Here is a 56,027-nt window from a genome sequence, read left to right on the forward strand (position 1 = left end):
AACGAGAGATTCTTCTAACTCTATGAAGAAAAGGAAGAGCATAGAACGAACATTGCATGAATCGTATTTCGTCATGAAATTGGCGTTAATTGGTCAACAATCCCCAAAGACCTTGAATCCATTCTACGATAAAGAATTTCATTTCGCCTGAGTCACTTGGTTTATCTGATTGCTGTGTATCTGATTCAGGTTCAGCAGGCACGGCATCGCCCCCAGAAAAGTCAATGAAACAAAGTGGGGGAAAGAGCACACACCACCAGTTTGCTCCCTTCGCCTCGCCTAATGAGATGACAACCGCTTCGTATTGGCCGGCGGGATAGACCATTTGTCCGTACATTTTCGTTGGAAACGCTGCTTCGCCGTAAGATACCTCTACTCGTTGCTGCACCCCTGCTTTTTTCAATTCCTCCTGCACAAGCTGTTCAATCGCAGGCACTTTTTCCGCAACAACGTTCCGCGCTTCATCAATGTCCTCTAGGTCCATGACCCATGTTGTCATGGCGTCCGTTACTTGATCACGGATCGCTCGTTTTAATTCTTGATCAGCAGCAGAATCGCTATTGGCCAATATACGCAAGCGGATCGCCTCATTGGGAATCACCCGCGTTTCTACCATTGTTTCTCCCAAAGCTTGTACTGGGGAAGCTTGTGAAAATAAAAATGTATTGCTCGATAATAATAGAATATACATAATGGCTAGTTTTTTTAGCATAATGCCCACCGTCCTCTCACTACAACAGTGTCTCCGGCTTTATGCTTTTTAAACTATGAATCTTTTATTTTTTCATACAGGATGTCCTTTCATTGCACAATCATGACAATGCGATCCCTATGATTCATATCTTGAAGACATCTTACCGACGCGTGAGGCATGGCCTCTTGCATAATCTTAGACACCGACGCTCCTTGATCGTAGCCAATTTCAAAAGCGGCAATGCCTGGTTTTTCTAGTACGGATGGAAGTTGACTGGCGATCTGCTCATAAAGCTCGACGCCTCGATCGCCGCCGATAAGCGCTTGCTTCGGCTCATACTGACGTACAGTCTCTTCAAGGCCTTCCCAATCCTTTTGTGAAATGTAAGGAGGATTGGACACAATCACGCTCGCTGTTTCGCCTTTTTCAATGAAAGGCGACAGCAAACTGCCATGGTGAAAGTCGATATGCGCATTGTGCCTAGCAGCATTTTGTTTAGCAATGGCAATGGCGTCTGCGGAAATATCCACAGCCAAAACTGAGCTATGTGGATAAGTCCCGGCCAAGGAAACGGCAATAATGCCACTTCCTGTCCCTATATCTACGATTGTTGCTGGCGGTCCAGGAAATACATCCTTAATCGCCTCTTCAACCGCCATCACCAATTCCTCCGTTTCTGGTCGAGGAATGAGGACATCTGGTGTCACGCTAAACGTTCTTCCTAGAAATTGCTCCTGGCCTGTCAAATATTGCAGTGGCTGACCTTTCGCATGCTGATGAAGTAGCTCATCCAGTTGTGCTTGAGTGTTTTCTGGCATCGGGTCACGAAGTGAAGCTAGAAGCTTGGCTCGATCCATTTGGAGGACATGCATGCAAAGCCATTCTGCGACACGCTCTTCTCGCTGGTGCTGACGTAAAAAAAACGAAGCCTTACGCAGGACTTCGTCTATCGTTCGAAGCGTCATTCGGCGTTGGCCTCCATCGCATTTGTTTGTTCTTCCATAATGAGCGCATCAATAAACTCTTCAAGCTTCCCTTGCAGGATTTGATCAAGCTTTTGGATCGTAAGCCCAATTCGATGATCCGTCACTCGGTTTTGCGGAAAATTGTACGTTCGAATTCGTTCTGAGCGATCGCCGCTTCCAACAGCCGATTTTCTCGTCTCATCGTATTCAGCTCGTGCTTCTTGAAGAAATTTATCGTACACGCGGGCACGCAAAACTTTCATTGCTTTTTCTTTGTTCTTGATTTGCGATTTTTCATCCTGGCAGGACACGACAACGCCTGTAGGCATATGCGTTAGTCGCACGGCTGACATCGTCGTATTGACGCTCTGTCCGCCTGGGCCACTAGAGGTAAACGTATCCACACGAATATCCTTTTCGTGGATATTGACCTCCACCTCTTCTGCTTCGGGGAGAGCCGCAACCGTAGCTGTTGATGTGTGAATTCGCCCGCCTGATTCCGTTTCTGGAACACGCTGCACACGGTGAGCGCCATTTTCAAATTTCAGTCTTGAGTATGCTCCTTGTCCAGTGACCATAAAAATGATTTCCTTGAAGCCCCCGACACCTGTCGAGCTCGAATCAATCACTTCCGTCTTCCAACCTTGAGATTCAGCAAAGCGGGAGTACATACGATACAAATCGCCAGCAAACAAGGCTGCCTCGTCTCCACCAGCGGCACCGCGAACTTCCATAATAACGTTTTTGTCATCATTAGGGTCCTTCGGGAGCAACAAAATTCGCAGCGCATCAGCTAAAGATTGCTCGCGTTCCTGAAGCTCAGAGATCTCTTCCTTTACCATTGTTCTCATCTCATCATCCAGTTTCTCATCGAGCATTGCTTTCGCTTCAGTCAATGCTTCATAAACCTCTTTATACTCTCGATACACTTCTACCTTTTCGGTCAAATCAGACTGTTCTTTTGAGTACTCTCTAAGTTTATTCGTGTCACTAATTATATCTGGATCACTTAACAGACCATTTAACTTTTCATAACGTTCTTCAACTGATTTTAATCGCTCGAACACCTAGGTCACCTCTATTTTCAAATACTACAATCTCAATTGTCTAATCAATTGCCGTACATATCACATACGTTCCCTATTGTAGTATAGAGGAGGACAAGGGTCAAAAGCAATAACCCACCCGTTGAAGTTGCTTGAAAGGGTTCGTTTTAGGGAAATATGATGATAGGTTTTGGATAGGAGGATGAAGACATGCACTTTGTAATCATTGGTGGCGACGCAGCCGGCATGAGTGCTGCTATGCAAATCGTTCGAACGAAGGATTCACCTCGTATTACTGTGTTAGAGAAAGGGACAGTGTTTTCGTATGGCCAATGTGGGCTTCCTTACTTTATCGGTGGCCATCTCACCTCAAGTGATGACCTCATCGCCCGGTCACGTGAAGACTTTGAGAACAAATACGGCATTGATACACGAGTGCTCTACGACGTCCAAAAGGTGGACACTCATGAAAAGCTCGTCATGGGAATGGACTATGGAAATAACCAGCCCTTTTCCATCTCTTATGATGTTCTGCTCGTTGCTTCTGGCGCGAGCCCTAAGATTCCGGACTGGCCCGGTACCAATCTCAAAGGTGTTCATACGATAAAAACCGTACCCGAAGCAGAGCGCATTTATGAACAACTGCCTGACATTGAACATGTTGTCGTCATCGGCGGTGGGTATGTCGGTTTAGAGGCAGCTGAAAATTTTAAGGAGCAGGGCAAACACGTCACGATCATTCAACGATCAAACCAACTAGCGCCAATGCTCGACGAAGACCTTGCAGAGCTGGCCCTTAAAGAGGCAGAGGCGAACGGCGTCAATGTCGTTTTAAATGCCACTGTCGAGGGTCTTGAGGGGTCTTCAAAGGTTCACCACGTAATGACAAGCAAGGGTCGTTATGCTGCTGATTTGGTCATTATTGCCGCTGGTATTACGCCGAATACATCGTTTTTGCCCAATGATACATTTCACAAAGCCCGCAATGGAGCTGTTCTAGTGGACGCCTATATGCGAACGAACGTCGAGAATGTATTTGCTGCTGGTGATTGTGCCACCCATTACAATATCGTCAAGCGGACCCAGGACTATATGCCCCTTGGCACAACAGCGAACAAGCAAGGCCAAATCGCAGGGCAAAACATGGCAGGGCTGTCTAGGGCATTTAAAGGGATTACAGGTACATCGATTCTTCGCTTCTTCGGACTTGAAATTGCTAAAACGGGGTTGTCTGGCGCAGAATGCGAAGCGCTTGATTTTCCTTATAAGGTGACGGAAGCGAACGCCACGGATATTGCCAGCTACTTTACCAACAGAGAAAAAATGACCATTCGCCTGTTCTATCATGCCGACAATCAAAAGCTACTTGGCGGACAAATCATCGGACGCCACGGCGTGGACAAACGTATAGATGTGCTGTCGGTCGCATTGTTCCACGGGATGTGCCTAAAGGATTTGGAGGATCTTGATCTTAGCTATGCCCCTCCATTTAACTCTGTGTGGGACCCTCTTCAACAGGTGGCACGCCGTACAAAGACATAAAACGAACAAAGAACGTGCCTTTTGATGCGGCACGTTCTTTGTTGTTGTTCTGATAATGAGAGCACCGCTCCGGGCACTTTTCCTTCTTTTGGGCACTTCACACCGATTTTCGGACACTTTGACTGCTTTTTCGGGCACGCGCACCTGATTTCCGGGCACTTCATGCTCTTTTCCGGGCACTTTTCATTCTTTCGTGCCCTTTTATTGTTACCGAATCGTCAAATGAATATCGTATCTAGGCATTTGCGCTCGAAGTTGGTCAAAAAGCAAATCGGTTAAGCGTTCTTTTTCCGCAGGTGTAAAACGTTTTTGAAAACGGGCCTGAATTGTCACGCGGTTGCCATCAATGGCCACCATTGTTGATCGTACCCCTTCTGTCTCATTGACCGTTCGTTTGATGGCACGTTGATCGTCACCTAAGTCAGGGCGATTTTCTACCAGATCACGAAATGCGGGATTTTGGTTAATCGATGAAGGGTCTCCATCCGCCAGGTTTCGTGCATATAGCCCGTTACGGTTCTCTGTATGTTGCGTATTTGATACAGCTCCATTTTCTTCGAGAGGGTCACTTGCCCCACCACATGCGGTTAGTAAAAGCACTAGGCTTGCACTCATAAACACTCGTCGCATGCCACCCACCTCCTTTTAAGAGGTAGTTTGCGCTGGTCACAAGCGACTTATTCAACTACGTGGCGACGATATGACAAACGCGGCAACGGGATTCGTAAGCTTCTTCACCACCAACAACAATTAATGGGTCCGTCGCCCTTGCAGGTTTCCCGTCAACAAGCCGTTGTGTGCGGCTGGCTTTTTTGCCACATTGGGCGCACACTCCCTGGAGCTTTGTGACACGGTCAGACATTGATAATAAGCGCGACACATGAGGGAAGGGTTCTCCTTTAAAATCAAGGTCCAGACCGGCTGCGATCACGTGATGGCCCCGATCAGCTACGCGTAACATATTGTCCACAATGGCTTCGTCAAAAAATTGAACTTCATCAACCGCTACCCACAGGATATCCTCATTCACCGCTTCTAAAAGCGCTTCGCTAGACATCATCACGTGACTATCCTCCGCATCGCCGTTATGCGACACAACACGGGTTTGGCTGTACCGATGATCAATGGATGGCTTAAAGACTTGAATGTCTTCATTTGCCTCCCGAATCGCTCGGATACGTTGGATCAATGCTTCTGTTTTTCCTGCAAACATACTGCCACAAATGACTTCAATACTGCCCTGACGCACAATCGTCTGTCCTTTCATTTCAAACACCCTGCCTTTTTATGTAAAGATCTTTATTAATTAAACGAAAGGGACAGTCCTACAACCGATGCCCTCTCACTTCTTCACTTCGTCATTTCAATAGAAAACGGCCCATCGAGGCGCCGTATGTTTATTATGAGGTTGAGGACGTGCTTCTCTTCCTTGCTTGCTGCTGTTTAAGCTCTTCGTCCATGAGCTGAAAGAACTCTCCGTTTGTTTTTGATTGCTTTAGCTTGCGAATAAAGCGATCCAGAAAATCTGAAGAATCGTTCATTGTCTTACGCAGCGCCCACAGTTTATCCAAGTTTGGCTTTGGTAAAAGGAGCTCTTCTTTTCTCGTACCCGAGCGACGAATATCGATGGCAGGAAAAATACGCCGTTCAGACAACGCCCTATCTAGGTGCAACTCCATATTACCGGTTCCTTTAAACTCTTCGTAGATGACGTCATCCATACGAGAGCCTGTGTCCACCAGAGCTGTTGCCAAAATTGTTAGGCTGCCACCTTCTTCGATGTTTCTTGCTGCACCGAAAAAGCGTTTAGGACGATGAAAGGCGGCTGGATCAATCCCTCCAGAGAGCGTGCGTCCACTTGGAGGAATAACAAGATTGTAAGCCCTCGCTAAGCGCGTGATGCTGTCCATCAGAATAACTACATCCTTCTTGTGCTCAACAAGACGCATCGCCCGCTCAAGCACAAGCTCCGCAACTTTAATATGGTTTTCTGGGACTTCATCAAATGTCGAGCTTACGACATCGCCTTTCACAGACCGTTCAATATCGGTCACTTCCTCTGGACGCTCGTCCACAAGCAGAACGATAAGCTCTGCATGAGGATGATTGGTCGTGATGCTGTTCGCAATTTCTTTTAGCAGCATCGTTTTCCCTGCTTTTGGCGGCGCGACAATAAGGCCACGCTGTCCAAAACCAACGGGTGCGACCATATCAACAATTCGCGTTGACATCTGGTTTGGCTGATTTTCCAAATGCATAAACCGATCTGGATAAAGTGCCGTCAAGGCCGGAAAATGCACACGTTCTTTAGCGGTTTCCGGATCCTCGCCATTCACAGCCTCAACATGGAGCAACCCGTAGTACCGTTCATTTTCTTTTGGCGGTCGCACTTTGCCTGATACACGGTCTCCGTTTCTCAAATCAAAGCGACGGATTTGAGACGCAGAAATATAAATATCCTCTGAGCTTGGCGAGTAATTGATCGGCCGAAGAAAACCAAAGCCCTCAGACTGGATAATTTCGAGAATGCCTTCCATAAACAGAAAGCCATCCTTTTCAGCTTGAGCTTTTAGGATAGAAAAAATAAGCTCTTTTTTATTGAGTTTACTGTAATAGGATATTTGCAGCTTTTTTGCTTGATCGTACAATTCGCGCAGCTTCATATTTTCTAAATTTGATAACGTCAATTCCATAAATGCACCACTCTTTGTTATTAGTGAAAGATAGATGTTTGAAGATGAGGGGAATAATCGTCTGAAGCAAATGTGGATGTGTGCGGACAATACCTTATTTTAACCCTAACGCCTTGTTTGCATCAAGTTATAATTCGTTTTGTTAAGACAATGTCCAATTGCATTAAGATATTTGAAAATGCCTTGCCATAAAATACGCCCCGCCGTAAGGTTCATGAGATCCATTCCAATTATCTCGATGCCTCCGCGAGTGACACCACGTTTACGAAAGTGCCGGGAGCCTAAGTGAGGGCTCCCGGTACCTTTTACGTATTTTGGTATTGTTTAATTTCCTGCTCGACCATCTGTTCACGCCAAATGGACGCCCCAATGGAACTGAGCTTCTCTACTAAATTCTCATATCCACGATCGATATGCTCTAAGCCTGTAATCTCAGTGATTCCATCAGCTAAAAGGCCAGCAGCAACGAGACAAGCACCTGCACGTAAATCTGAGGCTCTAACTTTGGCGCTTTGCAAAACGCCAGGTCCAGAAATCATGGCTGAATTTCCTTCGACTTTTACGTTTGCACCCATACGGCGCAATTCGTCAATATGCTTAAAGCGCGCAGAGTAGATGGTGTCTGTCACAATTGCCATCCCACTTGCTTGTGTGAGCAGCGTCGTAAACGGTTGTTGGAGATCTGTTGGAAAGCCGGGATAGACGAGTGTTTTGATGTCGACTGATGACGGCTTGACCATTTTTGAGACGCGCAATTGATCGTTGCTTTCTTCAATGGTTGCCCCCATCTCCCTAAGCTTTGCAGTTAATGATTCCAAATGCTGAGGAATAACGTTATCTATAATGACATCCTCACCTGCACCAGCGGCCATAATGGTATATGTACCCGCCTCAATACGATCTGGAATAATAGTGTGCCGACAGCCTTTGAGTTCATTGACCCCTTCAATTCGGATGACATCCGTTCCGGCGCCTTTGATGCGAGCACCCATGCTCGTCAGAAGTGTCGCCACATCAATGATTTCTGGTTCACGCGCTGCATTTTCAATGGTCGTCTTTCCTTCTGCTCTCACAGCGGCAAGCATAATATTAATGGTCGCCCCAACGCTAACAACATCCAAGTAAATTTTTGCGCCAATTAAACGATCTGCACGGAGATATAGTGCTCCTTGTTCATTCGTTATCTTTGCACCTAAAGCTTCAAAGCCTTTAATATGCTGGTCAATTGGACGGGGCCCTAGATAGCAACCGCCAGGCAAGCCAACAACGGCTTTTTTGAAGCGACCGAGCATTGCGCCCATTAGATAATAAGAGGCTCTTAGCTTCTTTACTCTTCCATTCGGTAAAGGCATCGAAACCATATGAGTTGGATCAATCGTGATTTGATCGTTCGTCAGTGTCGTTTCCCCCCCGATTTCTTCAAGCAGGTCAGAAAGAATTTTGACATCTGAAATGTTCGGCAATCCATCAATAACGACGGGTGACTGAGCTAAAATCGCAGCTGGCAATAACGCGACGGCACTATTTTTCGCTCCGCTAATTCGAACAGTTCCTCTTAGCGGGTGCCCCCCTTCAATTAAAAGCTTTTCCATGATTCTTGATCTCCTTTTCAAACGACTTCGCCAAGTATACATACAGCCTGCACATCCCCAGTTTTAAGCAGTATACGTCACACAAAGCGATTCACCGCTCACAAGGGGTATTGTATTAATATGGATCATTAAAGGAAATTGTATGCAGTTATTCTCTCGCGCTTTAAACGGATTCTTGATCGATAGTTTGAATTCCTTTAATGAGTTATCGACGGCTTTTTTAGACATTTTTAGTATGCATCTATTCATTTCATCTTACAAACTGGATATACAATGCTTGTTCAAGTAGAGAAATAGTCAACGTGATGCCTCCGAATAGGCATCATGCATGATCAGTTCATGGCGACTACTTCTCTTATTCCTTAATACAAACACCATGCTCTGAAAACATGCAAAAGCACCGCCATTGGAGGTGCTTTAACATAATTTCGGACAACATGTATGCTTTTTGGGTGCTTGCTTATATGCTTATGCTTTTTGTGAAGAACCAAATTCACGCATTTTGCCGATGACTGTTTCTTTAATGGCATCACGCGCCGGCCCAAGATACTTACGTGGGTCGTACATTTCAGCGTTTTCCGCTAGAACTTCGCGAACACGGGCTGCAGATGAAATTTGATTTTCAGTATTTACATTGATTTTTGCTGTACCAAGAGAGATAGCGCGTTGGATATCCTTCGTTGGAATGCCTGTCCCACCGTGAAGAACAAGTGGAATACCCGTTAGGTTTTTCACTTCTTCCATACGATCAAAGCCTAGGTTTGGTTCACCTTTATATGGACCATGTACAGAACCTAGTGCAGGCGCAAAACAATCAACATTTGTTTCATGAACAAGTCGGTCACATTCAGATGGGATGGCATAGGCAGCTTCTGCATCATCTACAACTAAGTCATCCTCTTGTCCACCGATACGGCCAAGCTCAGCTTCAACTGAGATACCTAAGAGATGGGCCACTTCGACAACTTTATTTGTAAGAGCAATGTTTTCTTCAAGTGGATAATGAGAGCCGTCAATCATAACAGATGTAAATCCTGCATGAATTGCCTCTACACATTTTTCAAAAGAAGAGCCGTGATCAAGGTGAATGGCCACAGGAACTGTAATTCCATAATCTTCAATTAACGCTTCCACGATGGAAACAACGGTTTTGAAACCGCCCATATAACGCGCCGCGCCTTCTGAAACACCAAGAATGACTGGTGAGTTTTCTTCATGAGCAGCTAGCAAAATAGCTTGCGTAAACTCTAAGTTATTTAAGTTAAATTGCCCTACAGCGTACCCTTCCGCTTTTGCTTTGTTTAGCATATCCTTCATTGACACTAATGGCATGCACGTTGCCTCCTTGGGATCTAAAAGTTTCGGGTGAAGCTTACAAAAAATTAAAACGCTACTTCACCATTTCGACAAATTCTTTTAAAATCATAGTCATTCATAGCATACCAATATCCGTCGCTGTCGGCAACTCTTCAAGAAAAAGTCCGCCTGGTATTCCTTTTATCGGCATGACATACATTTCACATTATTTGTTTGGCAAATTTCGAATGGCTCCCCGAACATCATCAATATCAAATGGCTTTGAAAAATGACGTTTAGCACCAAGGCTTTCCGCTTCTTCAATCATATCAAGCTCACCATATGCTGTCATAATCATGACATCAATATCGCGATCCAAGAGCTTCATTCGCCTCAGTATTTCAATACCATCCATTCCAGGAATTTTCATATCAAGCAACACTAAGTCAATTCGTTCTTTTTCAAGTATAGAAAGTGCTTGTACACCATTGGCTGCTTGAAAAGTAGCATATCCTTCCTTTACTAAGATCTCATTTAGTAAAATACGTATACCGTACTGGTCGTCAACGATCAAAATATTCTTGCTCACCTATATTTCCCCGCCCTTTCAATAGGAATAAACCACGCTCCTATTAAAATCTCTGTAATTACTAATTCTTTCTATAAAAAACTTTTCCTTCTTATATCGGTCGATTCTTCCCGAAGATAAAAAGATTTTGGTGATTTATGCTTTTTATTGTAGGATAATGTGAGGAAATTCATACTACGATTAGCGAATATCTAGACATTATGTCGAAGTATGCATATTGGAGGCAAAAGAAATGTTTCAAATTATTCCCACCCAGCTTTTCGGTCATTTTAAGGCCATGGCTGAAGAAGAGCCCGCGTATGAAGATGGGGCTCGTCTCCTTGCTCAAGCGAACCATGGGACTCTGTACTTGTTCACAAAAGAGGATGCACGCATTCTCGATACGCTAAATGCTTCCACAACTGAGCAAACCTCTCTACATGCTATGACATCAATTGCATCGTTAGACCATATTCCGCGCTTTACGACGGCAGACCGTGTCATTATTGCAGTGCCTAGAGAACATCACACGGAAGCAGTCTCTTTGTGCCAAAAAGCGCAATCTATGGGCGCTCAAGTGCTTGCGCTATCAACTTCAGATCCAAGTTCTTCTGAGAAAGGTCTATATTCTTTAGCGGACATCTTCATCTCCATGCATGTGAAAGACGGTCTTTATCCAAATGAGAATGGGAAAAGAGTTGTCATCCCCCACGCATTTTCTTTCTTGATGGCTTACTACTGGCTCAGTTTAACAGTACAGGATATTTTGGATGAACTTCACTGAATTTAACGAACCCAACTTTCGCACCTTACATTTAGCAGACACGCTTAGGTATAACTCAGTAAACCCTGCAATTTATTGTTGGGGTAGCTTTATATACAAGCTGTCATACGTTCGCTTTCACCCTAAAGGGCACAAGTGCAACATCGATTCGGAAATACCTCATCGTGTTTTCTTTGCCGCAGGATTTTTGATGTGACAAGAGCTAAAAAGGGGCTCATCTAGTGATTTAGCTTCTAAAAGTCAGCTTCTTTACTGAAAGACGACCTTTTAGAAATACAGAATTGTGGGCACCGGCATCATTCCTATTTACTGAATACAGCGGGAGGTGTTTTGGAGAGGTCAATTGATCTCATAAGTCCACCGCTGCATCAATACTGCATTAGGTGATATAACTTTGTATGAAACGATGCATTTAGTTGTCTTGTTTGCCGAAGCAAAGCAGCTTAACTCACTTCTCCATTTTCTCCGTTATATGTGACCGAGACAAAATAAAAACAATTTACGCAGAAACAACCATCAGCGTAGTCAAAATACGCAGACTCCTGCGGGAACAGTGCGAGCTGAAGATCCCCTTGGAAAGCAAGATTCCGAGGAAGCTGAAGCCGTGCCCGCGGACAGCGCAGTATTTTGACGAAGCGGTCGTAATTTTGTTACACCCTAAAGGGCACAAGTGCATCATCGTTTCGAAAGGACCTCATCGTGTTTTCTTTGCCGCTAGTTATTTAGAGGATTGTGAGCACTGCCAGCAAGATGTAATTCGGTCTCACCTTGCTTCTACTCAGTCAGGCACTACGAGCGTTAAAGGTGATTTTTGCACTGCGGAAGTTGTCTAACAAATTAAAGATCTCACCAAAAAAAGCTGTCCGCAAGTCATACCGATGACCTGCAAGACAGCTTTTTTAAATGTGATGATTATAAAGATTGCTTTAGCGAAGCACCTACGAAATCTCTAAATAATGGCTGTGGACGGGTTGGGCGCGAACTGAACTCCGGGTGAAATTGAGACGCGACAAACCAAGGATGGTTCTTCAGCTCAATAATTTCGACGAGTCGACCATCTGGGCTTGTTCCTGAAAAAACAAATCCTTGCTTCTCCATCTCTGCGCGGTACGTATTGTTAAATTCGTAGCGGTGACGATGGCGCTCATAGATGACTTCTTTCCCATACGCCTCGTAGGTTTTTGTGTCTTTATCTATTTTGCATGGGTAAAGGCCTAACCGAAGCGTCCCACCTAAGTCCTCTACATCCTTTTGTTCTGGCAATAGGTCAATAATTGGGAAGGTCGTTTCTGGATAAATTTCCGCCGAATGCGCGTCTGAATGACCGAGCACATGACGAGCAAATTCTACAGAGGCCAATTGCATACCTAAACAAATGCCTAGGAAAGGCACATTGTTTTCACGGGCAAAACGAGTGGCTTCAATTTTACCATCAATCCCTCGGTTGCCGAAACCTCCAGGTACTAAAATGCCATCAACATCGCTCAAAAGCTCGCTGACGTTTTCTGACGTCACTGCTTCAGAATTTACCCATTTAATATCAATATCTGCGTCATGCTCATATCCTGCATGTTTCAGCGCCTCAACGACAGAAAGGTACGCATCTTGAAGCTCAACATATTTCCCGACAAGCGCAATGCGTGTCGAATCTTTTAAGTTCGTCACGCGATCGACGAGCTTATTCCATTCCGTCATATCCGCTTCCTGGCAATTCAGCTTCAAATGGTTGCAAACAATCTGATCAAGCTTTTGGCTTTGCAACGCTAGAGGAATCTCATACAAGTTGTTGGCATCGCGGCATTCAATCACTGATTTCGCATTGATGTCACAAAACAACGCAATTTTTTCTTTCATGTCCGTTGTTATCGCAGACTCCGTTCGTACGACAATGACATTTGGTTGAATACCGAGCGAGCGTAACTCCTTCACAGAATGCTGCGTAGGCTTCGTCTTCATTTCGCCCGCTGCGCGAATGTATGGAACGAGTGTACAATGAATGTACATGACCTGCTCAGCACCAATATCACTTTTAATCTGACGGATGGCTTCTAAAAATGGCAACGACTCGATGTCGCCCACTGTACCACCAATTTCGGTAATAACGATATCTGCATTCGTTTCACGGCCCGTCCGATAAACACGTTCTTTAATTTCGTTCGTTATATGTGGGATGACCTGCACAGTGCCGCCAAGATAATCGCCGTGACGTTCCTTTCTTAACACTGTGGAATAAATTTTTCCAGTGGTCACATTTGAATACTTGCTTAAATTAATGTCGATAAAACGTTCATAATGACCTAAATCCAAATCCGTTTCTGCGCCATCATCTGTCACGAAAACTTCCCCATGCTGGTAAGGACTCATCGTTCCAGGATCGACATTGATGTATGGATCGAATTTTTGAATCGTTACGTTCAGACCGCGATTTTTTAACAATCGGCCTAAGGACGCAGCAGTGATGCCTTTACCTAGGGACGACACAACGCCTCCAGTTACAAAAATATACTTTGTCATACAGTCCACCCCATCTATACGTAATATGTTGTTCGTTCAGAGCAAGCCGTCTTTTCTTATGGGCACACAAAAAAACAAAAGTGACCCCTTTTTATTGTGCGGGAGCACTTTTGCTTTGATTAAACTATTTCCATGAATAGCCTATATTCCGTCAAGAGCCCACACCTATTTTACTTGCGGGTGTGAGAGAAGTCAAGACGGCTATTTCAGGTCATCCTCGTCGTCATCATCATCGTCATCGTCGTCATCATCATCATCTAAATCAATGCTTTCAGACTCAAGGTCATCGTCATCAAAGTTGTCCTCGTCGTCATCATCTGCACTATCCAGATCGCTTTCGTCGTCCTCATCAAAATCATCCAAATCATCAAGGTCCTCTAGATCCTCTAGATCATCATCGTCGTCAAAGTCATTTTTGGCTGCTTTCTTACGTTTGCGTTTTGGCTTCGCTGGCGTTAGGTCCTCTTCGGTAGTGTCTACAGGATACCAACGCTTCAAGCCCCAGTTATTGTCGCCAGCACTCATAAACCGTCCATCCACATTGAGGTCGGAAAACAAGCGAGCAATCTTGTCTATTTTTTGCTCTTCTGTAAAATCTTTAAGCTTGCAAATTTCTGCAAAAAGAACGTCAAAATCAATCGTTGCTCCTTTGTCTAATAGAAGCTCATAGGCAATGTCGAGCATCGAAAGCTCAGCAAGCTGCTCTTCATTGAACTTTTGTTGAATCATTTACGCGTCCCCTTTATCCCTTAGTCAATCTGCCTTTTCGTTGCAGATGCATATACTATTCACCATTATAAACACTTTACAGTGGTCTATGCCACCTTTTCGTAAAGAATTGAGACATCCTAATGCGAATTCCTTGTGAGAATGTCCTTTTTGTTGATTTTTCCTTTGAGTGAATCACACCGAAAGCGGTCATACTAATGAAAATTCGCTTTACTATTTTACTGGAGGAACACTTGATGAGTATTGTACTACTGTGCCTTAGTTTAATCGTGATTCTGATTATTTTTATTTGGGCAGACATTTATTTTGGAAAACGTGTGTTTACAAAAAATAATCCTTCACTCTATTCTGAGGGCTTTAATGATACACCACAGCTGTTTACAGATGGCGGTGAGTTTTTCGACACGTTATTTGCCGATATTGAAAACGCCAAACACGACATTTCTGTGTCATTTTTCATCGTCAAAAAAGATGCCCTTTCACGATTGTTTTTTCAGCATTTGAAAGAGGCAGCACAACGCGGCGTCTCCGTTTCTCTCCTTATAGATCGGCTAGGTAGTTTTAGAATTGGCAAAAAGGTAATTAAAGAAATAGAAGAGGCAGGCGTTCGCTTCGCTTTCAGCCATACCCCTAATTTCCCATTCATCTTTTTTAAAGCTTTGGCACGAAATCATCGTAAAATCGCTGTCATAGATGGAGAAATTAGCTATCTTGGTGGATTCAATGTCGCCAAGGAATACCTCGGTGAAAAACCTAAATTTGGCCCTTGGCGAGATTATCATCTTCGGTTTACTGGGGATGCAGTCCCAATTGTCCAATCGGTTTTTGCCAAGGATTTCGCCAAGGCAAAACAGATCAAAAACGAGCCCCATTTAAATAAGGCAACAACGCCTCTAGAGCAAAAGTCGTACACTTTTTTTATTTCAAACGGCTCGAGTGTAGCTCATCACTACATAGAGCTTTTTAACAAGGCAAACGCATCGATCTTTATTGGGTCTCCTTATTTTATCCCAAATCATCCGGTCATGATGGCTTTAGTGGATGCGGTGAAACGAGGAATTAAGGTCTCCGTGCTCGTACCGAAAAAGACAGATCATCTGCTCGTTCAGGAAGCATCATACCCTTACCTAAAGCAGTTACTGGAGTTGGGTTGTCCTGTGTATCAATACGAAAAAGGGTTTTATCACGGGAAATTATGTATGATTGATTCGTCTTACGTGGACATCGGAACGGCGAATTTTGATCGGCGCAGCTTTTTCTTAAACAGTGAGATGAATTGCCTGTCTTCAGACCAACAATTGATAAAGCTTTTGCAGCAACATATTCAACAAGACATTCAAAGCAGCTCAATATTAACACTGGATGAGCTGACAAAGTCCAATCCGATCCAGTGGACGAAACGCGCAGTTGCCTCATTCGTTGCCGGATTGCTTTAAGACAGGAAAGGAGCTTCATGTCATGCGCATACGGTTTGGCTATGTAGCCAATAATCTTTCGCTTTGGGATGGGTCACCATCAAGCACAATGACCTTTCGTCACTGGTCAACATTATCTGCCGCCGAACGTCAGCGTAAGCTTGAAGCAACAGCTGCTCATAATTTGGAGACCACCCTACGTATTCTTCATTACAACGTCGCACAAGGCATCCCGTTGTATCGTATGTCCTCCTCACTAATTCCACTTGCCACTCATCCAGAGGTGCAGTGGGATTACTCGCAGCGCTTCCAAACGCTATTTAGAGAAATCGGCACGTTCAGTAAAACCCACCAGCTTCGCCTCAGCATGCACCCTAACCAATTTACTTTGTTTACAAGTGACCGAGACGACATCACCGCCAATGCCATAAGTGACATGCTCTATCATCAACAGGTGTTCGAGCAGATGGAATTGTCCCAACGAGGAGTCATTAACATTCACGTAGGCGGCGCATATGGCGACAAAAAGGCCGCCATTGAACGTTTTTATAGCAACCTTTCACGCCTTCCCAAAAAAGCTCGTCTATTAATGACACTGGAAAATGATGATCGGACATACAATGCGGAAGAAACGCTAGCCATATGCCAGCAGGCAAATATTCCAATGGTGTTTGACTACCATCATCACAAAGCATTGCCTTCTGAACGTTCGCTTGAAGACCTTTTGCCAAGCATTTTCGCAACTTGGAAACGGTCTCCTTTCAAACCAAAGGTCCACCTCTCTTCCCCACGCAATGCAAAAGAGTTTCGCAAGCACGCTGAGTTCGTTGATCCGGCATTTGTAAGACCTTTTTTTCATCTTGCCACTAGCCTCGGCATAGAGTTTGACGTCATGATTGAGGCAAAGCAAAAAGAGCAGGCTCTCCTTGCCCTGCTCTCTCAGTTGGAGAAAGAACGCCGCGTCAAACGACTCGCTGGTGGTGTGTTGGACTGGCCGACCCCTTAAAGAAGGGACTAAAAAGTCCACTCCTTCTCAAGGCTTCAATCCCTCGCTGTTTTTACCGTTTAGCTTCAGCCGGCCTTCTTAATGCTTAGAATCAACTTTTCGAATCGTACGCCTACATCCGTTCTGGTGCGTTTACGCCAACAAGCGTAAGCGCATTTTTTAATGTCTGCTGAACCGATTTGACAAGCTGCAAACGGGCTTGTGTCAAAGGTCCATTCTCCGGATTAATGACCTTGTCCGCATTGTAAAAGCTGTGGAATGTACTAGCAAGCTCGTGCACATACTGCGTAATGCGATGTGGCGCACGTTTATCGGCTGCATCCTTCACCACTTCAGGGAAGCAACCGACTTTCTTTAGAAGGGCCTGCTCTTTGTCGCTCCCTAGCAACGACAAATCGGCTGATACAGCGACACTGATCCCTTTTTCTTCGGCCTGCTTGAAAATGCTCGATACACGGGCATGCGCATACTGCGCATAAAACACAGGGTTGTCATTGGATTCCGATTTCGCCAAATCAATATCAAAATCCAAGTGTGAATCAGGGCTTCTCATCGCAAAGAAGAACCTCATCGCATCAACACCGACGTCCTCCATCAGTTCACGGAGAGTGACTGCGTTGCCTGTTCGTTTGCTCATTTTCACCTTTTCACCGTTTTCAAACAGATTGACCATCTGAATAATCTCAACTTCAAGCGTTTCCTTTGAATGACCAAGCGCCTGAATGGCCGCCTGCATTCTTGGAATGTAACCATGGTGGTCAGCACCCCAAATATTAATCAACTTTGAAAACCCCCGCTCAATCTTGTCCTGATGATAGGCAATGTCTGGGGTTAGGTACGTGTAAGAACCATCGCTTTTAATGAGCACTCGGTCTTTGTCGTCGCCGTAAGTGGTGGAACGGAACCAAGTAGCTCCCTCTTCTTCGTAAATCTCACCATTTGCTTTTAATGTATCTAGCGCAGGCTGAATTTTTCCATTCTGATAGAGAGAGGTTTCGGAATACCATTCATCAAATGGCACCTTGAAATCCAACAAATCCTTTTTCAGCTTGTCCAATTCAAATTGCAGACCATAGGCTCGGAATGCAGCTAATCGGTCTGCTTCCGTTTGCGACACATAGCTTTCACCGTCCTGCTCCGCAAGCTGGCGGGCAATGTCTATGATATCGGCTCCGTGGTAGCCATCTTTCGGCATTTCCTTCTCCTGACCAAGTGCTTGAAAATAACGCGCTTCAATGGAACGAGCGAGTTGATCGACTTGGTTCCCAGCGTCATTAATGTAGTATTCCCTTGACACTTCGTGTCCTGCCGCCTGCAAAATATTACACAACGAATCACCAACAGCAGCTCCGCGAGCATGGCCAAGGTGCAGGGTGCCAGTCGGATTGGCAGACACAAATTCCACTTGAATGCGTTCAGGCTTGTCCGCATTCGAAGATCCGTAAGTGTCTTTGGCTTCAAGCACCTCTTCAACGACACCGATGAGCGCATGAACGTCTAAGCGAAAATTAATAAACCCTGGTCCAGCAATCTGAATATCGCTAACAGCTGTTTTTTGTTTATTAAAGGCAGCGACAATTGACTCCGCAATAGCACGAGGCGCTTTTTTCGCCGGACGTGCCAACTGCATTGCAATGTTTGTTGCATAATCGCCATGGGTTGAATCCTTTGGTGTTTCCAATAGGACAGTCGGGAGCTCTTCCTCTGTGACGAGGCCAGTTGCTAAAACGGCTCTTTCGACCTCCTTACTGATGGCCTGTTTCTTTGCTTCAAGAATGCTCATATTGTGTCCTCCATTATCTTTATCGTTGTATGATGAAACGCGGTAGCACCGCCAATGTCAAACTGGTAACGAAAGACCAAACTCGCATTAATGCCATCTTGGTCTTGAAAAGAGACCGATTCCGTTGTTGCTTTTGTAATCCATTGCCCCCACGGAACCTCATACTGCCCCTCTGTCGTCTCTCCTTCTCGATACACTTGACGCATCGAGCGCCCTCCGCTTCGAACGACCTTAAGCTCCGGTGGGTTCTTGTCTACCTCAAAGCGAACGACATTTTGTGTCCGTTCCTCATCTTCTCCCTCTTCATAAAAAACGAGAAACAGTCCGTTATTTGTTCTGCGGCGAATGCCTTTCGCTTCCACATGGATCGTTTCTTGTTCACCATCGCTTTTGATCATCGTATCCATAAGCACCTTGACTGCATGGGACGCCATCCCTTCACCTGCTTTCCTTACTCCACTCTGAACGTGCGCACTTTCTCTATTATAAAGTTCTTTAGGACCACCTGCAAACGAGGAAATAGTCATCCATCTATTGGTGATATACACAGGTTTTTCCTTGACGTTGCGCCTTTTTTCCTATAGTCTTTTTAGTATTAAACAGATTGTATCTTCGTATGTTCTTTCCAAAATGACCCTTAAAGGGAAGGGGAGTAGCCATGGCGAACGAAAAAATCATGGTCGTTGATGATGACATCGAGATCAATGAAATACTAACTCTGTACCTACGTAAAAATGGATTTCAGGTCATCTCAGCTGACGAGGGTCCAAAAGCTGTGGAATTGGTCAGATTGGAACAACCTGACCTCATTTTATTGGACGTGTTGTTACCAGGTCTTGACGGCTTCGACGTATGTCGAGAGATTCGTCAGCTTACGAAAGCACCTATACTATTTGTTTCAAGCAAAAACGACGAGATTGATAAAGTCCTTGGTCTCGGTCTCGGTGCCGATGATTTCATAACGAAACCATTTAGCCCGAACGAGCTTGTCGCTCGTGTGAAGGCTCATATTCGCAGAAATACTTTTTTCAATGAAAGTGACACCGTAAAAACGCCAAAAGTCCTTTTCGCCGGTGATCTGGAAGTTGATTTACTCCGCCATGTTTGCAAGCTTCATAACAAAGAGGTATCTCTTTCTAAAAAAGAATTTGAGCTTTTGTCTGTAATGATTCAAAGACCTGATCAAACATTCACGTTAGATGATTTGTACAATCGTGTATGGGGCCTTGAGAGTTTAAGCGATACGAGGACAGTCATGGTACATATTCATAATTTAAGAAAGAAGATTGAATTGGACCCTGCCAATCCAAATTATATCCTTACCGTTCGCGGCATTGGCTATCGGTTTAATGGTGAAGCGTGCACTGATGAACCGACCACTATCACTACAGCAAGCTCTAGTAATTAATTGTTCACCATGATGAGGCTGTCCCGAAAGTCACCATACGACTTTCGAGACAGCCTCATTGTTCTTCTATACAAGGGGCTTCCCAATATAGTGGGTAAACATCCCTTATTCGAGCTTACAAGTTAGGTCCTCACCGCCATTCCTTCATCACTTCAACGGGCAAAGTGGAAGGGAGAACACGAACACTGCGCCACTTGAGTTTGAAGTTGCCTCTTCGGCCCAAATACTTCCGCCGTGATAATGAATCAGCTCTTTGCAAATGGCCAGCCCAAGACCGGTCCCACCACCAGATTGTCTTCCTTGATAAAACCGATCAAACAGAAACGGGATATCTTCCTTTCTCAAACCGTTGCCGTTGTCTTCCACCTTTACATAGAGCGTCTGCGTTGAGCAGCGAAAGGTGATGTGTATTTGAGTCACCCCTCCCCCATGCTCAATGGCGTTGTGGATGAAATTGGACACCACCCGCTCAATGCTATCCATATGCACAGAAACACATTTTTCACCGATTTGTTCTCCATGAATATCAAATTGGACGCCAGCCTCCCAGAGCTCAAATGCCAGTTTCTCCGAAATAAAATCCATTAGCCACTGGACACGATGCTCCTGCCTCACAAATGTGGCATCTCCAGACTCTAGCTTTGCGAGCTGGAACAACGACTGAATCAGACCAGACAGCTTATTCGTCTTTTCTAAAACACTTTGCAAATATTTTTGTCGTTGCGCTTTGCTCGGTACCATATCATCCATTAACGTCTCTATATAGCCTTTTATCACAGCAACAGGACTTTGCAAGTCGTGTGAGATGTTTGACAGCAGTTGTCTTCTTGATTGCTCGACCTCAGCAAGACGCTCACTTTTTTGCTCAAGCTCCTGCAATGACTGCTCCAATTCATATGTCCTGCTACGGACTTCATTTTCAAGCTTCTCGGTGAACATCGCATTTTCTAGTGAAATTGCAATTTGGGACACTAAAAGTTCAATGAGTTCCATTTGAGCTGGCGAAAACGACTGCTGCGACATTCTGTTCTCAATATAAATCAATGCGATGAGCTTTTCTTGACGAACAATGGGCAAGCAGAGAACAAAATTCGGTTGTACACGAGCCATGTAATAGGCGTTCATCCAAATGCTTCGGTCGGCAGGGGAAGTGATACTCACCGGCTTTTTTTCTTCCATGACATATTGCAGGACTTCGGTTAAGGCACCTGGATACGTTTCAGCAGCAATTTTGTCAGATGCCAGCCATTCGTAGACTCCTTCCTCCATCACACCTTCTACAAAAAAGGTCTCCTCACGCCGCAGAAACAAAACGCCCCTGTGCCCTCCGGCATATTGCAACGCTAAAGTTAACAAGGTTTCTACTAATGTCGTTAAGTGGATGTTTTCAGAAATCATTTGTGACGCACGGACAATCGTTCCAACATCAACGGATTGCTGAAACGCTGCTCTAGACAATTCCTTTGAACGATTGATGTCGAGATCGCCACGCTGAGAAAAGGCAGGGAAAGCTATAAACACTTGTTTTTGTCTAAAAGAGCTCCCCCAGAGGGCGTAATCCTTTGCTGCTTCCTCAGCGAACCAGCTGGCTACCTTATCGCGGTGATACGCGGCATACATTTCAGCACCACGTTCACTCGCTAAAGCAGCAAAATGCAAGAAGCCGTGAACACGTGCATTTTCTGACGCCATCTCGTAAAATCGTTGCGCTTCATCAATATCAAGCTTTAGACGCGCACGTTCTGCGAGCACAAGGTACTTTTTATGGAGCAGGTCTTCACTGCGAAAGCGTCTCGACTTCTCAAAGAACCGCAGCAAGCTTTCTAGTTTAACGAGACTCTTTCTTCTATCTCTTCGTGAGCTTTTGGCCTCGATTAGAAATGCGGAGGAGAGTGCGTCCATGACCATTACTGTAACCACACCAAGTCCTGACCAGTGTGGCATTTGCCGACTGCTTTGAAGCTGTTCAACCTCTAAACAGACGGCCTTGTATTGACCTGCCCAGAAGGAAAATTGAACGTACAGCAATGGCCAAATTTCTTGTTCTCCATGTGACCACCATGCGGGTCGATTTGGTAAAGGGCGTCCATCGACAATGCTTTGTGCACACTGAGTTGCATAGGCAAAACGTTCCTTTGTTTCCGGTGTCCCCTCCATCTGACGCCAGTGGACTTGAGAAGCAATCAGTGGTTCTCCAGCCTCCATCGCGCACATAATCCAGGCTGATGCCAGTCGTGGCTGAATAGTGGACTGTGATCCTTGCCGAAAAAGGGAGAGCTGTTCTTCAATCATTTGTAAGCTTTGTCGGACACCCGTCTCCCAGTGATCTACCCAAAAACACCTGACATAGAGCACCCAGCCTAAAAACAGACCACCTTTCGACGAATCCTTTGCTAGATTCATCGCTGTTTTTGTCACCACCAAGGCTAACTCTGGTCGTTCTTTATACACTGAAAGGTACCAAGCATAAAAGGCAAGCAAAGACGGCGTGTGCAAATCAGGCCTTTTCGTCGTAAAAAACAATGACTGCTCTGCAGCTACTGAAAAAGCGATGTCCTTCTTTAGAAATAGCAAACACATGATTTCATTCCAGAGCATAGCCTCAACACTTGACTGCGGTACGACTGGCTGGTCCTCAAGTGCTTCAGCAAAGGATTGCATAGAGGCAAGTTCCCAATGATTTCTCCATTTACGCCACCATAGCGTTGGCAGCAGGAAGGACGAATGTGACGTGGCTTTTAACAGCCGTAATGCCTTCATACCGGTTTTTAATGCTTCTCCTGTTCGCCCGTCTAATTGAAAATAATGCATAAAATAGAATAGGGCTTCCGCTTGCTCCTCTTTCGATTGCGAGCATTGCTTTAATTGCACGCAATACGAATGAGCAAGTTGAGGTTCCTTTGACAAAATAGCGTTCTCCGCACAACAACGCAAGAGAATCCACCACAATTGCTGGTAGGTGTTTGACTCAGGCAGCTGCTCCATTAATTTAAGCGCCTTATCAAAATAAAATGTTGCCGTTTCGGGCACCCCGGTTTTCATTGCCTGCTCCCCTATTGAGATAAGCAATTGAACCATTTTCGGCTGAAGAGAAATAGGCAGTGCTGGCTCATCAGCAAGAAAATAATGCTGAGTGATACTGTCTTCCGCCTGGTCGAAAACGTCTGCTGAAAAAGAAAGCTTAAAGATGAGCCAACGGGTATGAATTTCCATGCGCTCTTTTTCAGGAATATACATGAGCAGTTCTTTTTTTAGGGTCTGGTGCAAAAAGCTGAGCTGTCGCCTATCGTGATCTAGAGTAAGGAAGCCTGCTTGTGACATTGACTGCAAGTAAAATAGTAAAGGCTCCTGTTCTAACGCCATAAATTCACTGAGCTGTGAGATCGTGAGTGTATCCACTTCGGCACATACCACATTGTGAAGAACCATTTTCTCATCATAAGTTAAGCGAGAAAATTTATCCGTAAAAAGACCTTGATTTGCTCCTTCGTTAATCAAAGTATTCATTTCACCAAAATTGCACATCCAAGCTCCTTCAAGAGCATTCACATAAAGCATTCCATTGTCATACATCTCATATAAATGAATGCTAATTTGCAGCAAATTCCCTTTTGCAAGCATGTTCAGACCTTCTGAAAACATGAGACTTTCCGTCTGATTCCAGTGAAAAAGAAGGGAAGACAACTCGGAAATTTCAGTAATGCCCAGGCGTCTCAAAGAATGACGCTGAACCTCAACATGTAAGCAACTGTCAAGCTCATTAAGACAGTTTGGACCTTCGTTTTCTTTAATGACAAAAAGCAAGCACACATGAGGAAGTTTTCCATCCTTCACCCACTGACATAACCGCCGTAACGACAAATCGTCAGCCCAATGCACATCATCAACGAACAAAACAATTGGCTGCTGTGCTGTTGCCGAAATCGACAAAAATATCTGAAAGTATTCTTCCCATATACGCCCTGTTGGGGTCAGGCCGCTCGTTGTCGCTGGCTCTCCAAAAAGCCATTCAAGTTCGGGTACTAGCCGCATAAGCCATCCGGGCGGAGAATGAATTTGTCGTTTCATTTGCTGTTTAATCGTGTCAAGCGAATGCTCATTACTCGTCAAGGTAAGTCTGATCAGCTTTCGCAACAATCCGATAAGAAAATGATACGGGCGCTCCATTGCGGTCGGCTGAAGTTTTAAATAGATTGACTTAGCACCGAAACGTTCCATTTCTGCTACTGCCTCTAGACCGATTGTCGATTTTCCTGAACCTGCCGCTCCTGTTATGAATGTGATCATACATTTTCCATGCTTTGTCTCGTTTAAGGACTGAGCAATATGCTTGGCAAGCTCGTCTTGATGCTGCAACGGCATTTTTTCACTAAAGCGTCCTTGCTTACAAAAAAGACCAGGTGACTCTGGAAGCGCATGCCCCCCGTTGACATGCAGCGCAACCCTTTGCAAGTCCATCAGCAAGCTTTTCACATTATCGTAACGTTGTGCGTTGTCCTTTGCCAACGCTTTCAGGATGATGTCCCCGAGAAACATTGGAATATCTTCTCGATGGGCTGCGGGGTTAGGCACTTCTTTCGTTTGCACATCATAATACCACTCAGTTGAAAGCTGTGGATCAAAAGGGACGTAGCCTAAAAGAAGCTCAAAGAACACAATCCCCAAAGCATAAATGTCTGAGCGACCATCTACGATGACAGACTGATTGGAGATCTGTTCTGGAGAACTGTATGCACTTAGCCTTAGAGATGGAAACACAGCTGTCTTTTCATTGCGGAATAGGACAGTGTCTGTACCTAATAAGGTCACTTTGTCCCTTCCGTCGTCCCAATAAATAACCTTGGTTGACAGTTGTTGATGGATTAAATCATTGCGATGAAGCTCTGCAACGGCTGTGACAGTTGCAATGGCTATTCGTAAAAAGGTAGGCAGATCGATAGGGGATGCGTGCATTCGGAGCGTGAGTGATACACCAGCAACGTCGTTTAAAATAAGCGACTGATTTGTAAAGGATGGCGACTGTGGCAAGCACTCAAGGCGCCAATTTTCAAGGAGTTGAAATTCCTTTTCAAGCTGGCTAGAAGCAATGGACGTTTCATATTCAGATGAAACGGTTTTAACGATCCGTTGTCTGCCATCCTCAAGAATATCTATCGTTTCTTGAAACAGATCCGGAAGGTCAAGTCGCGGCTGTGACTGCTGTACCACAGAGTCTCCTCCTTTTCATAATGGTTTGTAAATGAATTATTTCACCCAGCCAAGAAGCATTTCCCTCACAAGCTTTGAGGCAGTGATGGCTGTTTGATCTGAAGAATCATAGGCTGGAGCTACCTCAACCAAATCGGCACCAATAATCTTAAGGTCGGATGATGAAAGCAAATAAATGGCATCAAGTAGTTCTTTTGAGGTGATGCCCCCTGCCTCAGCCGTCCCTGTACCTGGCGCAAACGCTGGATCAAGAACATCAATATCAATCGTAACGTATACTGGGCGTCCCTTGAGCTCTTCCATGACTTCTTTGAGCGGTGCAAGAACCTCAAATGGGAAAAGATGCATGCCGCTCGTTTTCGCAAACTCGAACTCCTCACGTGCACCTGAACGAATGCCAAAGGAGTAGACGTTTTCCGCCCCAAGCAAATCACACGACTTGCGAACAGGAGTAGAGTGCGATAGAACCTCGCCTTCGTATGATTCTCTTAAATCTGCGTGGGCATCAATATGGATAAGAGCTACATCTGGGTATTGCGCGTGAGCGGCTTGGATGACTGGCCAAGAAACAAGATGCTCTCCTCCTAAGCCAAGAGGGAATTTACCCGCTTGAAAAACCGTATCCGCAAATTCTCGGATCACCTCTAGGCTTTTTGCGGCATTTCCAAACGGTAGCAGCATATCCCCTACATCATGATACGCTACATCTTCAAGATGCCTGTCCAAACGCAAACTGTATTCTTCAAGGCCAATGGAAGCCTCGCGAATTCGATTCGGACCGAAGCGAGACCCTGGACGGAAGCTGACGGTCCAGTCCATAGGCATGCCATAAACAACCGCATCAGCCTCATCAAAGGACGCTCGACTCATTATAAACACTTTGCCTGAGTAAGCCTCATCAAAATGCTTCATTCGCCATTCTCCGTTAAGAGTGTCTCAACAAAACGAGGCAACACAAAACATGCCTTGTGTAGCGCTGGGGTGTAATACTTGGATTCAATCGCATGAAAACGTTCGTCTCGTACTTGCAAAGGGTCCTGCGTTTTTGAACCAATCGTAAACGTCCATAGACCACTTGGGTACGTCGGAACATTTGCCGTATACACACGTGTGATCGGGAAGATCTCCTTTACATCCTTCACAACCTGCTGGATTAAGTCTGCTTTGAACCATGGGTTGTCGGTTTGCGCAACAAAAATACCATCTGCCTTTAAAGCTTTCGATATTCCCTCGTAAAAGCCCTTCTCAAACAGCTTCGCTGCTGGGCCTACAGGTTCTGTGGAATCAACCATAATGACGTCATACGCACTTTCCGACTGAGCGATATGCATAAAGCCGTCATCTACCTTGACCTCTACCTTCTCATCATCCAGAGCGCCTGCGATGCTAGGCAAATACTGTTTAGAGTAGTGAATGACGTCACCGTCTATTTCAACGAGTGTCGCTTTTTTCACCGAAGGGTGTTTAAGGACCTCACGAATGACCCCACCGTCACCACCACCAACAACGAGCACGTGCTCAGGGTTCGGGTGCGTAAACATCGGTACGTGTGCCACCATCTCGTGGTACACAAATTCATCCTTTTCAGTCGTCATGACCATGTCATCGAGCAAAAGCATGCGTCCAAACTCTTCTGTATCCACAAGATCCAATTTTTGAAAAGCAGTCTGCTTATGAACGAGAGACTCCTTAACTGCTGCTGTGATGCCGAAATGTGGTGTTTGCTTCTCTGTAAACCAAATGCTCATTTCCATTCTTCCTCTCTATATCTTTCAGCTTATAAGCTCAATTCCAATTGATGTGAAACAACAAAAAGTATAGTCGATTTCAGCGAAAAAGCAATCCTTTTTTCATCTCAGCCTTCCATCTCCATTCCCTTAATGAATATGGCAGTAAAAGATGGACATACTGGGCAAAAAAGGTCTTTTGTCGCTCTCGGTTTTTTGAACATTTTGCTTTTATTATAGCTCGCGAGCTCTTAAGAGTACCTATTTAGCTATTCTTTGATGAGAAAGGAGCCCGATAAGTGAAGTACCCCCAGTGGTTAAAACGCATCGTGATCATAGCACTCATTGCCCTTTCTATTGGGCTTAGTAGTTTAGGCGTCGTGTTGCTTGTTGCCAAGCTATCCCCACCACCAGCCCTTTCCGTTCCTCAAACCTCTGTTGTCCTTGATATAGCGGGTAATCCGATAGGCGAACGAACGCCTGGTGGCATCACGCGGTATTGGACAGCGCTAGCGGACATTGATCAAGATGTTGTTCAAGCGACGCTTGCTGCAGAGGATGCACACTTTTATGAGCACAATGGATTTCATTACTCTCGAATTGCGGCAGCGGCGATAGCAAACCTCAAAGCAATGGCAAAAGTCCAAGGCGCTAGCACAATTACACAGCAATATGCACGAAACTTGTTCGGAGATATGTCCAAAACATGGAGCCGCAAGCTTCGAGAAGCCTACGTTACTTTGCAACTAGAAATGCACTATTCTAAAGACGAGATTCTAGAAGGGTATTTAAATACGATTTATTACGGTCATGGCATTTATGGGATTGAAGCTGCGGCACGCTTTTATTTTGGCACTTCCGCAGACGATTTGACAATTGCCCAGGCCTCGCTTTTGGCAGGAATACCAAAAGGGCCAGGGTTTTACTCTCCTAAAATCAATATGGAGAACGCAAAAAAACGCCAAGCGTATGTGCTTTCGCAAATGGTTTCTGCAAAGGTCATTGACGCAAGCGATGCACAACTAGCTGCAGAGAAAGTGCTCCATTTTGCTCCAAAAAAGGAGGATATTCGCGTCGCCCCTTATTTTCAAGATACGGTGTATCAACAACTCTCGAGCCATTTGCATCTAACGGAGCGTCAAGTAAAAACAGGCGGCTTGCGAATCTATACGACGTTGGATTCAAATCTGCAAAAAATTGCTGAAAAAGCGGTGGCTGAAAACCTTTCAGAGGAATCAAAGATTCAGGCCGCTGTTGTCATTATGGAACCTAAAACTGGGAGCGTCAAAGCCCTTGTTGGGGGGAGAGACTATCAAGAAAGCTCGTTTAATCGCGCGATTCAAGCACAACGGTCTCCTGGCTCTACCTTCAAACCAATACTTTATTATACAGCACTTCAAAATGGGTTTACACCTGCGACTCGCCTGATGAGTGAACCGACTGCCTTCCCTTACGATGAAGGCCGCGAAGTGTATAGGCCTGGCAATTATAATGGCTATTACGCACACAGACCGATAACTATGGCGCAGGCGTTAGCGTTGTCAGACAACATTTACGCCGTCAAAACAGGGTTGTTTCTAGGCACAGATCAGTTGATTCAAACCGCCAAAAAAATGGGCATTGATAGTCCACTTAAATCGGTCCCTTCACTATCGCTTGGTACGTCAGCTGTAAACGTCTTGGAGATGACCGAAGGGTACAGTGTGTTTGCCACAAATGGCCGTCATGTGCCACCTCAGTTTATTACGAGAGTCGAAAATGCGGCGGGCGAGGTCATCTATGAAGCTGAGCCAACGTCAACTCAGGTGTTAGACAAGGACCTTGCCTTTTTAACAACGCATATGATGACGGGCATCTTTGATGATCGTTTGAACGGGTATACGACTGTCACTGGCCGTGATCTCATTCCATTGCTCACACGCCCTTATGCAGGAAAGACGGGTACCACGAATGCCGATTCTTGGATGATTGGCTTTTCACCACAGCTTGTGACTTCGGTTTGGCTCGGCTACGACGAGGGCAAAACGATGGACATTCCTTCTGAAAAAGCAGCGCCGAAATACATTTGGGCGGATATCATGGAACAAAGCCATAAAGGACGACCACTACGAGCTTTTCAGCCGACAGAAGATACCGTCCCAGTCGCCATTGACCCTGAGAGCGGACTTCGCGCAACCTCAGACTGCCCCGTTCAACGCGTCATGTATTTCGAAGAAGGAACTGCACCACAAGGGTATTGCAGCTTGCCAACTGCAAAAAAAGCAAATGAGTCCCCTCTCCTGCCCGTTGAGGAACCAAAGCCCCCATGGTGGGAGCAGCTGTGGCCGTTTTGATCGTTATGCAGTAACTCAACCTTCGCACCTTACACTTGACAGACGCTTAGATAAAACTACCCCAAGCTGCCAAACGCTCGCTTTTACACCTTACGGGTACAAGTGTAACATCGATTCGAAAGGACCTCATCGTGTTTTCTTTGCCGTTGGAGTCTCGCTAGTGGCTGCTTTTAGGGGTAGAAGTCAGCTTCATTTCTGAAAGACGACCTTTTAGAAACACAGGATTATAAGCACCGGCAATATGTCTATTTACTGAATACAGCAGGTGTTGTATTGGAGAGCAATTGATCTATCTCACCTTGCTTCTACTGAGGCACAGCAAATGTTGAAGGTGATTTTTGCTCTGTGCAAATGATCAAAACATAAGTCCAATGCTGCATCAATACTGCACTAGGTGATGTAACCTTTCTTGAAACGTTGCACTTCCTTGTCTTGTTCGGTAAGCAATCACGCCTTAACACATTTTTTCTCCGGTATACGAGACCGGGACAAAATAAAAACAATGTACGCAGAAACAAACTTCAGCGTAGTCAACATACGTAGATTCCTGCGGCAAAGAAAACACGACGAAGTCTTTTTGAGTCGATGTTGCACTTGTACCCTTTAGGGTGGAACAGCGCGAGCTGAAGATCCCCTCGGAAAGCTTTTGCTTTCCGAGGAAGCTGAAGCCGTGCCCGCGGAATGCGAAGTATTTTGACGAAGCGATAGCGATTTCAAAAAATTCACCATTTGGTAATTTAATACTATTGCCTGATCCATCTCCCTTTACCCTTTGCTGTCTCAATTGAAAAAAGGCCGACTCTCCACCATCGTCCTTCGCGCAGAAAGATCGACAGATGGAGAGAACAGCCCTTTTTCGTGTCCTAGCGATGCTATGTGTGCACCTTTTACAAAGTGTACGTATTTTAGTGCGCTTTCTCAAGTGTTCTTTCTAATGTTCATAAAATGTTCACGATTTCAAGGCATCTTGAATTTCACTCGGCGACCGTTCCCACATGCCCAAATCGTAGCCCTCCAAAAAGGTCGCGAGTAAGGCACGCGAGTCTTGATCCATATGCTCTACAGCCACTTTATGCTTCATGGATTTATCCATGTTGTTCACATGCTCAGGCATTGATTTGTACCCTCGTTTAATCTCTCGATTCACTCGGATTTCACATCCCCCAAGACCAGCATAATAGGTGCCTTCCGGTCCTTTTGCGACTGTCACCCAAACAATCCAGTACAACCTGCCATTCGGAACCTCTGCTCGATCTTGCACAAACTTTAAACGCCGCTCGACTTTAGACCGGGCATGAAGCGCACCCATATCGATAAATGCCTCTTTATCTTCGGGGTCGATAATGACTGGTGTCACATTTTCAAGACTTAACGCCCCTACACCAAACCCACCGTGGCCATCGGTTGAATCATTTTTTAATATATTGAACTGACTTCCACCTGGTTTTTTTTGTTCACTCAAAGGGGTTCCTCCTTTTCCACTCAATCATGCTACAATCATATCATATTCCTTTTTCCTGACTCCAATGAGACATCGTTGGCGATGGCAATGGGATACCTACAATCATAAGGAAAAGGAGGCAATACATATGCCATACGTTACAGTAAAATTGTTAGAAGGTCGCTCAGACGAGCAAAAAAAGGCGCTCGCTGAGAAAGTAACAGCGGCTGTTTCTGAAACTGTCGACGCGCCACCTGAAAAAATCGTTGTATTCATTGAAGAAATGAAAAAAGAAGATTACGCAGTTGGTGGCAAACGCTTGGCTGATTAATGAACGACAATCCCTCGCATGAGGTTTCGGTGTTCATTAAAGCTTATGAATTTTGGTAAGAACCTTGCTTCAACTTTGCTATAAAAGCAAGCGCATCAGCGATTTCATTTTCCTGATAGCGCTGCTTTTTCTTGACCTGACCAATCTTTTCCACAAGTAACGTTTCTTGCAACTCTTCAAAATACAGCACAGTGGCTACCAATTCTAGAAAACGAGAGCTCTGCTGATTTAGGCACATCATGACTTCGCCTGTCAAAACACTTTCCAGACCGTATTGCTTTAAGAAATCGTCGCCATCTCTCGTTAATGCATATCGGTATTGTTCATACCCACCTTTGCGTTCCTTCGTTTCACTGATAAGACCTAGATTATGTAGCTCCTCCATTTGCAGTGTGAGTTCCTCTGAATAAGGACCATAAAAATGGAACTCATACTTCTCGTAAAATGGAAAGCGTAGCTTTTGCGCAACATACACCATTTTCTGTAGTTTTTTTCGTCCGATAATCTCTTCTGTTTCTGCTAGTACTTGAAGCAGCTTGGTATGTTCTTTTAACAAAACGCATTACCCCTTGCCATACAGAATGTCCAAAATCCTCTTCTTCTCTGTTTCAAACGTCGAGAAGTCCTCTAGTCTGTCCTTCGGAAAATAGAGCTTATGATCCGTACGCTTTTTTCCTGAGATGGATTCGACGATGTCCGATTGCCGTGACAGCTCTTGTAATTCGCCTCCAGGCATCAGCAAATGAATGGGCAAACGCTCCTCTTCCTCCCCTGGGCGATAAAAATCGTACGGAAGATCAGATGATGAATCAACGACGAGATAATACTCTGGTGCCAATCCAATGGTTTGAAACAACGTACTCAATTCGAGCCATTTTTTCATTTGCAACTCTAAATTAAACTCAACATACTTGTACAAACGACGGTTCATAAAGCGATCGCAAAGGTCGTTCAAAATACCATCCTTTTCATGCTGCCACATGTGAAAATAATACATAACGATCGCTTCATCAAGCTGCAAATACTCGTCCAATGAAATCTGCTCTTTAAAAAGACTCTCAAAATGCACTGGAGGGTATTGAAATGCATACCCCTGTTCAAAAAGCTCTTTTGCACGGTGAAGAACCTTTGTCAAAATCACTTCTGCACTGCGCGTAACAGGATGGAAATAGACCTGCCAGTACATTTGGTAGCGACTCATGATGTAATCTTCTACCGCATGCATTCCACTATGCTTGATCACGGCCTGATCTTCCGTTGGGCGCATGACCCGCAAAATACGTTCCATATCAAAATGGCCATAGCTAACTCCTGTATAAAACGCATCACGCTGTAAATAATCCATTCGGTCCGCATCAATCTGACTTGAGATTAAGCTGACAATCAGCTTGTTTTCATCTGTTTTTTCGATGACATCAGATACACGCTGCGGCAACGTTGGGCTCGCTTGCTTAAGAATGGCATTAATCTCCGTGTTTCCTAAAATAATGCGTCGACTCCATTCTTCGTGGTCAAGATGAAAAACCTTTTCAAAGGAATGTGAAAAGGGGCCGTGTCCGATGTCATGTAGCAACGCAGCACAAAGACAAAGCAGACGATCCTCTTCACGCCAATGAGGACGATCCTTAAACACCTCAACAATTCGACGAACAATCTCATACACACCAAGGGAATGATTAAATCTACTGTGCTCCGCCCCATGAAAGGTTAAATACGAGGTTCCTAATTGACGCACACGGCGCAGCCTTTGGAACTCCTTTGTACCAATCAAATCCCATATCAGCTTATCCCTCACATGGATGTAACGGTGCACAGGATCTTTAAACACCTTTTCTTCATCTAATTTTTCCAACATATACGCCATGGCTTAAGCAAGCCTCACTTTCTGTCTATACTTCCCAACAGTCGACTCTTTCTTTCATTTTACATGGTTTATCTTTTTCCTGACAACAGCGAATAGCCAACTCTTGTGGATTGTTTCCACAAACATTGGCTTGTGTGCTCCTGACGTATCTATTTTTTGTCCCACGTTACTGTTTTTCATATGGTGAACAGCGGAAGTCTCGCCACATTTAGTCATTGCACAGCTTTTATCACTGAGAAGTCTCGCTCCTAATGTGTCATTGCTTCCTCGTCACAATCAACGTATCGATTGAACCATCTACTCCCAGACCGTAAATGGCATGCTTATCTTAACTTTCGCACCTTACATTTGGCATACACTCTTTGATATAGATGGGTACACCTGCAATTTATTGTTGGGATTGCTTTCTATACAAGCTGCTTTTAATGATGAACTCATTTTTATGATGTGACATGCACTAAAAAGGAACTGAATAGTATTTGGAGCGTAGAACTCCACTTAGTTACTTAGAGCGGTTTTTAGAAAATACAGGATTGTGAAGCACTGGCACCTTTAAATTCCTGAATACAAATAAGATGTCATTCGGTCTATCTCACCTTGCCTCTACTCAGGCAAAGCCACGTTGAAAATGATTATTTGCTATGCAGAAGGTGTCTAAAATCACAAACAAACCTGAAGTACACCAATGTATTTACATTAGGTGATATAATTCCGCATGAAACGATGCTCTTACTTTTCTTATTAGCTAAAGCAACACATCTTAACTCACTTTTCCATTTTCTTCATTAAACAAGACCAAGAAAAAACAATTTACGCAGAAACAAACATCAGCGTAGTCAACATACGTAGACTCCTGCGGGAACAGCGCGAGCTGAAGATCCCGCAGAAAAGCTTTAGCTTTCCGAGGAAGCTGAAGCCGTGCCCGCGGAAAGCGAAGTATTTTGACGAAGCAATCATGTTTCTTTTCACCCTGTGGGCACAAGTCCAACATCGATTCGAAAAGACCTCATCGTGTTTTCTTTGCCGCTGGAGTCTCGCTAGTGGCTGCTTTTAATAATAAACTCATTTTTATGATGTGACATAAACTAAGCGACTCATCTATATTTAGATGAGTCGCTTAGTTATTAAAAGGCAATCTTTTAGTTATAACGGGCTTGTGTGCATTGGGACCTTTATATTTACTGAATGAAGTTGTTCTCAAGATTTTAATAAGCCATCTATCTCACCTTGCTCCCGCTCAGGAGAAATCAACGATGAGGGTGATTGTTTTACAGTGAAAGTTGTCTACTTAAAAACACGCTGCGATTATTTTTTCTTTTTGGCAAGTTTGCGAATCAACTCCAACATCTCAGGGTCAATGTGAGGAGTAAGTTCTTTCGCCATTTTATCGGTCTGCAAGTCTTTCGCCTCTTGATCCTTCTTGTCTTTCTTTGAAAACTGGAAGGGAGGCACCTCGTCCCATGCAAAATGTCCAGTAAGCTTCATTGTATATAAAAACATCTCATTTTCCTCCCTTATGTAAGGGATTCCCCTTGTACCTAAACAATACACATCAGCGTGTGTCGAAAGTCTACACTTGTTGACGATTTATGTCTACCAATCCATTTTTTCGCTTTATTTTCTAAAACCTGAACATTTTCTTGTTGCTGTCAGACGAATACTATGATTATATCGTGTCAAGAATGTCTTTTAATTTTCGGGGAAGTTCGCACCTCGTTCCATAACAAAAAAATTATACACGAGAATTCCCTTGCTGGATTGCGCTACTTCTAATCCTACTGATTTCTGAAAGAATGCCACTGTTTTTTATACTTTTTTAGATACTATCGCTTCCCTTTCCAGACAAACGAGGCTATACTTGAAGAACGTTATATTTTTTGGAAAAAATGTAACCGAGATACATCTTTAGGAGGAATGAAGGATTAAAAGGAGGCATACCTGTGAGAAGTGTCATGAATCGAACAGACGAAATTGAGATGCTCCGAAAAGAAATGTACAAGCTTTACAAAACGCTGGACAACCTTCAAGATCCACAATTGATTGAACTAAGCCAAAAACTTGATGAAAAAATGAATCAGCTTAGTGAAAATCGCGGACCGTCTGCTTCTTAAAGTCCGCTATAGAAGCCTCTTTTTAATAATTAAATCCGAGACGACTCCTTAGCAACCAGAGGAAGGCGTCTTTTTTGTCTTTTGCTCCTGCGCCATTTCGGATATGATAATGAGTAGTGAAGGGAGTTACGACAATGAACAAAACTTATCACCCCCTACTTTTATCCCCAACTTGGCGTGTGGTTGACCAATCACTTCCAGACCCCTCTTTTCGCGCGCTTGAATCATTCGCCATCGATGATACTCTTTGTGAAGCGGTTGGAAAAGAGCATTCTGCACCTATTTTGCGCTCATGGGTGCATCACGAAACCATTGTGCTAGGTATTCAGGATGCACGATTGCCAGGAATCGAACAAGCAGTTCGTTCCGCACATACACTAGGGTATGACGTGATTGTTCGTAATTCAGGTGGGCTAGCGGTCGCCTTAGATGAGGATGTTCTTAATATTAGTCTTATCTGTAAAGAGCCAAAATCCGCTATGATATCCCAAGGATATGAAAGCATGGTCGCGTTGCTTCGAGCTGTTCTAGCAAAGGAAGGCATTGCTTTTGATGTTGGAGAGATTGAAGGATCGTATTGTCCTGGAAGCTACGATCTAAGTATTCACGGAAGAAAGTTTGCAGGTATCTCTCAACGACGAATTCGTGGAGCTGTAGCTGTTCAGGTGTATCTTGGCGTAAAGCGGAGCGGTGCAGAGCGAGCAAAAATTGTCCAAGCACTGTATGACATTGCCGTTCAGGACAAATCAGAAACGTTTGTGCCTACCATAAAGCCAGAGGTTATGGGATCATTGGAAGAGCTCACGGGCATTCCTTTATCCCATTCAGACCTCATGCAGCACGTGTACACTGTTCTTGCTGACATAGGGGCAACGGTGCAGGCCTCTGCGCTCACTGAAGCTGAATCCGAGCGCCTGGTTTCCTACCGACAACGTATTCTTGATCGCAACACAGGGGTCTATATGGAGCCTATCAAATAAAACGATAGACAAGAAAAAGAGCGTTCGGCGAGTTTATTTCTCATTCGCCAAACGCTTTTTTCTTATTGGCCTGATTGGACAGCTGTCATTAAGGCAAGATGATACGCATCCTCTGCGCTGCAGCCACGAGACAAATCATTGACAGGCTTGGCCAAGCCTTGTAGCAACGGGCCAACCGCGCTATAGCCACCAAGGCGCTGCGCAATTTTATAGCCAATGTTCCCCGCCTCAAGCGTTGGGAAGACAAACACATTCGCATCTCCCTGGAGCTTTGAATCCGGTGCTTTCTTTTTCGCCACAGAAGGCACGACCGCGGCATCAAATTGGAATTCACCATCAATGATTAACTCTGGCGCTTGTTCTTGAACGAGCTTAACGGCGTCTGCCACCTTCGTCGTTTCCTCGGACACAGCCGATCCTTTTGTAGAGAAGCTAAGCATCGCTACTTTTGGTTCAACACCAAATAGTTCCGCGGTTTTTGCCGTTTCCTGAGCAATCTCTGCTAAGTCTGTCGCATCCGGGGATATATTGATCGCACAATCCGCAAAAACAAATGTTTCATCATCTTTGACCATTAAAAAGACACCTGACGTTTTTCGAACGCCTGGTTTTGTTTTAATAATTTGCAGCGCTGGACGGACAGTGTCTGCCGTCGAATGGGCCGCTCCGCTCACGAGTCCTTGTGCAAGCCCAAGGTGAACGAGCATTGTGCCAAAATAATTCGGATCAAGCAACATTTTCTGCGCTTGCTCGACAGTTGCTTTTCCTTTTCTGCGTTCAACAAAAGCGTCTACCATTTGATCGAAATCCGCGTAACTGTGTGGATCATAGAGTGTAATCCCTGAAATGTCCGTTCCAACGGCCTTTGCTTTTTGCTCAACCTCTTGCTTATTGCCAATTAAAATCGGCGTCACAACGCCTTCTGTATGCAACCTTGCCGCTGCTTCAAGAATGCGTTCATCTGTACCTTCTGGAAACACAATCGTTGCGTTTTGAACCGCAGCCTTGTCTTTTATTTGCTGAAACCAATCGCCCATTTTTGTAGGCCTCCTTAGACATTAAATCATCGATTCTCTCTAAACCATACCCCTTTTGACAGGGAATGAAAAGGTTTTGGAGAAGCTTTTCACCATTCAAAAAATTGAAGGGGTTTTCATAAAATGATCACTTTTGAAGCCTACGGTAATCTCTCCCACTATGGTATAGTATGATTGGAAGTTGACGGGATCATACCCTCATTGTTCGTGAGTACCACGTCTTCAAAAAGGAGTCGATGAGAGATGAATGAAGCAGCAAAAACATTTGACGGTTGGTATGTGCTCCATGATTTTCGTACAGTCGATTGGTCGTTGTGGAAACAAGCAGCTGGCGACAAGCAAGCCTCTGTACTGCGAGAATTTAATCATTTTCTATCACGGTTAGACGTTACCCAAGAGGCTAAGATTGGCAGCCACGGGCTTTTTACCATTCTTGGACAAAAAGCCGATCTCATGCTAATGACTTTGCGTCCAACCATTGATGAGCTTCAAGAAATTGAAACGTCGTTTAATAAATTGCAAATTGCAGAGTACCTTACACCTGCATATTCCTATGTGTCTGTTGTAGAATTGTCGAACTACATGGCATCAGGCTCTGAAAATCCTGAGGAAGATCCAAGAATCCAAGCACGTCTTAAGCCCATTCTGCCTAAATGGCCTTATGTCTGCTTTTACCCAATGGACAAGCGTCGCGATGGCAGTGACAACTGGTATATGCTCCCAATGGACGAGCGTAAAGAATTAATGTACAGCCACGGGAAAATTGGTCGCGGCTATGCAGGAGCTGTTAAGCAAATCATTTCAGGATCAGTCGGCTTTGACGATTGGGAATGGGGCGTTACGTTGTTTTCCCAAGACGTTCTTCAATTTAAAAAGCTCGTTTATGAAATGCGCTTCGACGAAGTAAGTGCCCGCTATGGTGAATTTGGCAGCTTTTATGTCGGCCAAAGGGTAGAACTTGAAGGCATTGCACCATTTTTCCACGTTCAACCAAACTAAACAAACTCAAGGCAGTCCCGAAAGTCAGAACGATGACTTTTGTGACTGCCTTCTTTGTGTTTTTCAAAAAATGCTACGACTGACTTAAACCATGAGTCTTAACAGCGCGGTATGACTCTGCACCCGTACATTTTTGTCTCTTCTCCTTTTTAATCAAGCCGTAAATAATGTGTAGTCGGAATTTCTATATGAGTTTACGTATTGACGAGCTCTAAAAAAAGCTCTCTCTGCATTTGAGTCCACACAAACGCCGAACGGTGAAAGAGTATACGACCATTTCTTGTACTAAGACACCTTGCCCTAGCATACATGTGAATAATGACAACAAAGAAGACTACAGAGAAATGAGGTGGGGCAATGGCCGTCGTTCAATATACAGAAAAAGGTGTACAGCTGCTTGCGCGATTAATGCGAGCTGAGGCAGAAGGAGACGGGGACCTGGGAATGCTCCTCGTTGGCAACGTCGGAGTGAACCGTGTGCGTGCGGAGTGTCTAGACTTCGTGGACATTGATAACATTAATAACATGGTGTTTCAGTCTCCAGGAGGCTTCGAGGCGACGCAAAAGGGTTATTTTTATCAACGTGCCCGTGAAAACGATAAGCGCCTTGCTCGCAAGGTCATTAAAGGCATTCGGTATGATCCAGGAAGTTATGCGCTTTTTTTCTTTCGTCCTCCGGGTGATTGCCCTGCACAGTGGTATGGCCAAGCAAATACAGGTCGTTACAAGTCCCATTGCTTTTTCGCTCCAACACAAACTGAATGTCCTGCCGTTTACGGTGGTTAAAAGGGAGAAGGAGGAACAACATGGCGAATAAAAACACGACAGGAAGTTCGGGCTCCTATTACGGGTACCCAACGCAAGGTCAGCAAGGGCAAGGCTACTATCCTTATCAAGGGTATGGGTATCCCCAGCAGGCACAGCAGACCCAACAACAGCAGCCATATCAAAATCAACCTCAAGCGACATTAGGGGTGACTGATGCACCAGGCCAATTGCCTATTCAGCAGTCTTATATTGAAAACATTCTAAGGCTCAACAAAGGCAAAGAAGCCACGGTGTACATGACGTTTGAGGCAAGTGAAGAATGGAATTCAAAGATTTTCAAAGGCATTATTGAAGCGGCCGGTCGTGACCACATCATTCTTAGTGACCCGAATACAGGCAAACGATATCTGCTTTTGACGATTTATCTTGATTACATTACGTTTGATGAGGAAATTAATTACAATTATCCGTATGGTCAGCAGTCGCAATCAGGGAATATGTCAACGTATTCCCCACGATAACGTTGTCGTCCTTAAAAACCGAGGCTTTCAAAGCCAACGGTTTTTCTTTTTTACTAAAGACTATTGTCCATCCTTTAGTTTGACGTAGTGAAATTCTGCTTCTTGCAATGATTGATTTAATAAAAGCGCTGCATCTACGACGAGAAACGCTGAAATGACCATTGCAGCTATTATAGCTAAACTTGACACTTTGACATCAACGTCTTTACGACTCTTTCCATATTTCTTATAAAAAATAAATGAGGTGACTACAACGATGATAAAGCACGATGCCCAAACAATTAATTTGGCAAGAAACGTGTTACTATCATTCACAACCTCCATAAACTGTTGTAATTCTTTTTCATTGTGACTGTTCTCTTCGATTATCGTTATATCCCCTTCATACCCAATCTGCCAAGCATTTGGCGATTGCCCGAAATTCACCACGTATTCGTACCCCAGTACATTTTCGCTTAATAGGCTCCCTGAAATTTCTTGTGTATCTTCATTGCTTTGACACGCCGTTAATAGGACCGCGAGAAAAAACAACATCAGCATACTATTTTTTTTCATGACGCCCCCTGCCTCTCTTAAAATTTTTTACCAGATGGAATTTATCCTTAATTCCCCAGATGCAGAACACGGATATTCAATATGTAAGTAGTATTACTAACTCAACTTTCACACCTTACATTTTGCAGACTCTCTTAGCTAATAGATGGGTAAACCTGCAATTCATTGTTGGGGTTGTTTTTTATACAAGCTGCCTTACGCTCACTCTTACCCTAAAGAGCACAAGCGCAACATCTACTCAGGAGTGCCTATCGACGTGTTTTCCTTGCATCCTGAATGTACTTAGTTGTATGCATTACGTGGAATCGTTTCATCTCTGAGTCCTTGTGTTTCATGATCGGCCTGCGTTTTATTTATTTTTTGAACCTGACTCTCTCATCCGACAGTACGTGCAGAATCTGCAAAAACTGCAAAATCCACAGCTACATGAAACAATTCGCTTCTTTATCTTATTTACTATTGCAACACAGTTCAACTCACTTTTCCATTTTCTCCTTTATGTGAGACCGGGACATCATAAAAACAATTTACGCAGAAACAGCCATCAGCGTAGTCAAAATACGTAGACTCCTGCGGGAACAGCGCGAGCTGAAAATCCCGCAGGAAAGCGTTTTTTGCTTTCCGAGGAAGCTGAAGCCGTGCCCGGCGGTAAAAAAAACACGATGAGAGGCTTTTCTGAGTCGATGTTGACCTTATACCATTTATGGTGCAAGCGAAGTATTTTTGACGAAGCGGTTGTGATTTCTTTTCATCCTAAAGGGCATAAGTGCATCATCGTTTCGATAAGACCTCGTCATGATTTCTTTGCCGCTAGTTATTTAGAGCGTAGAGATCGGCTCAGTTACAAAAAGGCGATCTTTTAGAAAATACAGGGTTATGAGCATTGGCACCTTTTAATTTACTGAATACAGCAGGCGTTGTTTTGAAGCGGTCAATCGATCTATCTCGCCTTGCTTTTCCTCAGGCACAGCCAACATTGAAGGAGATTTTTGCTCTGCGTAGTTTTCTTACTATAATGACTTACTGAAGGCTTGTTTTGTTTCAAAATATTAAAATTCGCAAAACGGATCAATTTGAGAAATTTCGTATTAATCCTCGTGTACTATAAATCCCAAACAACACGCAGTCATGTATGACATACTCTCCCAACAGCTTTTCTCCACTACATTTTCTTAAAGTGTGACGTTTTCGCTAAACCTTTCGTCTATTGTTTTAGATACGTACGGATTGTAATGTACACATTTTTCCATTATGCTGAAAAGAACGAACACTTAAGAAATCAGGTGGTACTTTGAGCGAAACGGCACCTAAATCGCTGTCTGATCGAATCGATTGGACGTTGCTTTTTTTAATCCTGCTGCTTGCAATGTTTAGCTTAGCGGGTATTTATAGTGCGCAGCTTCACGGCTCTGGCACAACTCGAGATGTGATGATGCAAGGGGCGATCTACGCAGGAAGCATCTTTCTTTTTATAGGGATGATGTTTTTTGAACCTGAACACTACCAAAAATTGACGTGGTATTTGTACGCGTTCGCAGCGATCATATTGTTTGCACTTATTATCGCGCCCCACTCTATTGCGCCTGTGATTAATGGCCAACGTAGCTGGTTTGTGATTCCTGGGTTTGGCACACTACAGCCTGCAGAGTTTGCCAAAATCACGTACATCCTTTCCATGAGTTGGATTTTGGCACACCACAAGTCGATTGATCAGGAACAAACGCTGAAAACAGATCTATGGTTGCTTGTAAAATTCATCGCCTGTACATCACTTCCTTGGCTGCTCATTATGATGCAGACCGATCTTGGTACTGGGCTTGTCTACCTCGCGATTTTTTCAGCCTTTATGGTTGTCTCTGGGATTGCTTGGCGGCTGATTATTCTGCTTCTATTAAGTGTATCAGCGATAGGTGGAACGGCCATTTATCTCGCTTTATTTCAATCAGAATGGCTACTATCCTTAGGTGTAAAGCCATATCAGATCAGCCGCGTTTTCGCCTGGTTAGAACCAGAGGTCGTTGCTAAGGGGGAGGGTCTGCAGCTCCTACGATCAATGCGAGCGATTGGTTCAGGACAAATATACGGGAAACCCTATGGAGATCGGGAAATCTATATACCGGAAGCACATACAGATTTTATTTTCAGTGTCATTGCTGAACAATTTGGCTTTATCGGGGCAAGTTTGTTAATTGCGGTTTTCTTTTTCTTGATCTACCATCTCATACAGATTGCCTTACGTACCCGTAGACCGTTTGATACATATGTATGTGTGGGTGCCATCGCAATGATTGCGTTTCATGTCTTTCAAAATATTGGCATGACCATGCAACTTCTCCCAATCACTGGCATCCCTCTTCCTTTTGTTTCATCAGGGGGGAGTTCCCTATTAAGTTCGCTCATGCTCATGGGTCTCATTCTTAGCATCCAGTTTCATGAAAAAAGCTATATGTTTGAATCCGATGTCTCAAAAATGCAAATGAAATAAGAATGGTTTAGGACGGATAGGAAGTTAGTTCCTATCCGTTTTTCATCTCTTCGAATGATACAAAAGTCATAAACTCAACACATTTATATAGTTAAATAGACTCATATAAGGTACAATTTACTCAGTCATATATAAATAAAGAGCTCCAGATAAGGCGGTTGCAATTCAAAAACGAAGAGGTGAACGATCACGAATGCTAGCAATGACTCATCATTACAACATTACGCTTGTGGTTTTGTCGATTGCAGTCGCTGTATTATCTTCCTATGCTGCGTTACATATTGGAAACCGACTCGTTCGCTCGAGTGGCTTTAAACGCCATCTTTGGCTCACAGGCGGTGCGTTCACTCTTGGTTTCGGGATTTGGTCGATGCATTTTATTGCCATGCTTGCCCACCACACTTCTATGCACGTTACGTACCAGCTATTTCCGTTGATTTTGTCAATTGTATTTGCTATTTTAGCTTGCTTGGTCGCCTTTTACATTTTAAATTATGGGCTTCAGAAACAATCTCAGTTTCTGCTTGGCTCGCTTTTTATCAGTGTAGGTATTGTGTCGATGCACTATGTTGGGATGGCTGCTATGGTTGTCGATGGCGTCATTCACTACGATCCGTTGCTCGTCGGTGCTTCCGTCCTCGTTGCGTTCACGGCATCGTATGTTGCTCTCCTTTGTATGTTTTATTTTCGAGCAGGGATTGAAAAAGCCGGTGGGCATTTACGCATGATGATTAGTTCACTCGTGATGGGGCTGGCAATTGCAGGGATGCATTACATCGGGATGGCGGGAGCCTCATTTAAAGTGCCTCTATCAAGTACCGATACGCCTCTACACTCCCCTTGGCTGAGTAGTCAAATGCTTGCCGTTCTTACAGGCATCGTTGTCCTTGTAACAATCGCATTTACGTTTGCGATGATTTATTTCGATCGTCGCATGGAGTCAACGTCAATTGAATTGCAACGAATTGACGACTTATATCAGTCCATTGTAATGACAGCGAAAGATGCGATTGTAATGACAGACACAAAAGGGCTCATTCTATCATGGAATGCATCAGCAAAGTCGATCTTTGGCTATTCAGAAGCAGAAGCTCTAGGACAGCCACTTACGCTCATCATTCCTGAACGTTTTCATGCGGCGCATCTTCATGCGATAAGCGCGCCAAAAGCAGCAGCATTTAGTAAGGTCATAGGCAAAACGATTGAAATGATAGGTTGTTGTAAAGATGGATCTGAAATCCCTATTGAATTGTCCGTGTCTTCCTTTAGTCATAACGATTCAGATACGATTTATACAGGCATTATGCGTGATATTACAGAACGGTTGCAATCACAGGAAAAAATTCAAACGCTTGTTTATCGTGACGAGCTTACGAAGCTCCCGAATCGACGCATGCTTCAGGAACACTTGAATTCTTTGCTAGAACAATCGTCTCCTGACCATCCGCTTGCCATCATGTTTATTGATTTAGACCGTTTTAAAAGCATAAATGATGTGTACGGACATAAAACGGGGGACCGTTTGTTAAAAGAAGTCGCACAAAAGCTGAAACAATGCCTGGATTCATCAGCAATGTTAGCTCGTCTGGCCGGAGACGAATTTGTTGTTATCCTTACAAAGACGACGCATCTCCATGCAGGTCAGGTCGCCAATCAAATCTTACAAACGTTAAATGAACGCATTGTCATTCATCGAAATGATTTTTATATTACAGCTTCTATTGGAATTAGCTTGTATCCGGAGGATGGTAAGGATACAGCAACACTTCTTAAGCATGCAGACATCGCTATGTACGATGCGAAGGAAAATGGCAAGAACAATTATCGGTATTTCACAACGGAAATGAATGAATCGATGACGAAGCGACTGGACATTGAAACAGGGCTCCGCAAAGGGCTGGAAGAAGGGCATTTTGAGCTCCATTATCAGCCCCAAGTATCTGTGCTGGATAAGAACATTAAAGGGGTTGAAGCACTGATTCGATGGCGAAATCCGGAGAGTGGCCTTATTCCGCCGAATGATTTCATCCCGATTGCAGAAGATACAGGGCTGATTCTACGAATTGATCAATGGGTATTGCAGGAGGCCTGCTCGCAGGCAAAGCTGTGGCAAGACGAGGGGAGCTTCCATGGACGGATGAGCGTGAATATTTCTGCCTTGCAGTTTAAACAGCGTGATTTCCCAGACACTGTCCGGAGAACGTTACAAGACACTGGATTGGACCCCACATTTTTGGAGTTAGAGCTAACTGAGTCCATCATTCAAGATCCTGAACATGCGTTTCCAGTAATGAAGGCCCTTAAAGACATGGGCATACGCCTATCGCTCGATGACTTTGGCACAGGGTATTCCTCCCTTAGTTATTTAAAGGACTTTCCACTTGATACAATTAAGGTCGATAAATCATTTATCCAAACGATGAATAATGGACTGAAGGACCAAGCCATTGTAAACTCAATCATCAATATCGCAACGAGCCTCGACTTGACTGTCATTGCAGAGGGTGTCGAAACAGATGATCAGCTGCTTTCGTTGCAGCAAAAGCATTGCCACGAATACCAGGGCTATTTGTTTAGCACGCCACTCTCAAGCAAAGATTTTATCGAAAAACTAAACCGTGGTGATTTTCAGGTCCTTCAAGGTATAAGCTAGTTACTTAAAAAGATAAAGGCTCACATGCGTATTGCTTGTCTCGTCGATCCTCAGCATATCAGAGTAAGGGGACGGGGCTTCTTTCAGAACAGGAAAAATTAAACCGTCAGTTTATAGACTGACATAGCGATTTAAAGCACAAATCATACAACTTCATTAGGCTGCCACGCTACCAAATTCTTTTGGTGCTTGGTAGTCTACTTTTTCTTGGATACGCTTTTCATTATAGTATTCCATGTAACGGTCAATTCGTTCTATAACTTATTCCTCTGATATGGAATTGAATTTCCCTGAACGAGTTTTAAGACACGCCCTAAATAAATAAAAAAAGACACTCTAATAATAGGCTGTCTCTCCTTTTTATATTTGGGCTAACCCCCCAGCTTCTTCTTCTTTTCCTTTTGGCTTAATTTCTTTAGTGATAAGAATTTCTACACTTGTATCCAAGGCCACAGCTATCTCTTCCAACTTCTTTATAGTCACGTTATGATTCGCCTGTTCAATCCTTGAGATAACTGATTGCTTAGTATGGATCATTTTAGCTAAATCTGTTTGCGTCATGCCTTTTAGCTTCCTAAGCATAATGATGTTCTTAGCGATCTTGAAAGGTAACTCTAATTCATCAAATGCTTTTCTATATTCCTTGTCTTCCTCATATTTCCTCATCGATCTTTTCTTAGCAGCCGTTCGTTACCATAGTTTTGGAAATTCGAGGGGTAAACAAATTACTGTTTTACTCGCCACTTCACTCCTGATCGTGTTTTCTACAAATAAGGAGTGAAGTGGCGAGTTTTTTCATTTCATAGTCGTTCGGATTTTTCTCTTTGTCATTTCTGTTTCCTATGAAAGCTTTAGCGCCGCTAAGCCTAAAAGCACCCAACCCGCTAAGAACAATACCCCACCAATTGGTGTAACCGCACCTAAAATCGTTTTTCCTGTTAACGCCATAACGTACAGGCTTCCAGAGAAAAACACAATCCCTGCTGTCATTAATGACCCAGCCCAGACAAGCATCGGCGTGGACACGAAGGTAGATAAAAATGCGACCCCTAATAGGCCAACCGTATGAAACATTTGATAATTCACGCCGGTGTGATAGTTCGCCAGCATACGTTCGGATATTTTCCCTTCAAGGCCGTGGGCACCAAACGCTCCAATGGCTACGGAGAGAAATCCGTTAATGCTTGCAATCAGCAAAAATAGTTTGAGCATACGCTCACCTGCTTTCTTTAGTCTTTGAGCCAATGCATGTTTACAATGAGTTTAGTATACTAGAAAGACATGATTGAATTCTAGAAGATGACGCTTTGTCAAACCCTTTAAAATGGCGTTCAATGCTAGCAGACCCTGTATTTTGTTGAATGTGCCAATCGTGTGAACAGTCGTATGAATGGAGGTTTCCAGTGAAAACACAACCGATCTTACTCCAACCTGATGGCGACCACTCGCTATTGCTCACTGTGCGAGAGAAAGATACAGAGACCCGTTTTCAATTACTGCAAGCGCTAGCTTCAACCCTTCGCAATCAACCCCTTGCTGGACTTCAAGAAATCGTTTCCGGCTATGACACACTGATGATTCACTACGACGCATCTTTTTTGTCCTATGAAGAGATCGCTCACGACGTAAATGCTTTTACAGAAACAATGATGCACTCTATGCCTGGTCCTTCTCAACGAGGTAAACATGTCGATATCCCTGTTTTATATGGGGGAGACAACGGTCCCGATCTAGCACACGTTGCTTTCTATGCCTCCCTTTCTCCTAAAGAGGTCATTGAGCTGCATACGGCGCCACTTTACCAAGTTCGTTTTATTGGATTCCTCCCAGGATTCCCTTATGTTGATGGGCTCCCTCCAGAACTTCATGTCCCTCGACACGAAACACCTCGACCATCTGTCTCGCCAGGCAGTGTTGGCATTGGCGGGGCTCAAACAGGCATTTATCCGTTGGAATCCCCTGGGGGTTGGAACATCATCGGGCAAACGGCTTTGCCGCTTTTTTCACCTTCGTTACCAGTGCCTTTTCCGCTTAATGCAGGAGATACGCTCTCTTTTGTCTCCATTGATGAAAAGCTGCACAACATCCTTTTGACCAGTCAAGATCCATGGAGCACGTTTGTAGACTATGTAGAGAAAGGGGTGTACGACATTGGCTACTCCAAAAACAATTGACCTTAATTGCGATCTTGGGGAAAGCTTTGGACAGTATACTATAGGCCGCGACGAGGAGATGCTTCCTCTCATTTCCTCTGTCAATATTGCTTGTGGCTTTCATGCTGGAGATGCCAACGTGATGAGGCATACCGTTCAACAAGCACAGTCTCACTCCCTGGCCATCGGGGCGCACCCTGGCTTTCAAGACCTTCAGGGCTTTGGCCGCCGTGACATGAAGCTGGCAATTGAAGATATCTACAGCCTAGTCGTGTACCAAATTGGCGCCCTTCAAGCCTTTTGCCAAGTCGAGGGTGCACAGCTCTCTCATGTAAAGCCTCATGGCGCGCTGTACAATATGGCCGCAAAGGACATGGGAATTGCAGATGCTATTGCGAGAGCGGTACATGATGTCGACCCTGCCATTCTCTTGTTCGGCAGATCAAGAAGTGCACTCATTGACGCAGGCCAGCGTCAACGTTTACATACCGTTGAAGAAGCCTTTATTGACCGCACCTACCAAAAGGATGGTTCTTTGACGCCTCGGCAGCATACGAACGCCGTGCATCTAACTGTTGAAGGAGCGGTCGCGCAAGCATTGGACCTCATTCAAAACCAAACCGTCACAACCGTTGACGGAGCTATCATTCACGTTCCTTGTCAAACGCTATGTCTGCACGGGGACCACCAACAATCTGTTGAGCTTGCAAAAGCGTTAAGAGAAGCGATGGCACAACAAGGGTTGTCTGTTGCGTCAACAAAGAGGCGCATAGGATGAAGGAAACCCCTGTCTTTCACGTTGAAAAACCAGGTCTGCTCACAAGTTTGCAAAATGACGGTCGCAAAGGCTATCAACATGTTGGCTTAGGTCCAGGAGGAGCGATTGATCCGGATGCCTTGTTTATGGCAAATCTGCTTGTAGCCAATGAACTTAATACACTTGCCATTGAATGCACGCTCGTTGGACCGGAACTCCATTGCCTTTTGGATGGAATCATTGCCATAACTGGAGCGGACCTGTCCCCTACATTAAATCGCGAGCCTGTTCCAATGTGGAAGGCAATGCGAATCACGAAAGGTGATACACTGCGATTTGGCAAGCCCATTCAAGGCGCAAGAGCTTATATTAGCAGACACGGCGGCTTTCTCGGGCAGGAGGACTTAGGAAGTGGAGCCTATCACTCGATGGCATCCATCGGCACTTTGTTGACAAAAAACGACGTACTCTCTGCTCACTCCCTCAACGGAAAAGGTCCATTACTCGGTCTCTCTCATGAACATCATCCTGTGTATAAAAAACATGTTACTTTGGCCGTCGTCGCAGGACCTCATGAAGAAAGGTTTAATCAAAAAAGCACTATGGCGTTTTACCACAGCACTTTTCGTGTGAAACATGGAAACCGAATGGCACTGACATTCGAAGGCGAAAACCTTACGCCAATGAAAGGCTCTTTGCTCTCTTCTGGTGTGAATTGGGGGAGCATTCAGGTTCCACCGAGTGGACATCCAATTGTTTTATTGCAGGACCGGCAGACGACTGGCGGCTACCCTCGCATCGGGACAATTGCAAGTATCCATCAGGCAGAATTGGCCCAGCTGGTCACGGGAGATACTGTGAATTTCCAACCAATCACCATCCAGCAAGCGCAAGACAAATGGCGAGAGCATCTAAAGCAAAGACGTAAACTGTATGCACGTGCTTTCGGTAGACGCATGCCTACCCTCTTAAATAAAGCATAAGCATGTCTCTTGCTCCTTGAATGTCTTCTATATCAAGTGTGATTTCGTAAGAATCATCTTCGACAATATGATCAAAATCAAACAACCCTTGTGTATGAAGAAATGAGGAAAGATCTTCTGACACTTTGTCAGCATGAGACATTTTCATCGCCCCAACGAATTCCCGATTCACATAAATGTTATACAGTAGCGGAACAATGGGTTCAGCGATATCCGGAAACACCTCATACGAGCTCATTTCCAAGTGATAGACCTCCAAATCATGCCCACCGACAAACCTATTGTTCGCAAAGAAAGGGTAAACTATGCTCTCAAGGCATGATTAAAAATCGAACAAGCTTTTCCCATTGCCGTCACCGTTTGCATCATTGTCGTCATTTTCTTCCTGGAATGTCGATCCTTGCATGCGCCGCAATTCTAGATCGTCTGCAGAGTCATTGACGATCATCTTTTTTATCGGCGCTGCTGGCCTTTCTACCTCCTCAGCTAACAAAAGCTCGGCGATCACTTTAACCGCGGCAACTTTTTCGCGCATTACTTGAGCATTGCCTTGCTGCTGAGCCACTTTCGCATCGGCTACATCCTGTTCCATCTGCCTAAGCATCGCCTGATAGCTAACTGACATAAAATCGCCTCAATTTCCTTTAAAATTTTTGCTACAAAGACCGATATATAAACCAACACAACATTCGTGATTTTAAGATTAGAAGGGGCGTGCTGCCATGATTCTCCCTCAGTGGCTTTTACTTATATCGGCAGTATTGACTGCCTTTCTTGCCATCATGCTTATTGTATTTGCCCGAAAATCGTTAAAATCCTTCACCGTTTTAGTTGTTGTCATCGCTGCTGGAGCGGGAACTGCATATCTCTCACAAAACGAACCATGGATAACGAAGATTTTTGCGAGCGACAAACCGGTAAGTACACCATTATCAAAATATGCTCACTCTACAAAGCAACCCCCTCATCCTACAGAAGTATTGCTTGATGTCCCTATCATTAGGCAATACCCTGAGCTGCCAAGAGGCTGTGAGGTGACATCACTCGCTATGCTACTTCAGTATGAAAGCATCAATGTGGACAAGCTTGAACTTGCACAGGCAGTTGCAAAAGACACGACGCCTTACAAGAAAATCAATGGTCAGACCCATTTCGGAAATCCTCATGTTGGCTTCGTTGGTAGCATGACGGATCTTTCACAACCAGGGTTTGGTGTGTATCAAGGACCAATCCATGACCTTGCCGAAGTATACGCACCTGGAAAAACCGTTAATCTAACCGGGAGTACATTCTCCAACCTACTCGCCTATGTCGGCAAAGGCCATCCCGTTTGGGTTATTACAAACGTCACTTTTGACGAGCTGCCTGCCTCCGAATTTACAACTTGGCAAACCGCTTCAGGTCCTTTTACTACAACCTATCGTGAGCACTCCGTTGTCATTACAGGCTACTCGAGTCACTATGTTTACGTCAACGACCCCATCGATGGACAGAAAAACAAAAAACTCCCTTTGGAGCCCTTCAGAAATGCTTGGCAACAGATGGGGTCGCAAGCGATCGCTGTACCTAATTAAGGCACATCATATGACACTCAGAAAAAAAGCACAAGGCAGGAGGCCTTGTGCTTTTAAAGTGGGCCAAAGCCAACCAATAGCATTGTTAAGATAATAAAAGCGAGCAATTCTCATCAGCCACATCTAAGCCGTTTGAAAACGTTTATCTTTCGAGGTGCAAAGCCTTGGCAGGCGCGGAGTTGCCATACGGGCAATGAGCACCGGACAAGGCAAAGCAACGACGAAAGCGAGCGTTTCTCATCAGTCGCACTAAGGCTGAATGAAAACGTTTGTCTTTCGAGGCGCAAAGCCTTGGCAGGCGCGGAGTTGCCATACGGGCAATGAGCACCGGTCAAGGCAAAGCAACGAAGCCAAGCGAGCGTTTCTCATCAGTCGCACTAAGGCTGAATGAAAACGTTTGTCTTTCGAGGCGCAAAGCCTTGGCAGGCGCGGAGTTGCCATACAGGCAATGAGCACCGGTCAAGGCAAAGCAACGACGAAAGCGAGCGTTTCTCATCAGCCTTAGATGGACATCGCCTGCTGGTTCCCCAACATCTCCTTCTCAAACGAATAAGCACCCTCCACATAAATCTGATGCCAAAGCATGAACATAAGAACGGTCCAAAGCTTTCTGCTGTAATCCGCTTTGCCTTCACGATGGTTGTCGAGCAAGCGTAGCAAGACGGCTTTGTGGAAGTAACGATCCGTATCACTTTGTTGGATCAAATTCTTTGCCCAATCGTACATTTCATTTTTCAACCAATGACGGATTGGCACGGGGAAACCTAACTTTTTTCGATCCAATACATGGGGTGGTACGATGCCGCGCATGGCTTCACGCAAGACAGCTTTGGTCGTACCATTGGCGATTTTCAATGATGGATCGATCGTTCGTGCACATTCAAAGACTTCTTTATCAAGAAATGGAACACGAAGCTCCAACGAGTGAGCCATCGTCATCTTGTCAGCCTTTAATAAAATGTCCCCACGTAACCATGTATGAATGTCAATGTATTGCATACGATTGACGTCATTGTAGGTTTGAATGTCATCATAGAATGGCTTCGTTACGGACTGGTATGTCTTTCCTTCTTGATAATGGACGAGCAAGTCTCGTTTCTCGTTTTCAGTAAACATTTTTGCATTGCCAATATATCGTTCCTCTAAAGGCGTGCAGCCTCGCTCCAAAAAGCTTTTGCCACGCATGCCCTCTGGAAGTATTGCTGCCACTCGTTTAAGCATGCGCTTCACAGGTGCAGGAACGTACTGGAAGAATTCTAATGATTGTGGCTCTCGATAAATATTGTACCCTCCAAAAAGCTCATCAGCGCCTTCCCCTGAAAGGACTACTTTGACATGCTTTCGTGCCTCTCTTGCGACAAAATATAAAGGAATAGCCGCTGGATCGGCTAGAGGGTCGTCCATATGCCACATAATGCGCGGCAGCTCGTTCATATATTCCTCAGGCGTAATGATGTACGAGATGTTTTCTACACCTAAGGCATCCGCTGTTTCCTTAGCCACATCGACTTCACTAAACCCTTCATGCTCAAAGCCCACAGAGAACGTCAGAATATCTGGATGATAGTCTTTAGCGATAGAGACGATGGCAGATGAGTCAATCCCCCCAGACAAAAACGAACCGACAGGCACATCGCTTCGCATATGTACTTTGACAGAATCTTTCATCGCTTTGCGAATATCGTCAATTACAGTGCGCTTATTTTTTTGCTCTGGTTGGAACGACGCCTGCCAATATTGTTCAAAAACCGGGGATTCTCCAGGTTTTTTTGTGAAACAATACCCTGGAAGCAACTTATGAATACCTTCTGTCACTGTCTGTGGTTCTGGAACAAATTGAAAGGTAAGATAATGTTGGAGAGCTTCTACGTTTACTGCCCCATGGTCTCTTGCCATCAGCAAGCTTTTCTTTTCAGAGGCCGCATAAAAACGGTCCCCATTCTGCATATAAAAGAAAGGCTTAATACCAAAGGGGTCGCGCGCACCAAAGGCCTGTCCTTCTTGCTTGTCCCAAATAATAAACGCAAACATGCCTCGCAGCTGTTTAACGGCATCTTTCCCTTTCGCAGCGAACAAAGCAATTATTGTTTCTGTATCTGATTGCGTTTGAAATGTATATCCTTCTGCTTCTAATTCATTTCGCAACTCAATGTAGTTATAAATTTCACCATTGAATATAATCCAATATCGTTCGTTTTCATAACTTAACGGCTGATGTCCACTCTCAACATCAATAATGCTGAGACGACGAAAGCCAAAATGAACAAATTCATCCTGAAAAAAGCCAGCATCATCAGGCCCTCTATGTGTAATCACATTGGTCATTTGTTTGAATTGGTCATTGAAGAGGTTGTCTTGACCTTGGGCTGTGTCACATATACAGCCGACAAATCCACACATGGTTCGAATCTCCTTCGTATCAAATTCTTTTCATTTCGTTAGTATAGCATACACACATCGCTCACATACAATTTTCGTAGAACGATGTCGTTTTTTGAAAGTTTTCAAGAAATCCAAAACGGGAATAGGAGAGAAAGGGGGATTGCCGTGGTTTCCGTGATCTTTTTTGCTGCTTTTACTATCTTATGGGCTGCGGAGAATATTGTTTTTCCGACGGCAGGTCGTCGCAATGATGTTTCCTTTTTTGTCTTGCTCAGTGCCATGCTTATTTCCGTCATTTCATCGATTGCTGGCGGCTATTTCCAATGGCTTTCATGGTCTGTTTCTACAACGAGCACCGTAATTGGTCTCGGCCTGTTCGCTACAGGTATCATCCTACGCTACTGGGGAATTCTAAAGATGGGCAAGTCCTTTTCTCGCAGGCTTCACTCCCCAGCCAAGCTTGTGACGAACGGACCTTTTCGTTATCTTCGTCACCCACTCTACTCAGGCTTATGTACGACGGTGATCGGTTTAAGTGTATACATAGGCACCTGGATTGGTGTCCTGGCAGCTGTTTTTGTGCTTTTTCCAACTGTGGCATGGCGAGCCGCAAAGGAAGAGCGAGAGTTACACAAGTTGTTCGGGGAGGATTATCGCGTCTTTTGCAAAAAAAGGTGGCGCATCATCCCCTTAATTTACTAAATGAAGGGTGGAATTGACTTGAAAAAAGTGGTTGTCATCGGGGCAGGTCTTGGTGGTATGTCAACGGCTATTCGCCTAGCTTCTGAGGGGTACAAGGTGACCGTGCTAGAAAAAAACGAACGTGCTGGTGGAAAGCTGAACATTCGAAGTGGTGAGGGCTACACATTTGATACCGGTCCTTCGATTCTCACGATGCCTTGGGTACTTCGTGACTTGTTTGCCTCCGCTGATCGCAATGTTGATGATTATATGGAACTTATACAAATTGAGCCTCAGTGGCGGACCTTTTTTGAAGATGGAACACGTTTTGATTTGACCTCTGACTTACCAGGTTTGATGCGTAGCTTTGAAAGTGTATCTCCTGTAGCCGCCTCTGAATTTTATTCGTATATGGCGTATTCGAAAAAAATGTATGACACGTGTATGAAAAGCTTTTACAATCAATCCATCACAGGTGTAAGCGACCTAAGAAAACTCCATTCGCTTGATGAGCTTCTATCGCTGGATCCTATGAGAACCGTCGCACAGGCGACAGCCAAGCATTTTAGCTCAACCCACATGCAGCAGCTCTTTAATTTTCTAGTGATGTATGTTGGCGCCTCCCCTTATCAAGCACCTGCTGTTTTGTCACAGCTAGCCTACGTTCAACTTGGACTCGGTATTTTTTACGTCAAGGGTGGCATGTACAACATTGCCCGTGGGATGCTTCGTCTCCTAGACGAGCTCGGGGTTCAAGTGAAAACGAACCAAGAGGTGGCCGAAATTCAAACTCGTGGAAGCCAAGTGACTGGCGTGCGGACAAGCGATGACGTGCTGTATGCAGCTGATGTCGTTGTTTCCAACCTTGAAGCCGTGCCTTCTTATGAGCTACTGTTTAAAAACAAAGGAGCCGCTAAGGCACGCAAGGCCGCCAAGCAGTTAAAAAAATATGCGCCTTCTGTGTCAGGACTTGTCATGCTGCTAGGTGCGGATCGTTCTTACGATCAGCTTGCTCATCACAATTTCTTTTTCTCAAAAGACCCTGAACGAGAGTTTCGCCAGATCTTTAAGGACCAAAAGCCCGCAGATGATCCAACTGTTTATATCGGAGTTTCTTCAAAGACAGACCCAAGCCAGGCTCCGCTCGGCACAGACAATCTGTTTGTTTTAACACATGTACCTCCGATGAAAGCAAACGAGGATCAATGGTCTGTGAATGCAGAATCGTATCGGCATGTCATTTTAAACAAATTGAACCGAATGGGACTTCCAGTGCACGAAGATCACATCACATGGCAACAGCAATTTACCCCAACCGATTTAAAGCAGCTATATGGGGCAACAGGCGGCTCCATTTACGGAACCGTCGCCGACAAGAAAACCAACGGCGGCTTTCGGATTCCAAACCGAAGTGAGGTCTTTGAGAATCTTTACCTCGTCGGCGGCTCGACTCATCCTGGTGGCGGCGTTCCGATGGCCACGCTCTCAGGCTTGCTGACAGCCGAGCAAATCTTTGAAGAGCATCGGAGCACGTTACGAAAGTCGGCACGATAAAAAAACAACCGTCTCATTTGTGGATTCTCCGCTGATTGAGACGGTTTTTTTAGATACAATACTCCTTTTGAGCGGTTAAAGCACAGTTGCAATTGATACGGTTGATCACAACGTCTTAAGTGTTACACTATTTTCATAAGACAGTTTCTAGTAATTGCATTTAATTTCAGAATAATCTACGTATTGAAAGCGGAGTTACTATGACAACTTTCGCAGTACAAAAATCACCTTCAATGTTGGCAGTGCTTGAGTAGAAGTAAGGTGTGATAGATCGATTGACTTCAAAGAAATTACGTCGAGGTCTTATCGAGTCGATGATGCACTTGTGCCCTTTTGGAGGCAAAGAAAAGACGATGAAGTCCTTTCGAAACGATGTTTCAATCACGTTCGCTACGTCAAAATACTTCGCTTTCCGCGGGCACGGCTTCAGCTTCCTCGGAGTCTTGCTTTCCTGCGGGATCTTCAGCTCGCGCTGTTCCCGCACGAGTCTACGTATTTTGACTACGCTGATGCTTGTTTCTTCGTAAATTGTTTTTATTCAAGACAAGTGAGTGCATCGTTTCATGCAAAGGTACATCACCTTGTGCAGTATTGATGCAGCGGTGGACATATGTTTAGACAACTTTCGCAGAGCAAAAATCATCTACAACAATGGCTGAGCTTGAGTGGAAGCGAAGTGATATAAATCAATTGACCGAATGATGCCGGTGCTTACAATCCTGTATTTCTAAAAGATCGTTTTCAGTAATGAAACTGACATCTACCCCTTAATCACTGAAAGAGTCTTTTATGGATTGTAACACTAATGTTGCATAAATAATTTCATAAAATTCTGTTCTTTGTTCATCGCGGGTAAAGCAAAAAAAGGAGAACCTGAACGAAAGGCGATCTGTCC

At 44.5% G+C, this 56,027-nt stretch carries 47 protein-coding genes; 20 read left to right on the plus strand and 27 right to left on the minus strand.

The genetic code is table 11. The features are described from left to right. Positions 1-85: 85 nt before the first annotated feature. From spoIIR to prfA, 3 genes are all read right to left on the minus strand, one after another. Positions 86-712 carry a stage II sporulation protein R gene (gene spoIIR / locus EV213_RS12060; protein ID WP_208112749.1) on the minus strand — a complete coding sequence of 209 codons (627 nt, stop codon included), beginning with the start codon at positions 710-712 and terminating at the stop codon, positions 86-88. Positions 713-801: 89 nt separating this feature from the next. After that, positions 802-1,659, minus strand: a complete 858-nt coding sequence (prmC, locus tag EV213_RS12065; protein ID WP_133580798.1) for a peptide chain release factor N(5)-glutamine methyltransferase — start codon at positions 1,657-1,659, stop codon at positions 802-804. Continuing rightward, the gene (gene prfA, locus EV213_RS12070; protein WP_133580799.1) at positions 1,656-2,726 is read right to left on the minus strand and encodes a peptide chain release factor 1; all 1,071 of its coding nucleotides are present in this window, start codon (positions 2,724-2,726) and stop codon (positions 1,656-1,658) included. Before prfA ends, prmC begins: the two co-directional genes overlap by 4 nt. 189 nt (positions 2,727-2,915) lie before the next feature. Between prfA and EV213_RS12075 the strand changes: the two genes are divergently transcribed. Then, complete coding sequence (locus EV213_RS12075) at positions 2,916-4,247, plus strand: FAD-dependent oxidoreductase (protein WP_133580800.1); 1,332 nt, start codon at positions 2,916-2,918, stop codon at positions 4,245-4,247. Positions 4,248-4,454: 207 nt separating this feature from the next. Here EV213_RS12075 and EV213_RS12080 read toward each other — a convergent pair whose 3' ends face one another. The 6 genes from EV213_RS12080 to EV213_RS12105 form a co-directional block, all read right to left on the minus strand. Further along, a complete protein-coding gene (locus EV213_RS12080) occupies positions 4,455-4,877 on the minus strand; it encodes a hypothetical protein (RefSeq protein ID WP_133580801.1) in 423 nt (140 codons plus the stop codon). Positions 4,878-4,932: 55 nt separating this feature from the next. Then, the gene (locus EV213_RS12085) at positions 4,933-5,514 is read right to left on the minus strand and encodes a thymidine kinase (protein ID WP_133580802.1); all 582 of its coding nucleotides are present in this window, start codon (positions 5,512-5,514) and stop codon (positions 4,933-4,935) included. A gap of 133 nt (positions 5,515-5,647) precedes the next feature. Further along, positions 5,648-6,940: a transcription termination factor Rho gene (gene rho, locus EV213_RS12090; protein ID WP_133580803.1), complete on the minus strand. Its 1,293-nt coding sequence runs from the start codon at positions 6,938-6,940 to the stop codon at positions 5,648-5,650. A gap of 305 nt (positions 6,941-7,245) precedes the next feature. Beyond that, on the minus strand, positions 7,246-8,532 hold the full coding sequence (locus EV213_RS12095; RefSeq protein WP_133580804.1) for a UDP-N-acetylglucosamine 1-carboxyvinyltransferase: 1,287 nt from the start codon (positions 8,530-8,532) through the stop codon (positions 7,246-7,248). Positions 8,533-9,000: 468 nt separating this feature from the next. Then, positions 9,001-9,864, minus strand: a complete 864-nt coding sequence (gene fba, locus EV213_RS12100) for a class II fructose-1,6-bisphosphate aldolase (protein WP_133580805.1) — start codon at positions 9,862-9,864, stop codon at positions 9,001-9,003. 190 nt (positions 9,865-10,054) lie between these two features. Further along, positions 10,055-10,417, minus strand: coding sequence for a response regulator (locus EV213_RS12105; protein WP_133580806.1), 363 nt, complete (start codon positions 10,415-10,417; stop codon positions 10,055-10,057). Positions 10,418-10,649: 232 nt separating this feature from the next. Here EV213_RS12105 and EV213_RS12110 point away from each other — a divergent pair, with 232 nt between their 5' ends. Beyond that, positions 10,650-11,180 carry a DUF2529 family protein gene (locus tag EV213_RS12110; protein ID WP_133580807.1) on the plus strand — a complete coding sequence of 177 codons (531 nt, stop codon included), beginning with the start codon at positions 10,650-10,652 and terminating at the stop codon, positions 11,178-11,180. Between the two features lie 912 nt (positions 11,181-12,092). Here the strand turns inward: EV213_RS12110 and EV213_RS12115 are convergent. Further along, entirely contained in the window at positions 12,093-13,694 is a 1,602-nt protein-coding gene (locus tag EV213_RS12115) for a CTP synthase (RefSeq protein ID WP_133580808.1), read from the minus strand. 201 nt (positions 13,695-13,895) lie between these two features. Continuing rightward, on the minus strand, positions 13,896-14,423 hold the full coding sequence (gene rpoE / locus EV213_RS12120) for a DNA-directed RNA polymerase subunit delta (protein ID WP_133580809.1): 528 nt from the start codon (positions 14,421-14,423) through the stop codon (positions 13,896-13,898). Between the two features lie 236 nt (positions 14,424-14,659). On the opposite strand from rpoE, the gene EV213_RS12125 reads away from it, so the two are divergent. Both EV213_RS12125 and uvsE read left to right on the plus strand, forming a co-directional pair. Continuing rightward, positions 14,660-15,859, plus strand: a complete 1,200-nt coding sequence (locus tag EV213_RS12125) for a phospholipase D-like domain-containing protein (RefSeq protein ID WP_166639286.1) — start codon at positions 14,660-14,662, stop codon at positions 15,857-15,859. Between the two features lie 22 nt (positions 15,860-15,881). Continuing rightward, positions 15,882-16,844: a UV DNA damage repair endonuclease UvsE gene (uvsE, locus tag EV213_RS12130; protein WP_133580811.1), complete on the plus strand. Its 963-nt coding sequence runs from the start codon at positions 15,882-15,884 to the stop codon at positions 16,842-16,844. A 112-nt stretch (positions 16,845-16,956) separates the two neighbouring features. On the opposite strand, the gene argS is transcribed toward uvsE, so the two are convergent. Both argS and EV213_RS12140 read right to left on the minus strand, forming a co-directional pair. Next, positions 16,957-18,627 carry an arginine--tRNA ligase gene (gene argS / locus EV213_RS12135; protein ID WP_133580812.1) on the minus strand — a complete coding sequence of 557 codons (1,671 nt, stop codon included), beginning with the start codon at positions 18,625-18,627 and terminating at the stop codon, positions 16,957-16,959. Further along, a complete protein-coding gene (locus EV213_RS12140; protein ID WP_166639287.1) occupies positions 18,624-19,061 on the minus strand; it encodes a YwiB family protein in 438 nt (145 codons plus the stop codon). The genes argS and EV213_RS12140 overlap by 4 nt, the downstream gene beginning before the upstream one ends. Positions 19,062-19,285: 224 nt before the next feature. Here EV213_RS12140 and EV213_RS12145 point away from each other — a divergent pair, with 224 nt between their 5' ends. Further along, positions 19,286-20,035 (plus strand): response regulator transcription factor, encoded by a 750-nt coding sequence (locus EV213_RS12145; protein WP_133580814.1) that lies wholly within the window; start codon positions 19,286-19,288, stop codon positions 20,033-20,035. A gap of 147 nt (positions 20,036-20,182) precedes the next feature. On the opposite strand, the gene EV213_RS12150 is transcribed toward EV213_RS12145, so the two are convergent. From EV213_RS12150 to speE, 3 genes are read right to left on the minus strand one after another with little or no spacing between them, the layout of a single operon-like run. Continuing rightward, positions 20,183-25,243: an ATP-binding protein gene (locus EV213_RS12150; protein WP_133580815.1), complete on the minus strand. Its 5,061-nt coding sequence runs from the start codon at positions 25,241-25,243 to the stop codon at positions 20,183-20,185. Between the two features lie 36 nt (positions 25,244-25,279). Next, positions 25,280-26,155 carry an agmatinase gene (gene speB / locus EV213_RS12155; RefSeq protein WP_133580816.1) on the minus strand — a complete coding sequence of 292 codons (876 nt, stop codon included), beginning with the start codon at positions 26,153-26,155 and terminating at the stop codon, positions 25,280-25,282. Beyond that, complete coding sequence (gene speE / locus EV213_RS12160; protein ID WP_133580817.1) at positions 26,152-26,991, minus strand: polyamine aminopropyltransferase; 840 nt, start codon at positions 26,989-26,991, stop codon at positions 26,152-26,154. Before speE ends, speB begins: the two co-directional genes overlap by 4 nt. 278 nt (positions 26,992-27,269) lie before the next feature. Here speE and EV213_RS12165 point away from each other — a divergent pair, with 278 nt between their 5' ends. After that, positions 27,270-29,303 carry a transglycosylase domain-containing protein gene (locus EV213_RS12165; protein WP_243740079.1) on the plus strand — a complete coding sequence of 678 codons (2,034 nt, stop codon included), beginning with the start codon at positions 27,270-27,272 and terminating at the stop codon, positions 29,301-29,303. Positions 29,304-30,252: 949 nt separating this feature from the next. Here EV213_RS12165 and EV213_RS12170 read toward each other — a convergent pair. Further along, entirely contained in the window at positions 30,253-30,765 is a 513-nt protein-coding gene (locus EV213_RS12170; RefSeq protein ID WP_133580818.1) for a YwhD family protein, read from the minus strand. A gap of 127 nt (positions 30,766-30,892) precedes the next feature. On the opposite strand from EV213_RS12170, the gene EV213_RS12175 reads away from it, so the two are divergent. Continuing rightward, entirely contained in the window at positions 30,893-31,075 is a 183-nt protein-coding gene (locus EV213_RS12175; RefSeq protein WP_133580819.1) for a 2-hydroxymuconate tautomerase, read from the plus strand. Between the two features lie 43 nt (positions 31,076-31,118). Here EV213_RS12175 and EV213_RS12180 read toward each other — a convergent pair whose 3' ends face one another. From EV213_RS12180 to EV213_RS12190, 3 genes are all read right to left on the minus strand, one after another. After that, entirely contained in the window at positions 31,119-31,631 is a 513-nt protein-coding gene (locus EV213_RS12180; protein ID WP_133580820.1) for a YwgA family protein, read from the minus strand. A 6-nt stretch (positions 31,632-31,637) separates the two neighbouring features. Further along, positions 31,638-32,939 carry an HD domain-containing protein gene (locus tag EV213_RS12185; RefSeq protein WP_133580821.1) on the minus strand — a complete coding sequence of 434 codons (1,302 nt, stop codon included), beginning with the start codon at positions 32,937-32,939 and terminating at the stop codon, positions 31,638-31,640. A 1,305-nt stretch (positions 32,940-34,244) separates the two neighbouring features. Next, positions 34,245-34,439 carry a hypothetical protein gene (locus EV213_RS12190; protein WP_133580822.1) on the minus strand — a complete coding sequence of 65 codons (195 nt, stop codon included), beginning with the start codon at positions 34,437-34,439 and terminating at the stop codon, positions 34,245-34,247. A gap of 440 nt (positions 34,440-34,879) precedes the next feature. Between EV213_RS12190 and EV213_RS12195 the strand changes: the two genes are divergently transcribed. Continuing rightward, positions 34,880-35,050, plus strand: a complete 171-nt coding sequence (locus EV213_RS12195; RefSeq protein WP_133580823.1) for an aspartyl-phosphate phosphatase Spo0E family protein — start codon at positions 34,880-34,882, stop codon at positions 35,048-35,050. Between the two features lie 134 nt (positions 35,051-35,184). Next, complete coding sequence (locus EV213_RS12200; RefSeq protein WP_133580824.1) at positions 35,185-36,030, plus strand: lipoate--protein ligase family protein; 846 nt, start codon at positions 35,185-35,187, stop codon at positions 36,028-36,030. A gap of 62 nt (positions 36,031-36,092) precedes the next feature. On the opposite strand, the gene pta is transcribed toward EV213_RS12200, so the two are convergent. After that, positions 36,093-37,067: a phosphate acetyltransferase gene (gene pta, locus EV213_RS12205; RefSeq protein WP_133580825.1), complete on the minus strand. Its 975-nt coding sequence runs from the start codon at positions 37,065-37,067 to the stop codon at positions 36,093-36,095. Between the two features lie 243 nt (positions 37,068-37,310). Here pta and hemQ point away from each other — a divergent pair, with 243 nt between their 5' ends. The 3 genes from hemQ (at position 37,311) to gerQ (ending at position 39,355) form a co-directional block, all read left to right on the plus strand. Then, on the plus strand, positions 37,311-38,066 hold the full coding sequence (gene hemQ / locus EV213_RS12210; RefSeq protein WP_133580826.1) for a hydrogen peroxide-dependent heme synthase: 756 nt from the start codon (positions 37,311-37,313) through the stop codon (positions 38,064-38,066). A 357-nt stretch (positions 38,067-38,423) separates the two neighbouring features. Next, on the plus strand, positions 38,424-38,852 hold the full coding sequence (locus tag EV213_RS12215) for a cell wall hydrolase (RefSeq protein WP_133580827.1): 429 nt from the start codon (positions 38,424-38,426) through the stop codon (positions 38,850-38,852). 20 nt (positions 38,853-38,872) lie between these two features. Further along, positions 38,873-39,355 (plus strand): spore coat protein GerQ, encoded by a 483-nt coding sequence (gerQ, locus tag EV213_RS12220; protein WP_133580828.1) that lies wholly within the window; start codon positions 38,873-38,875, stop codon positions 39,353-39,355. Positions 39,356-39,415: 60 nt separating this feature from the next. Here the strand turns inward: gerQ and EV213_RS12225 are convergent, their stop codons facing one another. Next, positions 39,416-39,910, minus strand: coding sequence for a hypothetical protein (locus tag EV213_RS12225; protein WP_133580829.1), 495 nt, complete (start codon positions 39,908-39,910; stop codon positions 39,416-39,418). Between the two features lie 1,291 nt (positions 39,911-41,201). On the opposite strand from EV213_RS12225, the gene EV213_RS12230 reads away from it, so the two are divergent. Together EV213_RS12230 and EV213_RS12235 are read left to right on the plus strand one after the other, a co-directional pair. Then, a complete protein-coding gene (locus EV213_RS12230; protein WP_243740080.1) occupies positions 41,202-42,395 on the plus strand; it encodes an FtsW/RodA/SpoVE family cell cycle protein in 1,194 nt (397 codons plus the stop codon). A gap of 193 nt (positions 42,396-42,588) precedes the next feature. After that, positions 42,589-45,048 carry a bifunctional diguanylate cyclase/phosphodiesterase gene (locus tag EV213_RS12235; protein WP_133580830.1) on the plus strand — a complete coding sequence of 820 codons (2,460 nt, stop codon included), beginning with the start codon at positions 42,589-42,591 and terminating at the stop codon, positions 45,046-45,048. A gap of 360 nt (positions 45,049-45,408) precedes the next feature. Here the strand turns inward: EV213_RS12235 and EV213_RS12240 are convergent, their stop codons facing one another. Both EV213_RS12240 and EV213_RS12245 read right to left on the minus strand, forming a co-directional pair. After that, positions 45,409-45,714: a helix-turn-helix domain-containing protein gene (locus EV213_RS12240; protein ID WP_133580831.1), complete on the minus strand. Its 306-nt coding sequence runs from the start codon at positions 45,712-45,714 to the stop codon at positions 45,409-45,411. 174 nt (positions 45,715-45,888) lie between these two features. After that, complete coding sequence (locus tag EV213_RS12245) at positions 45,889-46,260, minus strand: DUF423 domain-containing protein (protein WP_133580832.1); 372 nt, start codon at positions 46,258-46,260, stop codon at positions 45,889-45,891. Positions 46,261-46,451: 191 nt separating this feature from the next. On the opposite strand from EV213_RS12245, the gene pxpB reads away from it, so the two are divergent. The 3 genes from pxpB to EV213_RS12260 are packed head-to-tail and all read left to right on the plus strand — an operon-like array spanning position 46,452 to position 48,941. Continuing rightward, entirely contained in the window at positions 46,452-47,222 is a 771-nt protein-coding gene (gene pxpB / locus EV213_RS12250) for a 5-oxoprolinase subunit PxpB (RefSeq protein ID WP_166639288.1), read from the plus strand. Continuing rightward, positions 47,200-47,979, plus strand: coding sequence for a LamB/YcsF family protein (locus EV213_RS12255; RefSeq protein ID WP_133580834.1), 780 nt, complete (start codon positions 47,200-47,202; stop codon positions 47,977-47,979). Before pxpB ends, EV213_RS12255 begins: the two co-directional genes overlap by 23 nt. After that, the gene (locus tag EV213_RS12260; RefSeq protein ID WP_133580835.1) at positions 47,976-48,941 is read left to right on the plus strand and encodes a 5-oxoprolinase subunit C family protein; all 966 of its coding nucleotides are present in this window, start codon (positions 47,976-47,978) and stop codon (positions 48,939-48,941) included. The genes EV213_RS12255 and EV213_RS12260 overlap by 4 nt, the downstream gene beginning before the upstream one ends. Here EV213_RS12260 and EV213_RS12265 read toward each other — a convergent pair. Together EV213_RS12265 and EV213_RS12270 are read right to left on the minus strand one after the other, a co-directional pair. Further along, positions 48,919-49,185: a hypothetical protein gene (locus tag EV213_RS12265; RefSeq protein WP_133580836.1), complete on the minus strand. Its 267-nt coding sequence runs from the start codon at positions 49,183-49,185 to the stop codon at positions 48,919-48,921. The genes EV213_RS12260 and EV213_RS12265 overlap by 23 nt on opposite strands. Positions 49,186-49,263: 78 nt before the next feature. After that, positions 49,264-49,566: a DUF5327 family protein gene (locus EV213_RS12270; protein WP_133580837.1), complete on the minus strand. Its 303-nt coding sequence runs from the start codon at positions 49,564-49,566 to the stop codon at positions 49,264-49,266. Positions 49,567-49,663: 97 nt separating this feature from the next. Between EV213_RS12270 and EV213_RS12275 the strand changes: the two genes are divergently transcribed. Further along, on the plus strand, positions 49,664-50,515 hold the full coding sequence (locus EV213_RS12275) for a C39 family peptidase (RefSeq protein WP_133580838.1): 852 nt from the start codon (positions 49,664-49,666) through the stop codon (positions 50,513-50,515). Between the two features lie 501 nt (positions 50,516-51,016). Here EV213_RS12275 and asnB read toward each other — a convergent pair. Continuing rightward, positions 51,017-52,915 carry an asparagine synthase (glutamine-hydrolyzing) gene (gene asnB, locus EV213_RS12280; RefSeq protein WP_133580839.1) on the minus strand — a complete coding sequence of 633 codons (1,899 nt, stop codon included), beginning with the start codon at positions 52,913-52,915 and terminating at the stop codon, positions 51,017-51,019. Positions 52,916-53,062: 147 nt separating this feature from the next. On the opposite strand from asnB, the gene EV213_RS12285 reads away from it, so the two are divergent. Further along, the gene (locus tag EV213_RS12285; RefSeq protein WP_166639289.1) at positions 53,063-53,599 is read left to right on the plus strand and encodes a methyltransferase family protein; all 537 of its coding nucleotides are present in this window, start codon (positions 53,063-53,065) and stop codon (positions 53,597-53,599) included. Positions 53,600-53,626: 27 nt separating this feature from the next. After that, entirely contained in the window at positions 53,627-55,132 is a 1,506-nt protein-coding gene (locus EV213_RS12290) for a phytoene desaturase family protein (protein WP_341770349.1), read from the plus strand. Positions 55,133-56,027: the final 895 nt, after the last annotated feature.

Source organism: Aureibacillus halotolerans (genome assembly GCF_004363045.1).
In the GTDB taxonomy this organism is placed as follows: Bacteria; Bacillota; Bacilli; order Bacillales; family DSM-28697; genus Aureibacillus; species Aureibacillus halotolerans.

Bases quoted from the DNA above. Each gene is read 5' to 3' on its own strand.
- rho (WP_133580803.1), bottom strand. From the start codon at position 6,940: ATGGAATTGACGTTATCAAATTTAGAAAATATGAAGCTGCGCGAATTG.
- argS (WP_133580812.1), bottom strand. From the start codon at position 18,627: ATGAGCATTCTTGAAGCAAAGAAACAGGCCATCAGTAAGGAGGTCGAA.
- EV213_RS12080 (WP_133580801.1), bottom strand. From the start codon at position 4,877: ATGCGACGAGTGTTTATGAGTGCAAGCCTAGTGCTTTTACTAACCGCA.
- fba (WP_133580805.1), bottom strand. From the start codon at position 9,864: ATGCCATTAGTGTCAATGAAGGATATGCTAAACAAAGCAAAAGCGGAA.
- EV213_RS12225 (WP_133580829.1), bottom strand. From the start codon at position 39,910: ATGAAAAAAAATAGTATGCTGATGTTGTTTTTTCTCGCGGTCCTATTA.
- speE (WP_133580817.1), bottom strand. From the start codon at position 26,991: ATGAGCATTTGGTTTACAGAGAAGCAAACACCACATTTCGGCATCACA.
- pta (WP_133580825.1), bottom strand. From the start codon at position 37,067: ATGGGCGATTGGTTTCAGCAAATAAAAGACAAGGCTGCGGTTCAAAAC.
- prmC (WP_133580798.1), bottom strand. From the start codon at position 1,659: ATGACGCTTCGAACGATAGACGAAGTCCTGCGTAAGGCTTCGTTTTTT.
- EV213_RS12270 (WP_133580837.1), bottom strand. From the start codon at position 49,566: ATGTCAGTTAGCTATCAGGCGATGCTTAGGCAGATGGAACAGGATGTA.
- EV213_RS12275 (WP_133580838.1), top strand. From the start codon at position 49,664: ATGATTCTCCCTCAGTGGCTTTTACTTATATCGGCAGTATTGACTGCC.
- spoIIR (WP_208112749.1), bottom strand. From the start codon at position 712: ATGCTAAAAAAACTAGCCATTATGTATATTCTATTATTATCGAGCAAT.
- EV213_RS12145 (WP_133580814.1), top strand. From the start codon at position 19,286: ATGGCGAACGAAAAAATCATGGTCGTTGATGATGACATCGAGATCAAT.
- EV213_RS12200 (WP_133580824.1), top strand. From the start codon at position 35,185: ATGAACAAAACTTATCACCCCCTACTTTTATCCCCAACTTGGCGTGTG.
- EV213_RS12240 (WP_133580831.1), bottom strand. From the start codon at position 45,714: ATGAGGAAATATGAGGAAGACAAGGAATATAGAAAAGCATTTGATGAA.
- EV213_RS12260 (WP_133580835.1), top strand. From the start codon at position 47,976: ATGAAGGAAACCCCTGTCTTTCACGTTGAAAAACCAGGTCTGCTCACA.
- EV213_RS12075 (WP_133580800.1), top strand. From the start codon at position 2,916: ATGCACTTTGTAATCATTGGTGGCGACGCAGCCGGCATGAGTGCTGCT.
- EV213_RS12095 (WP_133580804.1), bottom strand. From the start codon at position 8,532: ATGGAAAAGCTTTTAATTGAAGGGGGGCACCCGCTAAGAGGAACTGTT.
- EV213_RS12215 (WP_133580827.1), top strand. From the start codon at position 38,424: ATGGCCGTCGTTCAATATACAGAAAAAGGTGTACAGCTGCTTGCGCGA.
- gerQ (WP_133580828.1), top strand. From the start codon at position 38,873: ATGGCGAATAAAAACACGACAGGAAGTTCGGGCTCCTATTACGGGTAC.
- EV213_RS12110 (WP_133580807.1), top strand. From the start codon at position 10,650: ATGTTTCAAATTATTCCCACCCAGCTTTTCGGTCATTTTAAGGCCATG.
- speB (WP_133580816.1), bottom strand. From the start codon at position 26,155: ATGAAGCATTTTGATGAGGCTTACTCAGGCAAAGTGTTTATAATGAGT.
- EV213_RS12190 (WP_133580822.1), bottom strand. From the start codon at position 34,439: ATGTTTTTATATACAATGAAGCTTACTGGACATTTTGCATGGGACGAG.
- asnB (WP_133580839.1), bottom strand. From the start codon at position 52,915: ATGTGTGGATTTGTCGGCTGTATATGTGACACAGCCCAAGGTCAAGAC.
- hemQ (WP_133580826.1), top strand. From the start codon at position 37,311: ATGAATGAAGCAGCAAAAACATTTGACGGTTGGTATGTGCTCCATGAT.
- EV213_RS12235 (WP_133580830.1), top strand. From the start codon at position 42,589: ATGCTAGCAATGACTCATCATTACAACATTACGCTTGTGGTTTTGTCG.
- EV213_RS12185 (WP_133580821.1), bottom strand. From the start codon at position 32,939: ATGGCGTATATGTTGGAAAAATTAGATGAAGAAAAGGTGTTTAAAGAT.
- rpoE (WP_133580809.1), bottom strand. From the start codon at position 14,423: ATGATTCAACAAAAGTTCAATGAAGAGCAGCTTGCTGAGCTTTCGATG.
- EV213_RS12085 (WP_133580802.1), bottom strand. From the start codon at position 5,514: ATGAAAGGACAGACGATTGTGCGTCAGGGCAGTATTGAAGTCATTTGT.
- EV213_RS12125 (WP_166639286.1), top strand. From the start codon at position 14,660: ATGAGTATTGTACTACTGTGCCTTAGTTTAATCGTGATTCTGATTATT.
- EV213_RS12245 (WP_133580832.1), bottom strand. From the start codon at position 46,260: ATGCTCAAACTATTTTTGCTGATTGCAAGCATTAACGGATTTCTCTCC.
- EV213_RS12115 (WP_133580808.1), bottom strand. From the start codon at position 13,694: ATGACAAAGTATATTTTTGTAACTGGAGGCGTTGTGTCGTCCCTAGGT.
- uvsE (WP_133580811.1), top strand. From the start codon at position 15,882: ATGCGCATACGGTTTGGCTATGTAGCCAATAATCTTTCGCTTTGGGAT.
- EV213_RS12140 (WP_166639287.1), bottom strand. From the start codon at position 19,061: ATGGCGTCCCATGCAGTCAAGGTGCTTATGGATACGATGATCAAAAGC.
- EV213_RS12175 (WP_133580819.1), top strand. From the start codon at position 30,893: ATGCCATACGTTACAGTAAAATTGTTAGAAGGTCGCTCAGACGAGCAA.